This window comes from Vibrio sp. 14G-20, from assembly GCF_026241515.1.
Lineage (GTDB): Bacteria > Pseudomonadota > Gammaproteobacteria > Enterobacterales > Vibrionaceae > Vibrio.
The window spans coordinates 1-57671 of the sequence record NZ_JAPHPW010000002.1 but is presented as its reverse complement, the minus strand read 5'-3'; the positions used below and the strand labels follow the sequence as shown (position 1 = coordinate 57671).

General features: G+C 45.1%; 33 protein-coding genes and 1 pseudogene (1 of these 34 running past the window's edge). 18 read left to right on the top strand and 16 right to left on the bottom strand.

Going from position 1 to position 57671, the window contains the following annotated elements:
• Positions 1-13797, bottom strand: the 5' portion of a protein-coding gene (locus tag OQJ75_RS01900) for a tandem-95 repeat protein (protein ID WP_265970784.1). 8874 nt of this gene lie to the left of the window's left edge; only the first 13797 of its 22671 coding nucleotides appear in the window; its start codon is at positions 13795-13797; its stop codon lies beyond the left edge, outside the window.
• Positions 13798-13985: 188 nt separating this feature from the next.
• On the opposite strand from OQJ75_RS01900, the gene OQJ75_RS01895 reads away from it, so the two are divergent.
• The 11 genes from OQJ75_RS01895 to ggt all read left to right on the top strand — a co-directional run bounded on the left by OQJ75_RS01895 (position 13986) and on the right by ggt (position 30514).
• Positions 13986-14336: a hypothetical protein gene (locus tag OQJ75_RS01895; RefSeq protein ID WP_050633475.1), complete on the top strand. Its 351-nt coding sequence runs from the start codon at positions 13986-13988 to the stop codon at positions 14334-14336.
• A 12-nt stretch (positions 14337-14348) separates the two neighbouring features.
• The gene (locus OQJ75_RS01890; RefSeq protein ID WP_048611151.1) at positions 14349-15698 is read left to right on the top strand and encodes an HlyD family type I secretion periplasmic adaptor subunit; all 1350 of its coding nucleotides are present in this window, start codon (positions 14349-14351) and stop codon (positions 15696-15698) included.
• 3 nt (positions 15699-15701) lie between these two features.
• Positions 15702-17933: a response regulator gene (locus tag OQJ75_RS01885; protein WP_265970785.1), complete on the top strand. Its 2232-nt coding sequence runs from the start codon at positions 15702-15704 to the stop codon at positions 17931-17933.
• On the top strand, positions 17908-19332 hold the full coding sequence (locus OQJ75_RS01880) for a TolC family protein (protein WP_265970786.1): 1425 nt from the start codon (positions 17908-17910) through the stop codon (positions 19330-19332). The genes OQJ75_RS01885 and OQJ75_RS01880 overlap by 26 nt, the downstream gene beginning before the upstream one ends.
• Entirely contained in the window at positions 19322-20908 is a 1587-nt protein-coding gene (locus OQJ75_RS01875) for an ABC transporter transmembrane domain-containing protein (RefSeq protein WP_265970787.1), read from the top strand. Before OQJ75_RS01880 ends, OQJ75_RS01875 begins: the two co-directional genes overlap by 11 nt.
• Positions 20905-23043: an ATP-binding cassette domain-containing protein gene (locus OQJ75_RS01870; protein WP_265970788.1), complete on the top strand. Its 2139-nt coding sequence runs from the start codon at positions 20905-20907 to the stop codon at positions 23041-23043. Before OQJ75_RS01875 ends, OQJ75_RS01870 begins: the two co-directional genes overlap by 4 nt.
• A 109-nt stretch (positions 23044-23152) precedes the next feature.
• A complete protein-coding gene (locus tag OQJ75_RS01865) occupies positions 23153-23527 on the top strand; it encodes a hypothetical protein (protein ID WP_248393224.1) in 375 nt (124 codons plus the stop codon).
• Positions 23528-23740: 213 nt separating this feature from the next.
• On the top strand, positions 23741-26944 hold the full coding sequence (locus OQJ75_RS01860; RefSeq protein WP_265970789.1) for a response regulator: 3204 nt from the start codon (positions 23741-23743) through the stop codon (positions 26942-26944).
• 9 nt (positions 26945-26953) lie between these two features.
• The gene (locus OQJ75_RS01855) at positions 26954-27430 is read left to right on the top strand and encodes a hypothetical protein (RefSeq protein WP_265970790.1); all 477 of its coding nucleotides are present in this window, start codon (positions 26954-26956) and stop codon (positions 27428-27430) included.
• Between the two features lies 1 nt (position 27431).
• On the top strand, positions 27432-28523 hold the full coding sequence (locus OQJ75_RS01850) for a sulfate ABC transporter permease (protein ID WP_265970792.1): 1092 nt from the start codon (positions 27432-27434) through the stop codon (positions 28521-28523).
• A gap of 260 nt (positions 28524-28783) precedes the next feature.
• On the top strand, positions 28784-30514 hold the full coding sequence (gene ggt / locus OQJ75_RS01845) for a gamma-glutamyltransferase (RefSeq protein WP_265970793.1): 1731 nt from the start codon (positions 28784-28786) through the stop codon (positions 30512-30514).
• A gap of 147 nt (positions 30515-30661) precedes the next feature.
• On the opposite strand, the gene OQJ75_RS01840 is transcribed toward ggt, so the two are convergent.
• Together OQJ75_RS01840 and OQJ75_RS01835 are read right to left on the bottom strand one after the other, a co-directional pair.
• On the bottom strand, positions 30662-31720 hold the full coding sequence (locus OQJ75_RS01840; RefSeq protein WP_265970794.1) for a hypothetical protein: 1059 nt from the start codon (positions 31718-31720) through the stop codon (positions 30662-30664).
• Between the two features lie 87 nt (positions 31721-31807).
• Positions 31808-33139: an anaerobic sulfatase maturase gene (locus tag OQJ75_RS01835; RefSeq protein ID WP_048663474.1), complete on the bottom strand. Its 1332-nt coding sequence runs from the start codon at positions 33137-33139 to the stop codon at positions 31808-31810.
• A gap of 137 nt (positions 33140-33276) precedes the next feature.
• Here OQJ75_RS01835 and OQJ75_RS01830 point away from each other — a divergent pair, with 137 nt between their 5' ends.
• Positions 33277-34065: a formylglycine-generating enzyme family protein gene (locus tag OQJ75_RS01830; protein WP_265970795.1), complete on the top strand. Its 789-nt coding sequence runs from the start codon at positions 33277-33279 to the stop codon at positions 34063-34065.
• Positions 34066-34149: 84 nt separating this feature from the next.
• On the top strand, positions 34150-35832 hold the full coding sequence (locus OQJ75_RS01825; RefSeq protein WP_265970796.1) for an alkaline phosphatase family protein: 1683 nt from the start codon (positions 34150-34152) through the stop codon (positions 35830-35832).
• Positions 35833-35999: 167 nt separating this feature from the next.
• Here OQJ75_RS01825 and yegS read toward each other — a convergent pair whose 3' ends face one another.
• The 10 genes from yegS to OQJ75_RS01775 all read right to left on the bottom strand — a co-directional run bounded on the left by yegS (position 36000) and on the right by OQJ75_RS01775 (position 48843).
• Positions 36000-36905: a lipid kinase YegS gene (gene yegS / locus OQJ75_RS01820; RefSeq protein WP_265970797.1), complete on the bottom strand. Its 906-nt coding sequence runs from the start codon at positions 36903-36905 to the stop codon at positions 36000-36002.
• Positions 36906-36924: 19 nt separating this feature from the next.
• Positions 36925-37830 (bottom strand): LysR family transcriptional regulator, encoded by a 906-nt coding sequence (locus OQJ75_RS01815; protein ID WP_265970798.1) that lies wholly within the window; start codon positions 37828-37830, stop codon positions 36925-36927.
• Between the two features lie 78 nt (positions 37831-37908).
• Entirely contained in the window at positions 37909-39288 is a 1380-nt protein-coding gene (locus tag OQJ75_RS01810) for a BatD family protein (RefSeq protein ID WP_265970799.1), read from the bottom strand.
• Positions 39285-40991 carry a VWA domain-containing protein gene (locus OQJ75_RS01805; protein WP_265970800.1) on the bottom strand — a complete coding sequence of 569 codons (1707 nt, stop codon included), beginning with the start codon at positions 40989-40991 and terminating at the stop codon, positions 39285-39287. Before OQJ75_RS01805 ends, OQJ75_RS01810 begins: the two co-directional genes overlap by 4 nt.
• Entirely contained in the window at positions 40984-42063 is a 1080-nt protein-coding gene (locus OQJ75_RS01800; RefSeq protein ID WP_265970801.1) for a vWA domain-containing protein, read from the bottom strand. Before OQJ75_RS01800 ends, OQJ75_RS01805 begins: the two co-directional genes overlap by 8 nt.
• Positions 42056-42616 carry a DUF4381 domain-containing protein gene (locus OQJ75_RS01795; protein ID WP_265970802.1) on the bottom strand — a complete coding sequence of 187 codons (561 nt, stop codon included), beginning with the start codon at positions 42614-42616 and terminating at the stop codon, positions 42056-42058. Before OQJ75_RS01795 ends, OQJ75_RS01800 begins: the two co-directional genes overlap by 8 nt.
• Positions 42617-43579: a DUF58 domain-containing protein gene (locus OQJ75_RS01790; RefSeq protein ID WP_265970803.1), complete on the bottom strand. Its 963-nt coding sequence runs from the start codon at positions 43577-43579 to the stop codon at positions 42617-42619.
• 12 nt (positions 43580-43591) lie between these two features.
• Positions 43592-44575, bottom strand: coding sequence for an AAA family ATPase (locus OQJ75_RS01785; protein WP_265970804.1), 984 nt, complete (start codon positions 44573-44575; stop codon positions 43592-43594).
• Between the two features lie 149 nt (positions 44576-44724).
• Complete coding sequence (locus tag OQJ75_RS01780) at positions 44725-47088, bottom strand: tetratricopeptide repeat protein (RefSeq protein ID WP_265970805.1); 2364 nt, start codon at positions 47086-47088, stop codon at positions 44725-44727.
• A 207-nt stretch (positions 47089-47295) separates the two neighbouring features.
• Positions 47296-48843 (bottom strand): arylsulfatase, encoded by a 1548-nt coding sequence (locus tag OQJ75_RS01775; RefSeq protein ID WP_265970806.1) that lies wholly within the window; start codon positions 48841-48843, stop codon positions 47296-47298.
• Positions 48844-49189: 346 nt separating this feature from the next.
• Between OQJ75_RS01775 and OQJ75_RS01770 the strand changes: the two genes are divergently transcribed.
• The 5 genes from OQJ75_RS01770 (at position 49190) to OQJ75_RS01750 (ending at position 55787) form a co-directional block, all read left to right on the top strand.
• A complete protein-coding gene (locus OQJ75_RS01770; protein ID WP_239846633.1) occupies positions 49190-50752 on the top strand; it encodes an arylsulfatase in 1563 nt (520 codons plus the stop codon).
• A 349-nt stretch (positions 50753-51101) separates the two neighbouring features.
• Positions 51102-52196: a cytochrome-c peroxidase gene (locus OQJ75_RS01765; RefSeq protein ID WP_265970807.1), complete on the top strand. Its 1095-nt coding sequence runs from the start codon at positions 51102-51104 to the stop codon at positions 52194-52196.
• Positions 52189-54576, top strand: a complete 2388-nt coding sequence (locus tag OQJ75_RS01760) for an ATP-binding protein (protein ID WP_265970808.1) — start codon at positions 52189-52191, stop codon at positions 54574-54576. The genes OQJ75_RS01765 and OQJ75_RS01760 overlap by 8 nt, the downstream gene beginning before the upstream one ends.
• Positions 54577-54589: 13 nt before the next feature.
• Positions 54590-55015, top strand: coding sequence for a hypothetical protein (locus tag OQJ75_RS01755; protein WP_265970809.1), 426 nt, complete (start codon positions 54590-54592; stop codon positions 55013-55015).
• Positions 55016-55121: 106 nt separating this feature from the next.
• The gene (locus OQJ75_RS01750; RefSeq protein ID WP_265970810.1) at positions 55122-55787 is read left to right on the top strand and encodes a DUF2057 family protein; all 666 of its coding nucleotides are present in this window, start codon (positions 55122-55124) and stop codon (positions 55785-55787) included.
• 88 nt (positions 55788-55875) lie between these two features.
• On the opposite strand, the gene OQJ75_RS01745 is transcribed toward OQJ75_RS01750, so the two are convergent.
• The 3 genes and pseudogenes from OQJ75_RS01745 to OQJ75_RS01735 all read right to left on the bottom strand — a co-directional run.
• On the bottom strand, positions 55876-56034 hold the full coding sequence (locus OQJ75_RS01745) for a hypothetical protein (RefSeq protein WP_017070406.1): 159 nt from the start codon (positions 56032-56034) through the stop codon (positions 55876-55878).
• 164 nt (positions 56035-56198) lie between these two features.
• Complete coding sequence (locus OQJ75_RS01740) at positions 56199-56915, bottom strand: Crp/Fnr family transcriptional regulator (RefSeq protein ID WP_048613342.1); 717 nt, start codon at positions 56913-56915, stop codon at positions 56199-56201.
• A 244-nt stretch (positions 56916-57159) separates the two neighbouring features.
• Positions 57160-57618 (bottom strand): annotated as a pseudogene (locus OQJ75_RS01735) (adenosine deaminase family protein); the annotation flags it as partial.
• Positions 57619-57671 lie beyond the last annotated feature (53 nt).

Genomic DNA, 57671 nt, shown 5'->3' with positions numbered 1-57671 from the left:
AGTACCGGTATTCCAACCGTTTGAGCCAGACTCGAAGTTGTCTGAAGCAATGATCAAGTCAGACGCAATCGACAGCTCTGGCATATCAACCACAGATTGAACATCAATCGTCGCTTCTGCTGGTACTGTCGCTGTACCGTCATTCACGTCGAACGTCACATTCACATTGCCGTCGAAGTTTTCATTCGGTGCGAATGTGTAAGTTCCGTCGCCGTTATCAGCCAAAGTACCGCTATCTGAAGCAACATTTTCAACCGATAGGTTATCGCCATCAATATCGCCCGCATTTTGCAGCAGTTGCTCTTCTGTGAAGGTAAAGCTGGTGTCTTCTTGAGTCACAAATTGTGGCTCACCGACTGTTGGCAAGTCATTGACAGGGTTAACGGTAAGATCAGCCGTTGCTTGAAGCGTCGCATCACCATCGGTAATGTCGAAGTTCAAATCGATGTCACCATTGAAGTTAGCATCTGGCGTGATAGTGAAACTACCATCATCGTTTGCTGTAACTGTCGCATCACCACCAACGGTCAGGTTGGCCGCTGTTAAGTCATCACCGTCAACATCGCTCGCTTGAGCAAGTAATTGCTCTTGGCTCAAGGTAATTGAACCATCTTCGTCCACGCTGTATGCCAAGTCACCCGATACTGGAGCATCATTAACAGGCAGAACATCAATGCTTGCGTTGGTTGCTACGGTTGCGCCATCTTCATCAGTAACGACAACATCAAGGCTTACATCGCCATCGAAATTAGCGTTTGGTGCGAAGCTGAATGTGCCATCACCATTGTCGGTAAAGATACCGTCTGAGCCTGTGTAGTTAACGCTATCAATCGCCACTTCACCTTCGATATCAGAAGCGTTCGCCAACAGTTGCTCTGAACTGATGGTGATAACTTCGTCCTCGTTGACTGAGTAGCTCGTTGAGCCTGCGATTGGTGGATCGTTCACCTCAAGTACAGTAATACCCGCGGTGGTCGCTTCAGTTGCGCCCTCTTCATCGGTAACGACAACATCAAGGCTAACTTCGCCGTTGAAGTTTTCGTTTGGCGAGAAGGTGTAAGTACCGTCACCATTGTCTTCAAAGACACCATCAGCGCCAGTGTAAGTCACGCTATCGACTGCCACATCACCTTCAATGTCCGAAGAGTTAGCAAGTAACTGTTCGTCGCTGATGGTAATTGAGTTGTCTTCATGAACGGTGTAAGACGTGCTACCTGCAACCGGTGGATCATTCTCTGGTGTCACGCTCACATCTATGTTGGCTTGAACCGTATCCGTGCCATCTGACACATCAAAACTGAAGTTCACATCACCATTGAAGTTTTCGTTTGGCGCAAAGCTGTAGCTTCCGTCGCCATTATCAGTAAGAACACCGTCGGCACCCGTGTAAGCAACGCCTTCAACCGACAGGTCATCCCCATCAATGTCAGTCGCACCTGTCAGCAAGTCTTCATCAGTGAAGTTCAAGATGCCGTCTTCGCCAATGCTGAACGTTTGATCTTGTGGTTGTGGAAGGTCATTAACTGGATTAACGGTTAGGTCAGCGGTAGCAACAAGTGTGTCTGCCCCGTCGTTGATGTCGAACGTTAGGTCAATATCACCGTTGAAATTCGCATCTGGTGTGATGGTAAAGCTACCGTCATCGTTAGCAACAACCGTTGCATCGCCATCAACCACTAAGTTAGAAGCAGTAAGGTCGTCTCCATCTACATCGCTAGCTTGAGAAAGAAGCTGCTCTTGGCTCAAGGTAATCGAACCGTCTTCCTCTACGCTATATGCCAAGTCTCCTGATACTGGAACATCATTGATTGGTAGGACATCAACCGTAATAAACGTATCAACTTGAGCGCCGTCTTCATCTTGAATGGTTACATCCAACTGCACTTGGCCGTTGAAGTTTTCATTCGGTGCGAAGCTACATGTACCATCACCATTGATTGAGAAGATTCCGTCTGGACCATCGTAGTTGATCTCAACAAGCTCAACATCACCTTCAATATCAGAAGCGTTCAGCAGAACTTGAGACTCATTGAAAGTCAGTACTGAATCTTCATCGATGGTGTATGACGTTGGGCCAGCAACTGGCGGATCGTTCACCTCAAGGACAGTAATACCCGCCGTTGTTGCTTCAGTCGCTCCATCTTCATCCGTCACGACAACATCTAGGCTAACTTCGCCATTGAAGTTCTCGTTTGGAGAGAAGGTATATGTGCCGTCACCGTTGATTTCCAGAACACCGTCGCTACCACTGTAAGTCACGTTATCAATTGCGACTTCGCCTTCGATATCCGAAGAGTTCGCTAGCAGTTGTTCGTTACTGATTGTAATAGAGTTGTCTTCATGAACCGTGTAAGACGTGCTGCCAGCAACCGGAGGATCATTCTCTGGCGTCACGCTCACATCAATGTTAGCGGTTACCGTATCGGTACCATCTGATACATTGAACGAGAAGTTCACATCGCCATTGAAGTTTTCGTTTGGCGCGAAGCTGTATGTGCCATCGCCATTATCGGTTAGGACACCGTCTGTGCCAGTGTAAGTTACACCTTCAACACTTAGGTCATCTCCCTCAATGTCCGTTGCACCTGTTAATAGGTCTTGGTCATTGAACGTTAACACGCCATCTTCGCCAACGATGAATGCTTGGTCTTGTGCTTCTGGACCATCGTTCACTGGTGAAACCGTTAGCTCTAGATTGGTAGAGACAACATCATCACCATCAGACACATCAAACGTAAAGCTAACATCGCCATTGAAGTCAGCATCTGGCGTTAATGTGTAAGTACCATCACCATTATCAGTAATCGTAACGCTCTCATCATCGGTTGCTAAATTCAGAGCCGTCAGCTGATCGCCATCTAAATCACGCGCATTAGCCAACAAATCTTCTTGCGTGATGATGATCGAACCATCTTCTTCCACGGTTGCTGCAACAGGAAGTGCTTCAGGTGCATGCTCAATGTGCGCGCCTGTCGCGTTAATGTAGATGGTTTGAGACACCGTTTCAGAATCATCATTCGATAGCTCTGTTGCGGTTGCGGTTACATGAACTTCAAGCTGTTCGTTGAAGTCTTCTGGTAGCTGAATTTGCAGTGCATTTTCGATAGCCGTTGTTGGTAAGTTCACCGTACCGTCAGGACCAACCGTCACTTCACCGCTGTAGATTTGGCTGTTCACTTCACCCACATCAATTGTGAAGTTGAAATCTGTGTAGTCAGCATCACCGCCACCATACAAATCTTCAAAGCCGTAAACCAGCTCGCCGTCTTCATTAACCGTCGTGCGAGTATGTTCTATACCATCTTGGTTTAGCTGAGAGCTTGAACCACCATGGAAGATCGCGTCACCATTCTGGCCTTGAATCACGGTCTCGCTTCCATCTGCCGCAACAAAGATAAGTTGAGGATCTACCGTATCCATGTTTGCAGGCGAACCATCTTCAGCACGGAACTCGTACTGACCGTCTTGCATTGCATCAAAGTCGTTGTGCTGATGTCCGTTTGGAATTAAGAAAAGGTTAAAGCTCTCGCCTTCCGCAACTTGGAAGCTGAACTGTTCTTGCCCAGGAACAAGGTCACCACCACCATCGACTTGTGAGGCATTTTCGTAGACGATTTCAACGCCCGTGATGTTGCCGTCTTCATCAACTTTGTAGTAACCCGCTGTGTTTTCGTAACCAGCTGTCTCACCCTCAAACGTGACTGTGATTTCAGTATCGTTGTAACTGGTGATACCGTTGTCTTGGTTATTGATTACCCCTTCGTTATCGTAGGTAATCACTGAGCCTTCAGGCACACCATCAACCGTTACTGTCAGTGTTTCTGATAGATCTTGGTCTACCAGTGCCGCCGCAATATTAAGCTCAACAATGCCGCCTGGCTCAACCAGAATTGCTTCATCATCAACGTTGACACCATCGCCATCCGTAATCACTAAGTCAGGCGCATCAGCTACGGCTTCAATGTGAACATTGATGTCTTGTTCAACTTCATCTGTACCGTCTGTTACCGTAAAGCTGAACTGTAGATCGCCACTGAAGTGCTCTTCAGGAACGAAGCTGAACGTGCCGTCACCATTGTCGGTGACTGTGCCTTCATCGCCAGAGTAATTGATGCTAGTTACGCTTAGAGCGTCGCCATCAATATCAATCGCACCACTCAACAGATCTTCTTGAGTGAACAGGATGCTGCCATCCTCTTCAATGTGGTACAGGCCTGGAGCAACAATTGGAATGTCATTCACCGGATTAACGGTCAATGTCATGTCATTAGACGTGCTCAGCTCACCGTCGCTCACCTCATAAGTGAATGCAATATCACCGTTGAAGTCTTCAGAAGGTGTCACTGTGTACGTGCCATCACCATTGTCTACAATGCTTGCGTTCGGATCATTGGTTTCAAGCGAAGAAGCAAATAGCTCATCACCATCTTGGTCGCTCGCGTTCTCCAACAGCATTTCTTGTGTAACGAGGATTGAACCATCTTCGTCGACATCAGCCACCATGGGTGTTGCTTCTGGCGCATCGTTGACGAACTCAACTTTTAGGTCGATGTTTGCGGCAACCACATCAGTGCCATCGCTAACGTCAAACGCTAAGTCAACATTACCGAAGAAGCCCTGCTCTGGCGTTAATGTGTATGTTCCATCGCCATTGTCTGTGACTTCTACCGTGTCGCTTGCACTCGTCACATTCACAACTGACAGTTCATCACCTTCAACGTCTGTCGCTTGTGCCAGTAACTCAGCTTCGGTAATAGTAATCGCTTGACCATCTTCCGTAGTGAAAGACATGTCAGGCACGTCTGGTGCATCATTGATTGGATTTACGGTTAGGTTGAGGTCAGCTGCAACAGTTTCGATTGCGTCAGTGACATCGTAGGTGAACTCAATCTCACCAAAGAAGTCTGCACTTGGTGTAATTGTGAAGCTACCGTCTGAGTTTTCTACAATAACCGCATTTGGATCGTTAGTCGCAAAGTTAACCGCTTCAAGGTTGTCACCATCGACATCCGTTGCATTCGCTAACAAGTCCTCTTGTGTAATGGTAATAGAACCATCTTCATCAACCGCGGCTTCAATTGGACCACTCACCTCAGGGCCTTCATTGACAATCTCGACGTCGACAGTTGCAGTGCTTGGCGCGCTTGCTTGACCATCACTGATATCGAAGGTCAAATTCACTTCACCAGAGAAGTTCTCTGCAGGTTCGAAGGTGAATGTGTTATCGCCGTTATCTGTTAACGTACCTTGCGTTTGGTCCGCAAGTAATAGGTTTTCAACATGAAGAATGTCACCATCAACATCGGTCGCGCCAGACAATAGGTCTTTCGCTTCAATGATTATAGAGCCGTTTTCAAGCATTTGGGTGTGCAATGGTTCGCCCGGAACTGGCACATCATTAACAGGTACAACCGTTAGATCTAAGTGCGTTGCGACTTCATCGGTGCCATCGAAGACCTTGTAATCAATGTCGATTTCACCATTGAAGTTCTCATTCGGCATGAAGGTAAATGTACCATCACCGTTATCAACTAAATCACCGTTGTCACCACCGTAAGTGATGTCAGAAATAGACAGCGTATCGCCTTCCACATCTGTGGTGTTAGCTAACAAGTCATCCGCACTGAACGTGATACCTTCATCTTCGTCTGTCGATAGAACAATCGGGCCAGAAACGATTGGCGCATCATTCACCGATTCGAAGTTGATGTTGATGATGTTGCTGTCTGTCAGCTCACCATCGGTAACTTGGTAACCAAGTTCGATTTCACCATGGAAGTTTTCATCCGGTGTTACCGTCCAAGTACCATCACCATTATCGGTAAGTGTTGCATGCTCTGAGTTTTCACCCACCAACTCGAGATTCTGAATATCGAGGTCATCACCATCAATATCCGATGCTTGCGCCAGTAGTTGCTCTTCAGTAATCACAACCGAAGCAAACTGGGCAGAACCATCGGTATCGACTGTAATATTCGGAAGTTCAGCCGTTAGCTCGATTTCGTTGTCACCCGCATGGATATTCAACTCAACCGTTTCGGTGATCTCTGAACCATCCACACCAATCGATGTAAACACGGCTTCATCATGACAAGTTTGTGACACTGTCATGTTTTGAACCACGTAAGTACCATTACCTTGCACGGTACCAAGTTCAAAGTAAGACACCGGCTCATTTACCGTAAGCGTATAGTCGGTCTCGTAATTGCTACGGTCTTCTTTGTGGTAAGTCATCGAATCGATTAACTCACCATCATCGTTGAAGGCGCGAATTTCCACTTCAGTAAAGTGACGAGACTCTTCCATGAACCAGCCACCCAAACCATCAAGGTGGAAGCTGATTTCATTGATGTCTTGACCTTCAACCGAAACTGTCAGTTTCTCATCACCACTTAGGCCTTGGCGGTCTGTATCACCAATACCGTGACCAATATGGGTGTTACCATTCCAGGCACCAAGAGGATCATCGTTACTTTGAACGGTTACTGTTAAGTCGCCATCCGAGAACTCACGAGTGTAAGGGTCGACTTCTGTACCCCAATCGTCCACGCTCGCGTTATCGTCAAACGTACCGATTTGCGTGGTGTGTGTACCGTTAGCCAATGCGTCATCATTTGGAATAAAGCGCACTTCTGTGTCGGCAGGAACTTCTTGTCCTACTTCCAGTACCACCCATTCGTCATTCACATTCGCTTCAATGATGCCGTTTTCTGGCGCTTGGTCTAAACGCAGTGCGGGCTCTTCACGAAGTGTCACACCAACTGTTTGGTCTTCTTGCGCTTGGATGAAGATTTCATCGCCCGCTTCCGGCGCATCGTTGACAGGGTTAACCGTCAAGTCGAGTGTCGTCAGAACTTCATTCTCACCATCACTGATGTTGTATGTGAAGTCCAACTCGCCATTGAAGTTTTCTGTGTGCGTAATAGTGAATGAACCATCGTCATTCGCAACAATTGTCGCATCTGGATCGTTGGTTTGAAGGTTAGATGCCGTTAACTCATCACCCTCAACATCGGTCGCATTAGCAAGTAACTGCTCTTGAGTAATGGTGATTGAATTATCTTCATCAACTTCAGCCTGAATGCCCGAAGTTTCAGGTCCATCATTCACAGCAATAACATCGATGCCAGCGGTTGTGGTTGCGGTTGCACCGTCTTCGTCAACGACAACAACGTCTAGTGAAATATCACCATCGAAGTTTTCATTCGGCGTAAAGGTGTAAGTACCATTACCGTTATCAACAAACGAACCGTCGTCACCAGCGTAAGTCACGCTCGATAGAGCAACGTCACCTTCAACATCGGAAGAGTTTGCCAATAGTTGCTCATCACTGATCGTGATTTGGCCATCTTCTTGGACTGTGTAAGATGTCGAGCCCGCGACCGGTGGATCATTCTCAGGCGTTACGCTGACATCAATAACAGCTGATGTTGAATCAGTGCCGTCAGAGACATCGAATGAGAATTGAACATCACCATTGAAGTTCTCGTTTGGTGCAAAGCTGTAGGTACCATCACCGTTATCACTCAGTACACCGTCTGCACCTGTGTAGAGCACGTTTTCAATCGACAGTTCATCACCATCAATATCCGACGCGCCTGCAAGCAGGTCAGCGTCGGTGAAGAGTAACGTACCGTCTTCTTCAATCGTAAACTGTTGATCTTGCGCTTGTGGCAAGTCATTAACCGGATTCACGGTAATATCTAGACCAACTTGAACTGAACCACCATCGTTATCGATGATATCGAAGTTCAGATCTAGGTCACCGTTGTAATCTGCGTTAGGTGTGATGGTGTAGCTGCCATCATCATTGTGTTGGATGGTCGCATTTTCATCAGTAGATAGATTGATAGCTTCTAAGTTGTCGCTATCGATATCACCTGCTCGTGCTAGCAATTGCTCCTGGCTTAGCGTGATGGAGCTATCTTCATTGACGGTGTAAGCCAAATCGCCCGATACTGGCGCATCATTGATTGGCAATACATCGACGTTAATGTGTGTTTCAACCGTTGCGCCATCTTCATCTTGAATGGTCACACCCAGTTGAACCTGACCATTGAAGTTTTCGTTGGGTGCAAAGCTGCATGTACCATCACCATTTACAGTGAAGATACCGTCAGAGCCATCGTAGTTAATACCAACGAGTTCTACATCGCCTTCGACATCCGAAGCATTCACAAGAATCTGAGATTCACTGAACGTCAGAACCGAATCTTCGTCAATGGTGTATGACGTTGGACCCGCAACCGGAGGATCATTCACTTCTAGAACGGTAATGCCCGCGGTGGTTTCGTCAATCGAACCGTCTTCATCGGCAACAATAACTTCAAGGCTGATATCGCCACTGAAGTTTTCATTAGGAAGGAAGGTGTAACTGCCGTCACCATTATCTTGGAACACACCATCTGTGCCGCTGTAAGTTACGCTGTCAACCGACACTGCACCTTCAACATCAGAAGAGTTTGCTAGCAGTTGCTCATCAGATATTGTGATGGCATTGTCTTCGTTGACCATGTACGAGGTTGAACCCGCAACTGGCGGATCGTTCTCAGGCGTCACACTCACATCAATGTTAGCGCTGACTGTTTCTGTGCCATCAGACACATCGAAACTGAAGTTCACATCGCCATTGAAGTTTTCATTTGGCGCAAAGGTATAAGTACCATCACCGTGGTCGGTCAGTACGCCATCACCACCTGTATAGCTAATACCTTCAACGGTTAAGTCGTCGCCATCAATATCGGTGGCACCGGTAAGTAGGTCGGCATCTGTAAATTGAAGCGTACCGTCTTCTGCGATACTGAATTGTTGGTCTTGAGGAACCGGCAAGTCATTAACTGGGTTAACAGTAAGATCGGCGGTTGCTTGAACCGTGTCAGTACCATCAGTGATGTTGAATTGAATATCAATGTCACCATTGAAGTTCGCATCTGGAACGATGGTAAAGCTACCATCATCATTGGCGGTTACTGTTGCGTTACCATCTACCGTTAAGTCGCTTGCGGTTAGATCTTCGCCTTCAACATCGGACGCTTGAGACAACAGCTGATCTTGGCTCAGTGTGATTGAACCATCTTCGTTAACGTTGTAAGCCAAATAACCCGATACTGGCGCATCATTGATTGGCAGTACGTCAACATTGATGGCGGTTTCAACCTCTGCACCGTCTTCATCACGAATGGTGACATCAAGCTGAACTTGACCATTAAAGTTCTCATTCGGAGCGAAGCTACAAGTGCCATCACCATTTACTGAGAAGATACCATCAGGACCATTGTAGCTAATACCAACAAGCTCAACATCCCCTTCTACATCTGAGGCATTAAGCAACACTTGAGACTCACTGAAAGTCAGTACTGAGTCTTCATCAATGGTGTAAGACGTTGGGCCTGCAACCGGCGGATCGTTCACTTCAAGAACATTGATGCCCGCGGTCGTCGCGTCGGTCGCACCATCCTCATCAGCAACAACCACATCCAGTGCAATTTCACCGCTGAAGTTCTCATTTGGCGAGAAGGTGTAAGTGCCGTTACCATTGATTTCGAGGACACCGTCGCTACCAGAGTAAGTCACGCTGTCTATCGATACATCACCTTCAATATCTGAAGATGTTGCCAATAGTTGTGCATCAGAAATGGTAATCGAATTGTCTTCATTCACCGTGTAGGACGTCGAACCCGCAACAGGCGGATCGTTCTCAGGAGTCACGCTAACATCAATGTTTGCAGACACCGTATCGGTACCGTCCGACACATCAAAGCTAAAGCTCACGTCGCCATTGAAGTTTTCGTTTGGCGCAAAGCTATATGAGCCCTCACCCAGGTCAGTCAGTACGCCATCAGTACCTTCATAAGTGATAGCTTCAACTGTCAGGTTGTCTCCTTCAGCGTCTGTCGCACCTGTAAGCAGATCCGCGTCTGTGAACTGTAAAGTACCGTCTTCTGCAATACTGAACTGTTGATCTTGAGGCACTGGCAGGTCGTTAACTGGGTTAACCGTTAGGTCTGCAGAGGCTTGAACTGTATTCGTACCATCGGAGATATCAAAGCTGATGTCGATGTCGCCATTGAAGTTCTCATCTGGCGTGATGGTAAAACTGCCGTCATCGTTTGCAACGACGGTTGCATCACCACCAACCGTTAGGCTGCTGGCAGTAAGGTCATCGCCTTCAACATCTGATGCTTGAGAAAGCAGCTGCTCTTGGCTTAGACGAATCGAACCGTCTTCATCGACTGAGTAAGCAAGGTCGCCAGATACTGGTGCATCATCGACTGCTGTTACGCTTACATCGATGTTTGCAGCAACCGTATCGGTACCGTCTGATACATCGAAGCTGAAGTTTACGTCACCATTGAAGTTTTCATTCGGAGCAAAGGTATACGTGCCGTTACCGTTATCAGTAAGGATACCGTCGCCACCGTCGTAGGTCACACCTTCAACCGTTAGGTTGTCACCTTCAATATCTGTAGCATCTGTTAATAGGTCTGCATCGGTGAAGATTAACGTGCCATCTTCTTCAACGCTGAACTGTTGATCTTGAGGGACTGGCAGGTCATTTACTGGGTTAACAGCTAGGTCTGCAGAAGCTTGAACCGTATTATTGCCATCAGAGATATCAAAGCTGATATCGATGTCGCCATTGAAGTTCTCATCTGGCGTGATGGTGAAACTGCCGTCATCGTTAGCAACAACTGTTGCATCACCACCAACCGTTAGGCCGCTGGCTGTTAGGTCATCGCCTTCCACGTCAGATGCTTGAGAAAGCAGTTGCTCTTGGCTTAGGCGAATCGAACCATCTTCGTCGATTGAGTACGCTAGGTCACCCGACACTGGCGCATCATCAACCGCTGTTACGCTTACGTCGATGTTTGCAGATACCGTATCGGTACCGTCAGATACATCAAAACCGAAGTTTACGTCGCCATTGAAGTTCTCATTTGGAGCGAAGGTGTACGTACCATTACCGTTATCAGTAAGGATACCGTCGCCGCCATCGTAGGTCACACCTTCAACCGTTAGGTTGTCACCTTCAATATCTGTAGCACCTGTTAATAGGTCTGCATCGGTGAAGATTAACGTGCCATCTTCTTCAACGCTGAACTGTTGATCTTGAGGGACTGGCAGGTCATTTACTGGGTTAACAGTTAGGTCTGCAGAAGCTTGAACCGTATTAGTGCCATCAGAGATATCAAAGCTGATATCGATGTCGCCATTGAAGTTCTCATCTGGCGTGATGGTGAAACTGCCGTCATCGTTAGCTACAACCGTCGCATCACCACCAACCGTTAAGTCGCTAGCGGTCAGGTCATCACCTTCAACGTCAGACGCTTGCGATAACAGCTGTTCTTGGCTCAGTGTGATTGAACCATCTTCGTTAACGTTGTAAGCCAAATCACCCGATACTGGCGCATCATTGATTGGCAGTACGTCAACATTGATGACGGTTTCAACCTCTGCACCATCTTCATCACGAATGGTGACATCAAGCTGAACTTGGCCATTAAAGTTCTCATTCGGAGCGAAGCTACAAGTGCCATCACCATTTACTGAGAAGATACCATCAGGACCATTGTAGCTAATACCAACAAGCTCAACATCCCCTTCTACATCTGAGGCATTAAGTAAGACTTGAGACTCACTGAAGGTCAGTACTGAGTCTTCATCAATAGTGTAAGACGTTGGGCCTGCAACCGGCGGATCGTTCACTTCAAGAACATTGATGCCCGCAGTTGTCGCGTCAGTAGCACCATCTTCATCAGCAACAACCACATCCAGTGCAATTTCACCGCTGAAGTTTTCATTTGGCGAGAAGGTGTAAGTGCCGTTACCATTGATTTCAAGGACACCGTCGCTACCAGAGTAAGTCACGCTGTCTATCGATACATCACCTTCAATATCTGAAGATGTTGCCAATAGTTGTGCATCAGAAATGGTAATCGAATTATCTTCATTCACCGTGTAGGACGTTGAGCCCGCAACTGGCGGATCGTTCTCAGGAGTCACGCTAACATCAATGTTTGCAGACACGGTATCTGTACCGTCTGACACATCGAAGCTAAAGCTCACATCACCATTGAAGTTTTCGTTTGGCGCAAAGCTATATGAGCCCTCACCCAAGTCAGTCAGTACGCCATCAGTACCTTCATAAGTGATACCTTCAACCGTTAGGTTGTCACCTTCAATGTCTGTCGCACCAGAAAGGAGGTCAGCGTCGGTGAACAGTAAAGTACCGTCTTCTGCAATACTGAACTGTTGATCTTGAGGGACTGGTAGGTCGTTTACTGGGTTAACGGTCAGGTCCGCAGAAGCTTGAACTGTGTTGGTACCATCGGAGATATCGAAGCTGATATCGATGTCGCCATTGAAGTTCTCATCTGGCGTGATAGTGAAACTGCCATCATCGTTAGCAACGACTGTTGCATCACCGCCGACCGTTAGGCCGCTTGCTGTTAGATCATCGCCTTCCACATCTGATGCTTGCGATAGCAGTTGCTCTTGGCTTAGACGAATCGAACCATCTTCGTCGATTGAGTACGCTAGGTCACCAGAGACAGGTGCATCATCAACGGCAGTAACGCTTACGTCGATGTTTGCAGATACCGTATCGGTGCCATCTGACACATCAAAGCCGAAGTTTACATCGCCATTGAAGTTCTCATTTGGAGCGAAAGTGTAAGTACCATTGCCGTTGTCGGTCAGGATACCGTCACCACCATCATAGGTCACACCTTCAACGGTTAGATTGTCGCCTTCAATGTCCGTCGCACCGGTTAGTAGGTCAGCATCGGTGAAAACAAGTGTGCCATCTTCTTCAATTTCAAAGGTTTTATCTTCTGGTACAGGCGCGTCATTGATAGGACGAACTGTTAGATCGATGGTGCTGCTTATGGTTTCTTGGCCGTCACTGATATCGAAAGTTAGATCAAGTTCGCCATTGAAATCTGCGGAAGGAACAACTGTGAAAGTACCGTCGCCATTATCTTGAACTGAAGCATCAGCACCAACTTGAACGTTTGAAGCAACCAGCTCATCACCATCAACATCACTTGCGTATTCGAGTAATTGTTCTTGAGTGAATGTGATAGAACCATCTTCATCAATGATGTAAGCCAGATCTTGTTCAGCTTCTGGTGCATCATTTTCACTTTCTACATTTATTTGGAAGGTTTCACTCGTCGTTTCAGAATCAAAATCATCTTCTACTTGATTCGTTGCTTCATTGCTTTGGTCCTGAACATCGACTGCAAACATTTCTTCTGCAGTTTCCGAGTCTAGATTATCACCACCTTGTGACCCTTCAGAATCTGTTGAAGAGCTTGATGTGGCTGAAGTTTGTACTGCTTGACCTTGGGCTTGATTGCCTTCTGCATCAACTCCCCCTTCAGATCCGGCAGCGCCACCGCCTCCTACAGCTTGCGCGCCTGCACCAGAATCCCCACCACCACTTCCCGATGCACCTTCAGCACTTCCCCCGTCAGAAGCCACACTATCGACCACATTGGATTGTGCTGCGTCTGATTCTCCATCACTTTCTGGCGTCTCTTCTTGCACAGCCGCGCCAGAAGCTGAGGCATCTTCAGCATTACCTGCACCACTCGGATTTTCGTCTAAAGCCTGGTTAACTTCGTCTGCCGCATCCGAATTTTCAGCACCCGTCGCTATTGTCGACGCAATCGTATTTTGTTGATTTTGTTGATTCTGCTGTTGGGAGGGCGTACCCGCGTCGTTCGTGTCCGTTTGTTCTACCGCGTCATTTAGATCTTCATTTTGGTTATTTTGGTTATTTTCGCCTGCCATTACAGCCTCCGTTGCTACTAGCTAACTGATCGTATTTAGAAGCATTAAAGGACATCATTTTGAAAAACCAATTTTTTATACAACATTTTTCATAATTTCTTTTTAAAGAGAAAGAATCAAAAAAAATTTGAAAACGGCCTTTAAAGATCCTTAGTTATTGTGATTAAAGCAATTAAGGTAGTGGAGCAATGATAGACATGACGAATTTGTTGCGCTCGGTCGACAACAACCACAAAGGGCTGCAATTGCTATTAGGCGACTTTTACAATGACTTTTCTGACGCAGCCCTAAATATAGAAGAGCTTCATAACAGTAATCGTTTTGATGAACTCAATAGTTACTCAAAAAAGTTGAAGACCATCTTAACGTTGCTTTGCGACCAAGACCTTCCGCCCAAAATGGCCAAATTGGAACACTTGAGTAGACACGAGTTCCCTGCGCCGGAAGATCTAATCGAGGATGTAAAAACTGAATTGCACAACGTCAATCGACAAATCAACCACTTGTTGGATATTAAGGAAGTAATAGATGGCAAGTAACCGAGGTCAGTCATGAGCAATAACCAAATAGAACATCACCTCAGAAAAGCACTTGTTTCCAATAATGAGGCTTCTAAGGTCACAGCTGATGACACTATTGTGCTTGCTAGTGCCATGACCAGCGTTCACAAAACATTGCTCATTATATTCTTGCTCGCTTTGGTCGCTATTGCGGTGGCGTCACAAGCACGTATCGACATTGTTGTTTCTGTACGTGGGGAACTGCTATTGGAATCGGATGTTGAGAAAGTTCAACATTTAGAAGGCGGGATATTAGAAGAATTGTTAGTCAGAAAAGGGGAAGTCGTTTATGAGGGCCAACCTATCGCTCGAATACGCTCACTCGACCGTAACACTCAACTTGATACCGTCAATACTGAAATTATTCAAATAGAGCTCGATAAGATTCGTTATGAAAGCTTACGCGACATGGAAGAACCTAACTTCGATGCCTTTATTGAGGAATACCCTGAGCAGGTTCAGGTCAACATGAATACCTGGAGGCAAGAGTTCTCTAAAAACCGTTCAAATGAAGAGCTCATCACTCACGATATTAAGCACAAAAACTCGTTGATCAGCTCAATGTTAAAGCGCCGAAAAAGTTCAGAGAATCAACTCTCTCTGATACGTAAGCAGCTCAACATCAAAAACACCCTCTATAAAGAAGAGATGGCGTCTTATGTCGACGTTCTTAACATGAAAGTACAAGAGTCGAATATGGTGCGTGAGATTGAGAACCTGGACGAGTCTGTGATGAATGAGCGCTTTCAACTCGACAAACTGGAAAAACAACACCGTGACTTGGTTGAGAACAGGAACTCTGAGTACCAAGCGCAAATCATTCAAGCGAATAAAGACCTCAAGCTGAAGCGAATCTTACAACCACAGCATTCCGACAAGGTTGATCGCCTAGTCGTCTACTCGCCAGTCGATGGTGTGGTCGACAAACTTCACTTCAATTTCCGTTCTGCTGTGATTCCGCCAGGTGAAAGTATCGCCGATATTGCACCAATCAATAACTCCCTTCACGGTGAAGCAAAGATCCCACGTAAAGACATGGGCTTCGTTGAAATTGGTCAGGCAGTGAAAGTCAAAATGGATACCTATAACTTTGCAAAATACGGATTTGTTGAGGGTACCATCGCCTCAATCAGTCGTTCATCATACGAAGAAGAAGACGCTGAATTCTATTTAGCAGAGATTGAAATTGACCGAAACTTTCTTGAACGAGGAGGCACTCAATACAAGTTATCACCTTACATGGAGTTTACCGCCGATGTGAAAACAGGCTCGCGTCGCGTGATCGAATACGCTGCGAAACCTGTGATGTCAGCCATCGAGGATGCTTTCGATGAGAGATAATCAATGAGCGGAAAACCTTCGTACAATATTTCCGTACCCGCTCTACGTCTAAGCATACTATTTAGCGTGGTATTGGCTGCGCTCGCTTTCTATTTATACTTTTCTTGGTCAAAAGTAGACTCAGTCGCACAAGTGCAAAGCGCACCATTGCTCATACAAGCCCAAAAGCTTAATCAGACCATCGAACAAGATATTCAAACTCTGCAGCACTGCTTAAGTACCAACACTTGTGGTACTAACGAATTCAATCTAGTTAACTTGAAGCGTGAAATCGATGAATTTCGTTCTTTAGCCTCGTTGAACAAAACCGAGTTCAGCTTGGTTGGAGCAACTGAATACACGCAACTGGAATTAGCGATTAATCGTTTCTCCGATAGCCCTAAAACACGTAACGACGTATTAGGCTTGTACCTTTCATTGACGAATAACTATCTGCAGATGGATGACAACTATCGCACCATGTTTAACAACCATACGAACGACTTGATGTCTGAGAAAAACGAGTTCTTTATCTGGTTGTTTATAGTAGTCGTGATATTGGCTGTGATTACAATTTTATCCAACTCAGTTGCTATGTTGAAACTGAAGAAATCCAGCTCTAACGAACGCGAAATCGACTATGAATTCGATGCCCTGTATCAAGAGCTGAAGCAGTTAGATTTACAACGTCTTGAAGAGCTTCTTAATGAAGTGAGCATTAATCCCAAACAGCGTCAGATCTACTCTCATCTCAAACTTATCTTCAGTAAATTGGAAGACCAAAAGCGCAATAACGATCTCTACAAACAACTATATGCGCTAATCGGCTATGAGATTCGCGGAATTACAAACACCATCAACGGTGGCGTCCAATATCTTGTTCAAGAAACCGATGAAAATGGCGTATTGATGGCGAAGGATATTACCTCTGCATGTAGTACTTTATCTGAGTTAGCAGAAAACTATAATCGCTTGATTTCACAGGGTACTGAAAGTAAATCGAAAGAATTTTCACTGCTCAACGTATTGTCGGAGTTGATGATTCATATCAGCGCCAAAATTCAGCGAAATGAAGGCGAACTTGACTGCTTTATCTCTGACAACTTACCCAATCGCGTAGAAGGTCAATCCACCAGCTTGTTCTGGATATTGTTCCTGCAGCTATCCAATGCGATTCAACTCAAATCAAATAAGAAACTGTTTGTGACCATTGAATCTGGTGCAGCTTCTGATATGGAAAATACCCGTGTCACCATCAACCTCAACTTCTTATCAACGCTGGATGTCTCTGTTGCCAAGCTCAATAAACTCCATTGGAGCGCACACAAAGACCATACAGCCAACACCGATGACTTAGCAAAAAGCGTTCTGAAAGATTACGGCTATTACGAGAGTCATTGGTTCCAGTCAGGGGCTCAGGAACGTTTTCAGATTGAGCTTGATCTCAAGGCGAAGAATTTCCACACAGAGAAGACTCGCTTCGATGGCAAGCGTTTACTGCTGTGCGCCAATACTCAAGTTCGTATCGATGTGATGAAGAAGATGCTCAGCAATTTGGGGCTAGACATCACCGAGATTCGCACTGCAAATGAGCTTTTCTCAGCGGCGAAAACGTTCGGCGATTACGATGCGATTATGCTGACCGATACCTTTGAACCCAATAAGCTACCGTCGTTGAGTAAAACGGTCAAATCCCAACTTAAGAACCACCCAAATACCAAGTTACTGTTGTCAGTGACCAACACTCAGCAAGCACAAGAGTGTCATAGCTTCGTCGACAAAATCATCAACGCCCCTGCTATCCCTTACGAGTTCATTCCAAACCTACTCACCATTATGGAAGCGGAAGCATCGGAAGAACAGATGGAAAACAGCTCATTCCTTATCGTAGAGGATGACCGAGTTCAACAGATCTTACTGAAACGAATTCTTACCAAGCAAGAGTATGAACCAGACACCGTTGGCGATGGTGCCGATGCAGTGAAGCACTTCATGAATAAACGTTCTGACATCATCTTCATGGACTGCATCATGCCGGGTATGGGCGGCATAGAAGCCACAAAACGTATTCGACAATTTGAACAAGAAAACGAGAAGAACCCTTGCACCATCATAGGTGCAACCGCATTGACCAGCAGTAACGAACACCAGGCTTGTATTGAAGCCGGAATGGATTACGTGATCAGCAAACCTTATAAAAGCGACCAAATCATCAAGGTGATCAACAAGTATGTGGCGGTACAAAAACTTAACTAGCAGCATCATAGCTGCACTCGCATTCAGCACGACACCTTCAGCATCGGCGACTACCCTGCTAGAGGCGGTAGAGCTCGGCCTGCAAAACAGCCTGTCTCTTCGTGCTAGTGATAAGGGCGTGGAAGAAAACGAGTACAACATTGGTATCAGTCGCTCTAAATTTTTGCCGTCACTCAATGGTGCTGCCGATACCACATGGAACGAGAATGAAACCTTACTATCGAGCGTGCCCGATGAAACCTCTAGCTATAACTCAAACAGCTACAGCCTTTCGTTATCCCAATCCATATTCAATCTTGGGGACATATTCAAATATGGGACAGCAAAGCTCGACTTCAATATCGAAGAGATTAAACACGAGAACAAAATCCAAAGCACTATTTCGGAAATCGGGTCTCAATACTTTGAGTATTTGAAAAATAACGCCCAAATTAAAGCGACCAAGGTTGAGCTTAAATCATCTGAAACACGTGAACACCAAATGCGACGCAATGTAGAGCTGGGTAACACCGCGGCCAGTGAACTGTACGAAGTGATTGCTCAAAAGGAAGGTGTGTCGAACCGATTAAGAACCTTGCAGAAAGATCGTCGTGTCATTCTCAACGGGCTCTCTATACAAATTCAATACCCTATCACTCCATCGCAAGACATATACGAAAGCGTGCCTCTAAAAGAGATCAACGAAACCGAGCTACGCACAATTATGGATCAAGCGTTAAAGCTCAATAACGACTTATTGGTGGCAAAGAAAAACGTAGAGAGAAGCCGCAGAAGCTTAAAAGAGAGCGGTTCGAATTTCTTACCGACCGTGTCGCTTTCAGCAAGTTATCGACACGATGACGCCAATAACTACGATAAAACCGATATTACAGCGACAGGTGAAAGTAACTCAACCAGTGTTGGCTTAAACCTCGCGGTGCCTATCTTGTCCGGTGGCTCTGATTACTATGGCTATCAAAAATCATCGACTGCCATCGAACGTACCGAACTGCTTTATCAAGACTCGCTTTATACCACACGTAACAGCGTGAATACCTCAGTGCTCAACATTAACGATTTCTCGCAGTCTATAAGCAGTTACGAAAACATCATTCGCGCCAACTACGCATCTTATAAAGGGATCCAAAGAGCCTACCAATTAGGCACGCGTACCATCACCGACTTGCTGGCGGCGGAAAGTAAACTGTTCAGCGCTTTGAGAGACTATGAAAGCGCACGATACGACTACATCATCGAGACCATCAAGCTTGAGCAAATTAAGGGCATACTCTCAATTCAATCAATAGAGAGCATCATGCAATTGATGAGCGATATTGAGGGACGAGACAATCAAGATTTGGTGCCTAAACACCTTCTCTCAACGGAGTCATTGAGAAAAGGAGGTCGTAATGCAAACTGAGCAATTTTCGCAAAAGATCAACATGGCAGATAAGTGTTATCTGACTTTCTCAACGATAATATCGACCCTGTTTGGCTTGGTACTGCCCTTCTCTATTCTGATCATTTTTGACCGAGTGTTACCCAACCAAGCTCAAGATACTCTGTTCTTATTGTTCGCGATTATCTTGATTTCTATCTTCCTCGACTATCACTTAAAAAATCAGGAAGAGAAGATTTCCTCTGTCATCATGAGGCAGTTTGAGACCAACTTAACCAATAAGGTATTTCAATCCATCTGTTTGGCTGAGATCTCAAAATTCCGCCGCTTAGAACCGGGCGAATACCTAGAACGAATCTCAACCATTCCTGAACTTAAGACCTTCTTTGGCGGGGAGTCGGTTCGAGCGCTTATCAACCTTGCCGTCAGCGTGATCACCATCCTCATCATAGGACTCATCAACATATGGGCTGGCATTACCCTTCTGATTGCCTCTGTCATCTTGGCTATTTTTGCGTGGAGCCTTTCTAAACAAAAGATTGGTAGCTTGCAGAATAAGTCAGACATCGAAGGGTTAACCACCTCCAAAATCATTGAGATCATCTCTAGCCCACTTGATATTAAAGCTCGAAACATGGAGTACCGAGTTGAAAGCCTGATGACACAAATGGTTGAAGAGCGCGAAGTGGAGAACATCAAATATGAGCAGATTGAATCGAACTTCAGCCTAATATTGGCGCTCATCCAACAGCTCTCTATAGCTTGTGTTGTTGTGGTACTGGCAACGGCCGTTATCAATATGGAATCTAGCCAAGGCATCATGGCCGCGATCATCATGCTAACCAACCGTTATTTTGCGCCTTACCAGCAAGTGATGCGTACAGCGAGCCGTTGGGAGTTAAACAAACTCCATATACAACGTATCGCCGAACTGCTTGAGCTGGCGGCTTCGGTTGAACATCAGCATGAGACAACAGAGGTTGAGCGTATTTCGGTTAAGTATTCTGAAAAACAGCGTATCGAGTTCGAACTTGGGCAAGCTTATTTACTTACGGGGAAAAGTGGCTCAGGCAAAACACACCTTGCCAACTGTATTGCCAGGCAAAACAGTGACAGCAAGTTGGACATCATGATTAACGACACGCCTTTGGATGACGTCAATTACAACGTTTGGCGTAACAGTGTTCTGATGGTTGATAAGACCAGTTCGTTCGTAGAAGGGACGATTGTCGATAACCTCACCTGTTTCCGCCCAAGCTTGAATAACACGGCGTTTGCACTGTGTGAAACCATGAACATCAAAGCGCAAATTGATGGGCTTCCTGCCGGTTTTTATACAGAACTCAAAGGCCATATGCGTAACCCATTCTCACGACAAGTTGGCTACGCCCTATTATTAGTTCGTGCCCTGCTCGCCAGTAAGCGTGTATTGATATTCGATGACATCGATTGTGTCTTTGATGAGGAATTTGCGAGAGTCGTTCTCACCAGTACGGCTTATCGTGCCAACGACAAAATCTTGATCATCGCCAGCAATAAAATGGACAAGCTTAACCATCGCCTCAAACGCGTAAAACTTACCGGAGGTGACCAATGAGTATCCTAGTTGACTTCAACAATGTTCCGCAGCGAGTTTTGGACTTTGAAGCAAGTGGTTATGATGAACGTTACGGTCAGTCGCCGCTGATTCGCGGATTAGCTTACACCTTGATAGCATTGGAATGGGAAGGTACGCCCGCAATCCTCAGTGACGCTTTTATTCCTAAACCAAAAGACAGCGACAGTTTTACTGCAACCATCGAGCGTCTTGGGTATCGTTGTGATGTGACCAAGCTAAAGACACTCGAGAATATCGATAAGCACCCTCACCCATGCTTTATTGAAATAGAGAATCTAAGTGCGATTTTCTTAGGCACCAAAGATGGAAAATTGCTGCTGTTTGATTACACGAACAACAACACTATTGAATATCCAATGTGTCAAAAGCCCTGCTTGCTGATCTCTATTAGCGAGTACTCTCGTCTATTCCGCGAACCACCTCCGGAATCGCAAGACAGAAGTAATTGGATTAAATACGCTTTCTATCGTTATAACAATGAGCTAAAGAGCTTAATCATTCTGAGTTTCGTCATCAGTATTCTAGGTGCGTTACAACCCTTCTTTATTATGAGTGTTTATAATTTCGCACTCACTTCGAGTTCTGAGGCGACACTGTATTGGTTAACTCTGTTTGCCATCATTGTCGGCTTCTCTGAATACTTCTTTAAGAAAATGCGGGTCAACATCATTGCCACTTCCGGTAAAGATCTCGCCGTGCACATCTCTCAAGCTGTTATATCTAAGCTACTGTGGCTGCCCTATGCGATGACATCCACGGCCGGGGTCTCTTCTCAGTTAGCGCGTTTGAAAGATATCGATACGTTCCGACGCTTAGTGACTGCAGAATCAACCCTCAGCTATTTTGATATGCCGTTTGTGATCGTATTTATCATCGCCATTGCTCTAATGTCTGGTACAGCTGCATTGGTGGTGATGGGTGGTTTAATACTGATGTTAGTGTTCTGTATTTACTCTCGCTATATCTACTCGCAAGCCACCTCCAAAAGTTCGCGCGCCAATGCGATGGTCTCGTATCAATGGAATGAAATTCTTCGTGGCATCAAGACTATCCAAGGCCTGCCTTTACTTCGTGTCGTTCAATCTCGATTCAGTGCATCGCATATGCAAAGCACCAGCGATGCCGAGAACGTTGCCGTGACTAACAGTAAAATTCAGGCCGCTGGCGGCAGTTTGATACAGGTGATTGGTACTGCAAGCATTGTGACCGCTGTAATCGGTGTAATGGAAGGTACTTCTGATGCTGGTGCGATGCTCGCAACCGTTATTCTGGTATGGAAAGCACTAGGCCCGATAATGGGCATCTATAACTCAATATCTAAGTTTCAATCAATCAAAGCGTCATCGGCACAGATAAACAACTTGATGTCGATGAATGACGACAAGCTGACTCTAGAGAAAAGCCCGCCTATCCGACTATTCCAAGGCAGTATTGTGGGCAGCGGTGTCAGCCACCGATACGCGGGAGCAGCAACCGGCTTAACCAACCTTGGTTTTAAGATACCACCCAGTGCAAAAGTGGTCATTTGTGGCCCAACGGGCTGCGGTAAAACCACCTTAATTTCAATCATTGCTGGGTTAGAAGACCGCTATCAAGGCGCAGTTTCTGTCGATGGTTACAACATTAAACAGTTCAATAGCTACCGTTATCGTACCTCGATTAACTACATCCCTTTTAATTTGCATATTTTTGAAGGCTCACTCGAGACCAACTTTATTCTACATAACGGGCTGATTCCAACAGAGAAGATGCAAGAGATGGTGAGCTTCTTCGAGTTAGATGAATGGCTTCCGGAAGGCTTGGCTACTCAGTTAAGCGTAGATAAATGCAAAAGTCTTCCGAATGGAATTCAACAAAAATTGCGTCTGGCACTTGGCCTAGGTAACTGTGAGCAGTCTCTGATAATCATTGATGAGCCATTCAATGGTGCAGAAAATGAAAATGCGCAGTACTTTAACCGTTTATTCAGCGATAAGTTGTTGAACAAAACAGTCATTTTTTCGACCAACGACCCCGGTTTGATCGCGACTTCTAACATGAGTTTAGTTCTCGAGCCTGATGGGAATTTAAAATATTTTGGCTTAACAGACAAATACTTAAACAGTTTGAGTTAAACACAACGATGCTTATTCACAAATTACTCGTTTAATAAATGGATGTAATTGACAAAAACATAAGTGAGAGAGATGATTCGTTCTAGAACCACTTGTAACAAGGAAGCAAATGTACACATTCGTTGCAGACAAGCTTGATGTAGCCTACTTATCCGCAATTCCTGAAAACCACCAACTTCAGGAGTGCGATGTGCCTGAAGAAGAGATGGAGCTTCGAGAGATCGTTGAGGTTTGGTATGAGTCTGCCTTCCTACCCGCTTTCAATCTTCAGAATATAGACATCGAGAACAAAGCAGAACTCACCGTCGTACAAATGCACGTATTCAGCAATGATACGAGCACGCTCGCCTTCCTACTAAAAAACAGAGTGTATCGCGCTGCACTTAACAGAATGCTCGGTATTTGGACATTGGAACCCTCTGCAAAAACCGTATTAGAGCAGCTTCTTTTCGAATTAAGCCTAGATAAAAAACGCCCACATTAACTTTCTTTTAAGTCATTCATCAATAAGCATCTAAACCAAACCGACCAGCAAACGCTATAAATTACTAATAAAAGAACGGATTTCAAAATAAGCTCTGGAATCACAAGAACTTATACCCCTTCCACACTTACATAAAATTTACCGTTTCAAAGTTTCCATATCTGCATTTTTATTCTACTGTTTTTATATAAAAACAGTTGGATGGATCCTTATATGGCGATTACGGTCTGGAATAACCTTTCAGTCAAACATAAACTCTTTGGCTTAGTTCTACTTCCCATTTCATTATTACTCTTCCTAGCAGGTAGACAGGCTTATATATTAACGACTCAGTTAACCGATTTTGAACGAACCAATCAGTTATCTGTGTATCTTCAAGATATTTCTGTCTTGTATAGAAGTACCTTGGCCTCTAGCCCTGAAGAGTTTGCGACTCAAAGCAATCAAGTAAAGGCAGAACTAAAAAACCTGTCTCCCATCATTTTTTTAGACGCATCTGATGAAATGAATCAACTTGTTGCCGATTTCAGCGAGGCGACCTTATCGACGATGCAAGCCACAGACAGTTACGATAAATTGGATGCCCTTGAATGGCAGAGCGATTTATACAAGCAACTGTTACTTGAAGTAGAGAAGGTCCCTTTTGAAAACACTAAACGTGAAATTCAACAGCACCTCACTGCCCTTCAACAACTTGAGTGGTTGATGTTTTGGTCGAATGAAGAGTTCAAGCTTGGTAGTTCACTGATTGAGATATTCCAAAGCAGCCAAGAGTACGACCCAGAACTCGCAGAACAGATCGAAACCTTGAGTGAAAGACAGCAATTGTTCTTAGAGCGCTTTGTTTCATTGAACGCCAACGAGCATCAAGTGTCTTTGATGGTTGAAGTATTTCGAAATGATGTGTTTGCTCAAAGCCAAGAGATAAGAAGCGCGCTACTCGACCTAAATGCAATCAGCCAACTGACGCCAGAAGAAGTGTCTGTCGGCTTGGAAGCGATGAGCGCACGGCTCAACCTATTACAAAGCCTTGGCGGCGTAATCAAGCAAGAGTTCCAACAAGAAGTTGAGCAAGCTATCTATGACGCGCAAATACAGCGAACCCTGTTTATTTCAATCGTCGCTTTGCTGGCAGCGATTGTTATGGGTTTAACTCTTAGCTTGGCGAGACAAGTCACTAACAACCTGAATTTGGTGTTAGCTTTCTTAAAAAGCGAAAATGATGACACGCGCCCTTCTCTAGATAAATTAATCCAAGGCAAAGATGAACTCAGTCTGTTTGCTCAGCAAGTTGAACGATTGACCATTGAACGAGAGCTCGCGAAAGAGAGATTGACGGTAGCAAAAGAAGACGCAGAGAGAGCCAAAGAGGACGCCGAACACGCGAAAGACCACGCAATACAGGCCAGCAAAGCAAAAAGTAGCTTCTTGGCCAACATGTCTCATGAAATTCGAACCCCGCTCAATGGCGTTATTGGTATTTCGGAAATCCTCGCAGATACGCCGCTGACACCAACACAACGTGACTATGTTGATACGATCGAAACTTCATCCCAACTGCTACTTAGCTTAATCAACGATATCTTAGACTTCTCTAAGATTGAGTCTGGCATGCTATTAATCAGCCCGCACTCTGCATCGATTAGAGAGTCGATATACGACATCGCATCCATTGTTGCACCAAAAGCGAAAGAACAAAGAATATCGATTAACGTTGATATCAGCCCAGATACACCAGCACGCGTTATGATAGACGATCACCGTCTAAGACAAATCTTGATGAACTTTATGTCGAATGCGGTGAAGTTTACTGCAGAAGGTGGCGTCACATTATCAATCCAAACGCTCAACAAAGCAGATAACAATGCCACTATTCGATTTGCTGTACGAGATACGGGTATTGGTATCGATTCACAGCAACAAAAACAAATATTTGAACCCTTCGCTCAAGAAGACGATTCAACCACACGCCAATTTGGTGGTACTGGTCTTGGCCTAGCCATCAGTACACAGTTGGTTGAACTGATGGGTGGTCAAATTCAACTCGACTCAGTTAAAGGTGAAGGGAGTTGTTTCTACTTCGACTTGGAATTGCCTGTTGACTTGATACTGCCAAAACCAAGTGCAGCAACAGCTGATATTTATGTGCTGGGTAACGAAAACATGCTCTCCGAGCGAATTGAGTCCGACCTTAACCTTTATGGTTTGAAGGTTACCGATAAAACGAATGATATAACGGCAATTACAGAGCAGCTCTCCACTCAAAAACACACTAAACCTATCACTGTCGTTTTCGCCGAAGATGACGCATTCCTAGCTAATACCCACGCAGATAACTTAGCTAAGCTGCACCAAAACGGCATCACAATCTGTTTGATACGTTCCTTCTTAAGTGAGCCAGCGGATCTTGGTGACAGCGTTACAGCACAAGTCGCACAGCCCCTACTCGGCTTGCGTTTAATTAAAGCTATTGAGCTTTGTGATACACGAGGTTTGGCGGAACTATCAGAGGCAAGCCAGCCACCAGTCGAGATTCAACACAAAATCCTTATCGTTGAAGACAACAAGATCAACCAAAAGATTGCGGGTCTTCATGTAGGAAAGAGTGGTTTTGAATTCGAGTTTGCGAATAACGGTCAAGAAGCCATTGACATGTTCACCGCTAATCCTCATTACGCGGCGATACTCATGGATTGCATGATGCCTGTTATGGATGGCTTTAATGCGACAAGCAACATCCGAAGAATTGAAAAAGAAACAGAAGCGACGCGACGCATCCCTATCATTGCATTGACCGCCAGTGTCATCGATGACGATATTCAGAAATGTTTCGACGTTGGTATGGATGACTATGTACCAAAGCCATTCAAGTTCGAAATGCTTAAAGAGAAAGTGCTCACCGCGGTCGAAGCTATGCCACTACCAGCTTCCTATAAAGCTCAACCTAAGAAACAACCTGCAACTGTCACTCCGATTATCAACGGGGCTGCGACCAAACGTACTTTGCCTGAAGAAACAGAACAAAACGCAATTCCGAGCAAATCAGAGAAAATATTGCTTGTTGAAGACAATCGGGTGAACCAGAAAGTTGCTTCCGTAATGCTGAAAAAGGCCGGTTATGCCTTTGAAATCGCAGACAACGGACAAATCGCTGTCGATATGTACCAGAACGACAGTAGCTTCGACATTATTTTGATGGATTGCATGATGCCTGTTATGGACGGTTTCACCGCAACTAAGGAGATTCGAGAACACGAGAAAAACCAAGGCTTAAGCAAAACTCCTATTATCGCGTTAACCGCCAGTGTTATCGATGATGATATTCAAAAGTGCTTTGATTCCGGAATGGATGGGTACGTAGCGAAACCCGTAAGAAAAGAAAAGCTGTTCCATCAAATAGAAAGTGCGACTTGTTAGGAGACACCAATGGACTGGATGAAAACAATTAAAACACTCCCACGCAGAGTTGTTTTACCTGCCGTGACGGGTTTGATTGGAAGCTTGCTTCTACTCAGCCCCGCTCATGCCGCAGAAGATTACGCCATATTCTCTTTAGACTCAGGGTTTGAAGAGATATCGATAAACAAAGCGAGAAAGCTATACCGAGGAAAAACCAAGCGCCTCAATGGCAAACGTGTAGAACTATCAGACTGGCCTGAGAACAGCGCCGAGAGAGAACAATTTTATCAGCTTTTACTTGGAAAAAATGCCGCTCAAATGAATGCACATTGGGCTGGATTATCTTTTTCAGGAAAAGCTCGTTATCCAAGAGAAATCAAAACGGCATCAACCGACAGCTTAGTGGACTGGCTTGATGACAAACCAAACCGTATTGGTTACTCCCCACTCTCTTCGGTTCCTCAAAATGCCAACGTTCTCTACGTTATAAGTTCGGAGAAATAATATGAAAAGAATAATTACGTCAGTGTTATGTGCCTCAATGGCCTCTCCGGCTTTTGCGATTATCGAGCTTACAGAAAATTTGTCCTTGAGTGGCTTTGGTTCAACGTCTTGGGCAACATCGGATAATGATAACCCATTAATCATCAACCACGGTTTTACTGATGAGAGCTGTTACGACTGTGATACCACATTTGGTGTTCAACTCGATTACTTCTACAATTCATTCAAAGCTTCCGTGCAAGTGGTCAAACCACCTCAATATGATTGGAGTGAACCGCAGCTAGAGTGGGCTTACCTCGGATACGAATTTAATAACTTTGATGTCAGCGTTGGTCGATTGCGACTGCCACTATTCCTTGCCTCTGAGTACTACTATGTAGGCCAAGCCTATATGACAGCAAGGCCACCGACAGAAGTGTATGACAGCGTTCTCGGAATCACTGCTTTCAACGGCATTAAAGTGAGCTGGACTCACGATGTGAGTGATGAAGCCACGCTATTGCTCTCACCTTTCTTCGGTGTAAAAGACAAAAACGAAGTCGACTTTAATTCGAGTACTGAGTTGGAATTTGAAACCAATCGAATGTTCGGTGCCAACCTTCAATTGAGTGGTGAAAACTATCGTTGGAACTTGTCATTCCTCGACTCCAATTTTGATCAAACCGTTTCTGGCACGATTACAATCCCTGGAACTTCGATGACTGCTCCATTTAGTAGCAAACAAGATAACCAACACATCCAACTTTGGTCACTAGGTGCTGAGTACGAATTAGGTAAAGCGGTACTTACAAGTGAAGGACAGATCAGTGACTTCTCATCCTCGATGTACGCTAGTTTGGGCTATAGGCTAAATTTATTCACTCCATACGTCGTTTACGGAGCAGAGTTTGATTCACACGAACACCTAGCAGGAAACAGTTACCTAATTGGTGTGGATTACGATGTGTTACCAAACGTCTCTATCAATGGTGAAGTGCAGTACTTTGAAGCTCGTAAGACAAATGGTGCCTTCGTTGAAGATTTTAACGCCCAGACAGGCTTTGATGATAAAGATGCCGTGCTTTATACCATCATGTTGAGTTTCGTTTTCTAATCAAGCGAAAAAATCATAGTCATTAGAAATGAAAGCCCAAGCTAATCAAACAGTCTGGGCTTTTTATGTCTTTGAATTGTCATACCTAACAAGCCATTACATTGCTCTGAACTATCCTTAAATTCAGAAACATTTAGGTGATTTGGCGATTAATGTCAGCACCGTCAGCATTGTGCAAGAAGGCTGCAAACTCACGAACTTCACCGCCTTTATTCAGTCAACCTAAGAGCGAATAAACAGATACCTTAAACGGAGAACGCATGCGAATAGCTACTTTATCTTTAAGTTTGGTTTCAGCGGTCGGTTTCGCGGCTGAGCCAAATCCTTTTCCAATTACGCCAGACGAAACTGGCGAAGAGTTTATGGTAAGTGCGACGAATCCATATGTAAGCAGCACTGGGTATTCGATACTCAAAAAAGGCGGTAATGCAGTCGATGCAATGGTGGCGATGCAGATGACAATGTCGGTGGTTGAACCGGATATGACTGGGATCGGCGGTGGTACTTTTGCGCTGTTTTACCAAAAAGACAAAGATCAATTCCTCGCACTTGATGGACGAGATGAAGCCCCTTCAACTGCTACTCCAGACATGTTCATGGAAAATGGAGAAGCGCTAAGTCGAAACGAGATTTTAGGGGCTCGTTCTGTAGCGGTTCCCGGCACACTTCGTTTGCTCTATAGCACTCATCAACAATACGGAAAACTGCCATGGTCTGAGCTTGTTCAACCCGCAATTGAACTGGCAAGCAAGGGCTACGCGATGAATAGCTACACCTACGACATCGTGGTTCGTGAACAAGAAAGGTTGATTGAAGATCCAGAAATAGAAGCCCTGTATTGGAATGACGACCAAATCAAGCCAACCGGCACATTGATGAAGAACCCCAAGCTTGCCGACACTCTGAGCAACATTGCTCAACAAGGCGATAAGTACCTTTATGGTGGCGAGTTTGGTAAGCACATCGTTGAAACGGTTAACAGCCAAATCGACGCCGACTATGCAAAACTCTCTATCGAAGATTTTGAACAGTACCAAGTCAAACAACGTGAGGTTATCGAAAGCGACTACCGAGGCAATAAGATTGTCTCGTTCGGTTATCCAGCCTCTGGTGGTGTGATGGTTGCTCAAAGCCTTGAAATGTTGGAAGCCTATGACTTAGCCGACATGTCTAAAACCGATGTTGAATCCTGGCGCTTGATGACCGAAGTCATGAGAATAGCCAAGGCTGATCGCATCGCTTATGCTGGCGACCCTGATTTCATTGAAGCGCCCGTTGCTGCCCTACTCGACAAATCCTACATCGATGAGCGACGTAAGCTCATTCCAGAGAGTGGCATTGCGAAAACAAATCCGAAAGCAGGCAAGCTATCCGATACTGATTACGCTCAGTATCAAGGTTTTGAGAGCCAAGATACCGGGCACATATCCATTATCGACAAAGACGGTAATGCCATTGCTATGACTAGCACCGTCGGCACAGGCATGGGTTCAGGAGTAATGGTCGATGGTGTAATTCTTAACGCACAAATGGCGAACTTCTCCACCAAACCCACCATAAACGGTAAGCCGACTCAAAATGCCATCGAAGCAGGTAAGCGACCTCGTTCCGCCATCACACCGTTAATGGTTATGGATAAAAAAGACGACCTGCGTTTAGTGGTAGGCTCTCCCGGTAGCTCGCAAATTCCGGGTTACGTGTTGAAAGCCGTGGTAGGTGTTCTTGATTGGGACCTGTCTGCGCAAGAAGCTATTGATCTTCCAAACATTCAATACGGCACCAAGATCGACCGCACCAAACCTTATGACCCAACAGGTTTACTCGTCGAGAAGAAAACTTACGCTGAAATGCTAGTACCAGAGTTCATGCAGCTCGGTTATCCGGTGCATGTCATTCCAGTCGTCAGTGGCTTGAATGCCATTGAAGTCAAAGATGGCAAGATATATGGCGCGACCGACAGACGCCGTGCATCAAGCTCTATGGGTGAATGATAAAACGAAATGGGCAAGTAATAGGCTTGCCCTTATTTTATATTTAATAGCTTGAGCCTTGTCTAAGTGGTTCATGGATGCGAAAAAGCCAGTCGAACGTGTCGACTGGCTTTTCATTACCGGCTTCGCTGTTTACTCATTAGAATATTATGAGCTTGGCGCTACTCGTTTCTCTTTCAACTGCTCAATAACATAGTCAGGAGCCACTTTACCTAGCTCGCTTAAGCAATCATCGGTCTTTTCATTGCCATAGCGGACATAGATATCGCATACCGCGTATAACTGCTCTGGAGACCCCGAAATCAGATACGCTTTTTCGAATGATTTAGTCGATTTATCGATGTCTAACTCTTCTTGTAATACCCCATTGAGGTACCAGTAGTAACTGTTATCTTTCGCTAACTTCGCGGCTACTTCAATCTCATTGGCTGCAGCGCTCTTGTCATCAAGGCGAACTAGAGTCAAAGACTTAGAGTAATGCATTGCTGCGTTATCTGGCACGCTCTTCAAACCACGATCTAACACTTCAACCGCTTGCTGGTCTTTATTCTGTGCACGGAAGTTATCGGCATAGCTCAACCAAACTTGTGGCTCTTTAGGATGAGTTTTAATGAGCTCTAAATAAACTGTTTCGGCCTTGTCCCACTCATTGTACCAACGAAGCACATCAGCAAACAGCAGTTGAAATTTTTCAGATTCTTGCGTTTCCAAGAAGCTAATCAACTCTGTGACTGGTGGTTCAATTTGTGCTTTCTGCTCGTCATTTAACGCATTGAAGTCACGGACTAGGTTTGACGTTGCCGTATGGCGAACCATGGTATCTTTGTCTTTTAGCAGCGGCGATACTAACGCCCAACGATGCTCAAGTTGGTAAGGTTCAGAACCGATAACTGCCGCTTCACGAACTTCAGGGTTTTGATCTTTTAAGCCTCTTGCCACCGCCACCAGCGCATTTTGGCTTGGGTATGAAGCAAGCTCTTGCAGTGCACCAGTACGGTTTTCAACAGATTGATTCTGATCTTGTGCCATGTAAGACAATTGCTGAATACGGGTTTGAGTGTCCGTCATTTCAAGCACTTGATTGATATTTTGTGCTGGCGCATCAACGGTTTGTTGAACGCTATTGGCCGCTATCGCTGACGTTGATAGCAATGCGGACGTTGAAATAAATAAAGCAACCGCTGTCGCTAAACTCTTCTTGATCATAGTATTACCTTAAGCTGGAGAACTTAGCCTTTCCCTAGACTCATATCTGATTAAATTTCGTTAGGATCGATAGACCTAGACACTGAGTTAAAACTTAGTCTCAAATGTTGTTTGTTTTGCCAGTTCTGCGCGACGCGCCATCATCACAGAATCACTGTACTTACCATGAGCGACAGGGTGTCTCATCGCACGCGCGATATACGCCATCGATTTATCAACATGAGAGAAGAACTTGTGCCAGCCCGCGCATAAATAGTTCAAGCCCGGCTCACCCGCACGAGTTTTGATAAAGCGATTTTTCGGACACTCGCCATGACAAGCAAATTTGTAGTCACATTGTTGACATTGGCTCGTCAGCGTACGTGATTTAGCGAAACCAAATTTCTGTTGTGGTGCACTGTATGCTAAGTCATCAAGCTTCTCGTGGTGGATGTTGCCAATTTTATATTCAGGGTAAACATAGTGGTCACAAGAGAACACATCGCCGTTTGGCTCCATCGCTAAGCCTTTACCGCAGATCTCATTCAGGGTGCAAAGCGGGTTTGGGCGACCAATCCACGTTTCTAAGCTCGCTTCGAAATATTGAACAAACACTTTACCGATATCGTGCTTCGCCCACTCATCAAACACAGCGATCAGGAAGTTGCCCCACGCTAAGTCCGATACACACCATGATTCCATGATCGAATCCTTGTGACCTGGAATTAGACGTTTGTCACCTTGTTTGAGTTGCTCACTCACTTGAGACGTTTGCGGTGCAACCGTTCTAAAGGTTTTTTGTTCTACGATAGGAATAAACTGCATTTGTGGAGACTTCACCACATCACGTAGGAAACGATACACTTCGAGTGCATTTTGACTGGTCAGGTTATTCACACAGGTAAGCGTGGCGAATTTGACTTGGTGCTTGTGCAGCAACTCTACAGCAGCCATCACTTGTTTGAATGTGCCACGACCCGCTCGGTTGGTACGGTAAGCGTTGTGCAGCATTTCAGGGCCATCAATACTTAAACCGATTAGGAAGTTGTTCTTAGCTAAGAATCGACCCCAATCGTCATTCAATAATGTGCCATTAGTTTGTAGGTCATTTGAAATTAACACACCTTCGGGTTGATACTTTTTCTGTAGCTCAACCACACGCTCAAAATAAGCCAAACCTAACATGGTCGGTTCACCACCTTGCCATGAGAAGATGATTTCTGGCGTATTTTGACCTTCGATATATTGTCTGATGTAAGTCTCTAGCGTCTCATCATCCATTCTTGGAGAACTGCCTTTCTTGTACTCCAACAAATCTTGCTTACTTAGGTAATAACAATATTTACAGTCAATGTTGCACGCTGCGCCAATCGGCTTAGCCATAACATGCAGGCGCTTAGACGCTTTACCGTTATATTGTGGACCTTGAGTAATGTGCATGATTTACCTACCTATCTTAGTGTCTTGTTCCCATCATAATTCCGAATTAAGTCAGTGGCATGTTATACCCTTTATAACCAATAGGAATGACCAAAAACGTTAGAATTACACCCTATTTCGAACATTTGAGGCACGTGATGAAATTTATCAATTACAAACATTTAGCAGCAGTTAGCGGCGTCACCATGACTATTTTTCTAAGCGGCTGTGCAAGCGTGCCTACACACCCTATCGCTCAAAAAATTGACCAAGAGATGGTGTTGGTTGAAGGCGGAACATTCACCATGGGTTCAAACAGCCCAGAAGCGACCAAAGCAGAACGACCAGCCCGTGATGTAACTGTAGATAGTTTCTACATCGCGAAGTTTGAGGTGACTCAAGAATTGTTCGAATCGGTGATGGGTTCATCTCTCAGTTATTTCAAAAACCCACAAGTTCCAGTCAATAACCTTAGCTGGCAACAGGCGAACTACTTCGTTGAGCAGTTGAATGAACTAACGGGTGAAGAATACCGTTTACCAACTGAAGCAGAATGGGAGTTTGCAGCGAAAGGTGGTAACAAAAGTAAAGGCTATACTTACAGTGGTTCCAATAACTTAGATGATATTGCGTGGTACTCAGCAAATTCTAAAAATAGCGCACATCCAGTCGGGCTAAAGAAACCAAATGAACTAGGCTTATATGACATGACAGGAAACGTGGGCGAGTTTGTTATCGATGCCTTCGATGACACCTTCTACCGATTCGGTCCAACAGACAACCCTAACAACGCAAAACATAGCGACGTTGGTTTATCGCACAAGTCGGTTCGCGGTGGCAGCTTTGCTTATGACGAAAATGAATCTGAAAGTTACCGTCGTGACTTCGCAAGCCAATCGATCACTATGTCAGATATGGGCCTGCGTTTAGTTAAGGACACGAACTAACTAAAAATACGATTCGCACTGTACACACGTTAGAAATCTGACCAAACGTTGGAACGCTACGGCAATACTGAATAAGGAAACTCTATGCAATACACCAAGCTTTCAGGACTAACACTTGCGTTACTCTGTGCCTTCCCTGTTTCGGCTGCGGAAAAGCCAGATCTAGTCCTTCAAATCACGGTAGATGGCCTGCGCGCAGACCTAATCGAACGATATAAGCATAACTTCGGTGAAGGTGGTTTCCGGTACTTAATGGATGACGGCACTTACTACACCAACGCGAACTACCAACATGGCAACACAGAAACGATCGTGGGGCATGTGTCGCTCGCAACCGGTGCTCCACCGAGCGTACACGGCATGGTAGGTAATGTTTGGTATGACCGTAGCGAAGAACGTTTGGTGTATAACGTAGAAGACGGTAACTACCAAATGCTGACCTCTGGTGCGGGTGTTGATAAAGCAACAGAGATAGACCCAACGCAGAAGACAGCACAGGGCGATGGCCGTTCTCCTGAGCCAATACTTTCCACCACGTTTGGTGATGAGCTGACGATTTCCAATAGTGGAAAATCAAAAGTATTCGGTGTATCAGTGAAAGACCGCGGTGCAATCTCATTGGCGGGACACAGTGGTAAAGCCTTCTGGTTCTCCAAAGCGCAATCTGAGTTTGTCACCAGCAACTATTACTACGACGAGTACCCAGATTGGGTATCACGTTGGAACGAGAAAGCGATTGCTGCTCAGTATTCGAAACAGAAGTGGGAGCTCTCGTTACCGCGTGATAAGTACACGTTGCAAGAACACGATACCGAACACAAAGTGAAACTCGGTGATTTCCAACGCACCTTCCCTCACCCTTACGGCCCTGCGAGCTATAAATATTACAGCACGACATTAACCGTGAGCCCCGCTGGTGATGAAATCACAGAAAACTTCGCTAGCACCTTGTTAATGCAAGAGAAGCTTGGCCAAGGTGACGTTACTGATTATCTATCCGTGAGTTTCTCATCAAACGACTACGTGGTGCACCTATACGGCCCTGAAAGCTTAGAGACTGAAGACAACTTAATCCGCCTGGATAAGACGCTCGCTAAGCTTTTCAAAACCGTTGATAACCAAGTCGGGCTAGAAAACACATTAATTGTTCTGTCTGCCGACCATGGTGTTCCTGAATCTTCACCTGCGGCAAATGCGCTTGGTTTCAATCAAGCTCAATACTTCAATAAAGACACACTACTATCGAGTGGTGTTGAGAAACGATTGAAGGATGAATTTGGTCTAACCAAAGACGCAATTCGCTTGTATGCACAGCCTTATATCTATCTGAATCACGACTTAATCGCAGAGAAGAAGTTGGATTTAGCTAAGATACAAGAAGCCATTGCAGATGAAATTGCCAAAGTGAAAGGCGTTGCGTTTGCGGTATCAAGCAGTGATATCGCAGCCAACCGAGTCCCTGACACTCATGTGATGCAGTTAATCAAGAACAACTATCACCCTGCACGTTCAGGCGATGTGTATGTGGTATTTAATCCGCGTAGCTACATTAACGACATGGAAGGTCTACAAATTGCCTCGACTCATGGTTCTCCGTGGAAGTACGACACACATGTACCAGTTATCTTCGCAGGCTACGATGTTGAGGCTCAGAAGGTCTCGCGTGCAATCACGCCATACGATATTGCCCCGACGCTTTCAAACAAACTGGGGATCACACAACCAAGTGGGTCAATTGGAGAGGTACTACAAGAGATCACTGAGTAGACTCAATCTCTAAGGTTTCCTGATCTAGGTTTCGTCATCTAGATTTCGAATCCAGCACCCACTCAAGAAAAGAGCCGTTTATCATATTCAGACTGATTCAGTCGAAACAGATAAGCGGCTCTTTTAATCAATAGCGAATAGATTGAATCAATATAAGTTAAGTGCCTTCACTGGTTCTTCACCAAACAAGGACAGCTATCGGGCAGCACCAAACAAATGCTGGATGGCATGACTTCAAAACGTATTTGGTTGGATCGATAAGGTTCACCGTCAAGGTTAATGGGCAGTGGCTGAGGGAAATCTACCTCTAACCAACGCGCTTGGGTGTGAACAATGTACTTGCCGTCGTCGACTGGATGCTTGAGCTCTTCGATGACTTTTTGCAAGTCAGAAGCAACGAAGGCTTTTATTAAAGTAAGATCCATTAAGCCGTCATCAATCAGCGCATTCGGTGCTAGTTCTTGTCCACCACCTGCTAAGCGACCATTGCAAAAAGCACCAACAAGGATCTCCCCTGTAAAGCTGCCTTTATCTATGGTCAAGGTACCGCTGTAAGGTTTAAAGCCTAGCGCTTTGACTACACCTGTTAGCGTGTATGCACCACCACCAAGAAAGTCTTTAAGTTCAACGGGCGTTTCGGCCGTCACTTCGGCGCCAAAACCCGCTGCAGCAACATTTATGAAATAACGATCATTGGCACGAACACTGTCGACCGCGGCCGCCTTCCCTTCTAAAGCAAGCGTAAACGCCTGAGCAATATCGCTAGGAATTCCGATGGCGGTCGCAAAATCATTCGCGGTTCCCATGGGAATAATAGCAAGCTGCGGCCTCTCGCTAGCACGAAACTGGTTAAGCGCATTCACGGCTTCATTTACCGTTCCATCACCACCAGCCACAATCAGACGCTTCACACCATCGCATATTGCCTCGCTTACCAAACGAAACATATCCGACGATTCCCAAGTCACTCTAACTTGCAGGTCAATATCATTGTCCCTCGCCGCAAAGATGACTTGTCTTAATTCCGGGATGTTGGCTTTCTTACCGTTTAAAATCGCGCGAATGCTTTCCATGGCTATGTCCTTGTATAGGCTAACTTGATATTTCTTTTGCTGCCGCTTTGATCTTAGCTCGTAACCATTTATGGCTTGGTTCGTTGGTGCGACTTGGGTGCCAAATCATACACATATCGAGGTCTTCCAGTTCGAATGGTAACGGCAATGTTTTTACGGCGTACTTTTTAGCAAAACAACGCACCGATGAAATAGGTAACATACCGATAGCATCAGATCCTTCAATCACAGGAAGCATCTCGACTACCCCTGCCGCTCGATACACAATTCTGCGTTTTTCCAAATCGCTAAAATGTTCAGAACTCAATAAGCTTTTACGTGCATGCCAACGAGATACAACCACATGATCGAGCGCTAAAAACTGTTCCATATCGATCGTATCGCTAATCGTAGGATGGTCTTTGCGGCACACCACCACCAACTCTTCTCGAGAAATCACCTCATGCTTAAGCATGGTTCTTCCTTTTGGCGTCATATCGACAATAACATCGTGTCTTTGGAGCCTTAAATCAGACTCATAATCTTCCGTAAACAGAGGGTGAACTTCGAGTGCGATACCGGGTGCAACCTGGCTGATTAGCTGCATCACTCTTGGCATCATTTCATAGCTCGCCGCCGAGACGCAGGCAATAGAAAATACACGACCAGAGGTTTTAGGATCGAAGTCTCTTGATGCAGATAAGGTAGACGTAAAGTTTTTAAGCGCAGCGGCCATTGCAGGATAGATATCAATAGCGAATGTGGTTGGCTCTACGCCTGAAGTGGTTCGGTGAAACAGTGGCTCGTCATAGATATCTCTCAACCTTGCAAGCGCTTTGCTCACAGCAGGTTGGCTTATATCCATGCGATTAGCAGCTCTAGACAAGTTCTGCTCTTCATAGATAGCAACAAATATAGGAATTAGATTTAGTTCGGTACTTTTCATACAGTTCCATATTAAAGAAGCAGGTTCCCTATAGTAGAGAACCTGCCGATTATGTTCGATGCGAATAACTAAAGTTTGCTACTTAGTTCTATCTTTTAAGTCTGGCAAGGCTTTCGGGATTTTCAAGCGGTCGAAAATCGAACGATAATTACTTGAGTTTGATGTGTCAGCGGGTAAGTTACGTAAGTCTTTCCATAAACGAGTAAATACGTTTTTGTCTTCGCGCCCTTGTTGAAGGGCTTCGCTATCTTTAACCCAACGTTTTTGTCCATTCAATTTACTAAGCTTCACTTTACCCAGTTCTAGCTGAGAGGTTTCGCTTCGCAATTGACGGTAGATAAACGTTCTTAATGCAGACCAATTGCCTTGCTTAAGCAAACGACGGAATACCAACCAGCTCGGTGTTGGTCGGTTCTCGTAATAACGCTTCAAAGAAACAAATAACGCAACACACAACACTAATGCTAAACCAACACTGATAAAGACCGACATATAAGCCTTGATGAAGGATTGGAGCGTGTGTTTTGCTTCAAACGCTTCACCTTTTATGACCACATTTTCAAGACGTTGGTTCTTGCTGTCCCACCACTGAAATGAGAAATCTGGCAAGGTAAATTCGCCACCTTGTTGAATCACATAAACCGTTTCTTCCACTCGGCTAGAACGGTAATCACCACGTTCTTGTGTATCGTCTAAACGATTAGGTTGTGGGTAAGCTTGATATTGCTGAGTCGATTCATTGGACAACACATCTGGCAGTAACACAGACAAGCTGTCTTTGGCTTTGATCGTCACGGTGCGTGTAACCGCATCACCCACTTTTAAGTCTTCGCTCGAACGTTGCCACTGCTGCTCAACATCCACGTCTGTCGCAGAAAACCAAGGCGATTCATCGCTTAACAAACCAGACGGTAATGAGGCTTCAAACTTAATCGGCTGCGTATAAAGCGTACCGCCTACGTTTGAACCATCAGGAGCAGAGATTTGGACACGAACAGGTACCGTCGGAATCACGAATTCGCCAGAAGTCATCGGATAAAGCGTCACTTCCCAGCGTTGGCGTGACCATGTTGTGCCACCCACTCGCTCAGTGTAGTTGGTCGCAAGTTGATTTCGCTGCTTGGCAATCACATTTGGGATTTCGATACTACCAATTCGAGTACCACCCGTTAGCCAGCGTGGAGTCGCCACCTCAATGGTCAGAATCACTTGCTCATTAACGCTGACTTTGGCTGGAGCTATCTTGTCGCCAGACTTCGGTTTTTCTCCGACCCAAGCGATCAATTCGACATCGCCACTCCTCTGCAGGTCATAAATATCAGCCGCAGAAACCAATGTAGAAAAAGCAGTGCTAAACAGCAGAACTAGCGTCACAAGCATGGTCTTGGTTAGTTTGAAAGGCTCCAAGCGCCCTACCTTTGCTTGAAGTGCTGCAAGAGCTAAATCATATCGACTCATTGTGCTTGCTCCTGTTTTTGCGTCTGTTCGATAGACGGTGCAGGATCTCTTAACTGAATTTGAAATTTCGACTTTAAGAAGAACTTAGGATCCGCTTCAACGCGTTTTAACCACTTGTCGGCAAGCTCTTGGCTGCCCAATATTTCATTGGCGTTAAGCGTTTCCTTGAGCATCAATTCAGCTACCGTTTCTTCTTCAGCACCATCACCCGTTCGCGGCTGATCATCTTCGAGTTCTAAAGATTCTTCAGGACCATCTGTAGTTCCAGATTGGCTTTCGCTGGTGCGATTAACCTCTTCAACAATGCTACTCAGAACCGCTAAGTTATTTTCTATATCGGCTTTCAGTTCTGGAGACAGATCGGGCTTCTCACTCAGTGATTTCAGTAGATCGCGAGCAGCAAGGTACTCACGCTGTCGAGCTAAAGCACTTGCGGCGTTATACAAACCATAATCGGTTTTAGTTTGTAAAAAGGCACTGTGAGCTAACTTAAAATCACGAGCATAGTAATAAGCCGCGCCCTTTCGCATTGGATCCTTAAAATGCTTGGCGGCTTCAAGGTATTCCTTTTGATTCAATAAACGTTGTCCTTGCTGGTCAGGCGTTAGCCATAAATCCCACCACCATTGGGCTGTTTTATCCCAAACGGTCACGGACTCTTCAACTACGGGCTTGTCAGCAGTTAAACTGACCGTTTTCGCCAAAGTGTGCGGAGAATACACGCTGCTTGTAATCAAAACGCCAACCACACACCATTGAACCAACCACCCTTTTCTAAACCACAACAGCATGATAATCGCCATTGGGATAAGAAGGCCGTATCCCATGTCTTTCCAAGGCATTGAAGACTCACCGTTAAGTTGCATGTTTCTTTCAACCGCTTTGTTGAGTTGTTGGACATCGGAATTATCAACGGTCACTTCGATCAGTCGTCCACCCGTCTTGCTCGCTAGGCTACGCAATGAATCGAGATCGACTGGATTATCGCTCACCACATTGCTATTTCCTGCCGCCAGAATGAGCAGTTGATACGGGTTGTCGTTAAAGAAGCTTTCGAACGCTCTAATGGTACTTGGGTTTACACCGTCTGATACCAACAACACTGACGAACCTAACTCACCAGACAATTGTTGATTGATGAGTGGCAACGCCTCTTCTGCTGACTTACCTGATACCGGCATGATGTCGGGTGTGATCGCCGCTAGAAACGGTTCGAACACCTTGCTGTCTTGAGTCACAGGCATCGCAACGTGGGCACTGCCCGCATACACAACCAAACCCGTGTTACCACCCTTGCGCGCTGCGAGTAAGTCTCTAATTTTCTGTTTAGAGCGTTCTAAGCGACTCGGTGGTAAATCTTTAGCCAGCATCGACTCACTGTTATCAAGCACCACTAACATCGACGCTTTGTCTTCACCAAAGGGGGAAGCTTCACGCTGCCATGTCGGGCCTGAACAGATAATGATGGCGATGGTCACAATAACCATCAGTAACTTCAGTGGTAATTGCTTGCGCCAACCGGTTTCCCCAATGGTCAATGCATCGCGTAAATGTGCAGGAAGAATATCTTTCCAAGTTGGCTTAGTCTCTTCTCTCCAACGAACCCATAACAGGAAGAACATCGGAATAAAGGCCAACAACCACAATGGTCGGATAAAGTGAAACTGGGTAAAGAACTGTTGCAACATGAGAGAATCAGGCATCGTTCTCTCCTTTCAAATTTTTCATTGAAGAAGCCGAAAGCGAGCGTCGGCGGATTGTTGCTAAACTGAACGCAGTCAAATACATCACAACAACAATGGCCATCAGATAATGGTGTAATCCCTGTTTAGGACGATAAGTCGTACTCTCATACAACTGAGGCTCTAGCTCACCAATTTGAGCATAAGCTTTAGTCAATTCATCGCGGTTAAGTGCCTCAAAGGATTCACCACCAGACTCTTGAGCCACGCGGTTGATGGTCTCCATATCCAGAGCCACCTCGCCGACGGTTTGCGGATCACCCATGGCGATAACGTGAATACGAACGCCTTTCGCCTTAGCCACTTTGGCCGCATCGATAGGTTCAACAAAGCTTCCAGTATCGTTGCCATCGGTTAGTACAATCACTACTTTCTCTTTCACGTTGGCATCGACGTTTGAGCCTTGAACGGCAGCGCTTTGCTTCTCACTCTGTTCAAACACCTTAATCGCTAGACCAATCGCATCACCTAAATGCGTGCTTTGCCCTGCCATTGCCACGTCGGTTTGATTGAGTAGCTCAAGCCACACATCTTGGTCAGCAGTGAATGGCGTTTGTACAAATGCCGCGTCACCAAACAGAATCAATCCTAATCGGTCGCCCTTTCGAGTTTTAGCAAAGTCAGCTAACACCTCTTTAGTCGCATCTAAACGCGAGATTTTGTCCCCTTGTTTAGAAGTAAAATCTTGTTCAGCCATTGAACCCGATAAATCGACCACCACCATGACATCGCGGCCCAATTGTTCACGAACTTGTGGCTCACCTAAGATGGTTGGCTTAGCTAACGCACAAACCACTAATACCCAAGTAATAATCAATGTGGTGCGTTGCCACCAGCTTGGTGTTAACTGGCTTGCACCCTCGGATGGCGCCTCGCCTATTGCTTCTACCAACTCACTGAAAAATGGCACCTTAATGGCCATTTGTTTAGTGCGATAAGCAGGCACAGCTAAGTAGACCAACAGAGGTAATGGCAACGCGAAAAACCACAATGGATGTGCGAACTCAAAGCTGGCAGATAAACTATCAAACATTATCTTGGCCCTCTGTTGTCGCTTGTACATTCGGTTTTGTTTGTACATCGGGTTTATGAAGTTTTAGCCACATCATCGCGGTTTGAATTACCTCTAAACGCTGTTCAAAGGTCAAACGTACCTTTGGGTCAATTAAGCTTTGCATCCACAGCTCCGACATTTCATCAGTAAAGAAAGCATTGCTGTTTGCATTCCTGCCAGTGCTAACAGGAAGATAAGCATTCAAGCGGTTTACATAAGCTTGGCCAAACAACTTGGCATTGCTGCTGTCTAGGTAACGAAGCACCACTTTGAGTACCTTGAAGGTTCGCTCGGTTGAGTTCTTGTCTCTTGCATCTAGAAGGGTTAATTCCTTGAGTGCTTCTTGACGATAACGATTATTCCACCATTTTAACGCCAAGCGATAAACCAGATAGATGGCAACCAATAGCAAGGCGACGCCGAGGATTTTCCAACCAACAGTTTGCGGCATCCAGCTCACGCTCTCAGGAATGGCAACGTCGTGCAGGTCGCGAAGGATATAAGTACTTGGAGGCGTATGTTCAACGACCATCTAGCGCCCTCCCACCAGCTTTTGAAGCTGCGATATGTGATTCCCTGACGTGTCTAATTCAATATAAGGGAGGTTTTTCATTGCCATCAATTTAGCAAGTGACTGTTTCTGGAGTGCCGCTTTTTGGGCAAGGCTTTCACTTGCGAGGTTAACCTTAGATTGGCTATCTAGATTGAGCTGAAAGCGACCATCACCTACTACCCAATTCGCGCTTGCAAGATCTTGAGGCAATGACTGTTCTAATGGGTCGGTGACCATTATGGCCAAGATGTCGTTGTGTTGCTGTAACTGCTTTAGTCGATCTAGATGTTGCTCTTGGCAATCTCGCCAATCGCTAATAAAGATTAAGGTCGACTGCTTTAGTCTCATTCGCTTGATCAGTTCAATCCATTGACTGAACCCGACACCCTCGCTGTCACTCACACTCACACCTAAGCTTTGATTCGCTTTAGTAAGGTGTTTAAGTCGAGCGAGCAAATCAGACTGTGAACGCTGTGCTTTGGTATGGAATAGCTTTTGATGTGAGGCTAAAACGAAGCCGACGCGGTCTCCATCCTTCAGTACTCGCCATCCACACAATGCTGCAACTTCGGCAGCCACAACGGATTTCATGGTGTTTTGAGAAGCAAAGAACATCGAGCTGCGCTGATCAACACAGATCATCACATTACGGTCTTTCTCTTCGGTATAACTGCGAACATGGGGCTTCCCCGTTCGCATCGTGACTTTCCAATCAAGATTACGGATATCATCACCCAATTGGTAATGACGTAATTCCTCGAAGTTCAGACCACGGCCACGGAACAAAGAATTATGTCTGCCCGAAAGCACGCTGCCCGCTTTCAAATGAGGTAGCAGGGAAAACGATTCAGCTTGAGCCTGAATTCGCACTAACCTTGAGTAATCACAGTATAATCGTGGGTCAAGGCCTTGCGGTTTGGGAGCTTGTGTTGGCTTCGCCATGACGCCCCCTAGTTATCCGATCTCAACATTATCAAGCAGTTCTTCAACCACTCTTTGATGGTCAACACCATCGGCCAATGCGTCATAAGACAATGAGAATCGATGACCTAATACGGTAGGTAGCATTGCACGCACATCGTCTAACGTGACGTGGTCACGCCCCTGCAGCCAAGCATAAGCGCGAGCACATTTATCCAATGAGATTGACGCGCGTGGGCTTGAACCAATCTCAATCCATTTAGACAAGTTTGATTCTGGGTAACGCTCTGGCTTACGAGTCGCCATCACCAAGGCCACAATGTAGTTTTCGACTAATTCAGAAACCGCAATATCAGGAAGTTGGCGACGAGCTTCAAGTACCAATTCAGGTTCAATATGCTGTGGGGTAACTAATTCTGAACTCGTCTCGCTACCTAGTTCCTCACTGCGCACAAGTCGAATGATGTCGCGTTCAGCTTCGTCTTCTGGGTAGTCGACCGTCACCTTCATAATAAAACGGTCCATTTGTGCCTCAGGCAGTGGATACGTGCCTTCTTGTTCAACCGGGTTTTGAGTCGCTAATACCATGAATAGATCTGGCAAAATATGAGTTTGACCACCTACGGTTATCGTCCCTTCCGCCATGGCTTCAAGCAGAGCCGCTTGTACCTTTGCGGGCGCACGGTTTACTTCATCGGCCAGGACGATGCTATTAAAAATAGGTCCCGGTTGGAAATGCAGCTGAGGCTTGCCATCAAGCTCTTGATACACTTCTGTACCGGTTACATCTGATGGCAGCAGGTCAGGCGTAAACTGAATTCGACCAAAACTGGTGTTCAGTAGATTGGCCAGCGATTTTACTGAGCGAGTTTTCGCGGTACCGGGAAGTCCCTCTAAAAGCACATGCCCATTAGTCAATAACCCTATCACCAGAGCCCGAACGACGTGACTCTGACCGATAACACTTTTCTCTATCTCTTCAATCAGTTGGTTTATTGCATGTTGCGCATGGTTCATAGGTCTTCCCTTTATTCAATCTGGCTGCGTACATCCTACTCACAAGCCCCATAACTATTAGTTATACACGTGATAATTGCTCATAAGCGCGATAATTGGTTACAAGCGGAATAAGCAGCAAGCACCATAGCCAAGCTCACCTCATCGCTTTATTTAAACTTAGCTTTCAATTGGTTAATAGCCTCCGGCGGTGCCACTTTGCTCAGTGATGAAATACATTGCTCAAACGCCTTTGGTACGCCCGGTATATGGCTGTTTCGCGCCAACACTTCACACTGGGCATACAGGTGTTGTGGGTTACGGCTAAATTGGTAAGCCTTGTGCAGTGATTGACTTGCCGCAAGCACATCAGATTTCTCCAAAGCCAATCCGTACACATACCAATATTGTGGGTTGGTTTGTGCAGTTTCAGCAGCTTGCTTAAGGTACTCCGTTGCTTGGTCGTAATCTTTCACACGAAGCAGAGATAATCCTGCGCTGTATGGTAATACACTCGATTTCGGCTGAGCTTGAATGCCTTGCTTCAATGTCGACAGCGCTTTTTCTTCGTTACCTTGCGCTCGATACAAATCAGCCAAGTTGGCATAGCTGTTTTCGAAGTAAGGCTCAATGTCGATAGCACCTAGATAAAACTCAATCGCTTTGTCGTGCTGACCTAAATCTCGGTAAACATTACCTAGGTTCGTACGTCCAAACCCTCTGTCGGCATTAAATTGTTGTATCTCAATGTACTCTTGCAATGCAGGTTTGATTTGATCTTTCTGTAGAGGGTTCATTTCTCCCCAATTACGCACCAACGCACCTGCGGTTTCTGAGCGAATCGACAATACAGGGTCTTTCAATAGTGGCTCTAGAATCTGCCAACGATCAGTAAATGGAAAACCTGAGGAACCTTGCACAACGCCTAAACGGAGCATCTCATCGTCGTGTTTCACTGCTCTTGCCAATGAAATAAGCGTGTTCTTACCGGTGTTGCCACCCAAGCGTTCTAAGCTTGATGCTCGAATGATGTTGCTTAAACTTGAATCCTGAGCCGAATACGCCAGTGCATCTTCTGCTCCTCTGTGCCCTATTGAATCCGCGTAAAAAGCGACAGCAAAATGTTGTTGGTTTCGATACTTAGAATCTGGGAACCATTTACCGATTTGTTTATCAGCCCACTGATCAGTTTGATCTTCGTGACAACTGGTACAGACGTTCGGTGTTTTAATATGTTGGCTGATATCAGGGCGTGGGATATGCCAACTGTGGTCACGCCTTGGGTCAACTTCCATGTACGTCGTTTCTGGCATATGACAAGTGGTACATTGTGAAGCCTCAGTATTCGCTTCATGGAATGTATGCTTTTCAGGCGTGTATTCAGAGGCAATGTGACATTGGCTACACACCGCTTCTTCCGCAATTTTTAGTTCAGCGGTATGGGGATCGTGGCAGTTAGTACAAGTAACGCCTTTTTCAGCCATCACGGATTGCAAGAAAGATCCGTAAACGTAATCTTCATCGTAGATTTGGCCATCGTTGTGGTAAAGCTCAGGGGTAATCAAGCTCAGACGATACTTATCAAAAAATGACCCATTAACGTGATCACCCGTTTCATTCAGCTGAGTGCGTCGACTGTGGCATTGAGCACAGGTTTGAACTTGATTGGTATGGATGATGTCTTTTGGTTGAAGGGTTGAGTTGCCCTCTTGATAGATCCACTCTTTCACCGACTTCGACAAGTCGCGATCGAAACCATAATGTGCCGAGACTTGGGCATCCTTCCCACCACTGGTTTTTGCTGACTTCGTTTCAGCTAACTTGTTGTTTGCTAGCTGGGCTTCTTCAACGTGCTCACTCGCAGGGCCATGGCACGCCTCACAACCAACATTAATCTCAGACCAAGTGGTGTTGTAAGTATTGCTTGTGCTGTCGTAGTTTTTTTCTAGGTTCGTTGAATGGCAGTCTGCACACATGAAGTTCCAGTTTTGACCGCTGTTGGTCCAGTAAAACTCATCGGTGTTGGTGGTATCAGGATAGAGGTGGAACCAGCGTTGGCCGCCTTCGCCCTCAGTGCGAGAATCCCAAGCGAAAGGAATCAACTGTACGCGCCCGTCTTCAAACTCAACCATGTACTGCTGTAGAGGTTCAAAGGCGAAGGTATAGCTGATTTTGTATTCTTTGAATTGTCCGTCTGGCCCTTCGATGTTGACCCAAAACTCATCACCCTTGCGAAAAAATCGGTTGGGCTTTCCTTTATGGGTCGCGGTTTGATCGTTGAAGTTACCTAAAACTGACTCTTCGGTCGCATGTTTCATCGCCATATCATGATGAGAGCCTTGCCACGCTTCCACTTCCTCGCTGTGGCAGTCAATACACGCTTCAGATCCGACATATGTCGCTGGCGAAGCTTGTTCATTGGCATAGCCGTTGAAACTGAGCATTGACAACATAGGTAAAGACAACATTGCGGATAATACTGCAACTCGCTGGTGTTTCAATCCGTTCACTAGTGAGCACAACCATGCAGACATAACATTCCTTGTTTTTATACATCCTTATGCTTAATAAGGTAGACGTAAAAACAATGAAATTACAATTATTTAGTGGCAGTTAGCTCGATAGTTGTGATTCATATTCACGACTGGTATCTACTCACCGATATGCGCATAAAAAAAGAGCTCCTAGGAGCTCTTTGTGTTTTCAGTTTCATTAAGCTATCAGTTTTAATAAACTAAAGCTTACTTATTATGGTTCTCTTGAAGTTTTTCCATAACCTGATCCAAGCTAAAGCTTGCTGCTTTTTGGCGTGGCGGGTATTCAGCAAATGTTTCTAAGAATTTGCCCACATACGCTTGTGCAGGAACGAACATATAAGCATGGTCTAGCAACCAGTCATAATAGGTGTTCGACGTAATATCTGCGTTTTCGTATGGGTCCATACGCAGGTTAAACAGCTTAGGAAGACGTAACGTCACGAACGGTTCTGACCAAATCTGCATCGTACCCGTTGCACGCTGCTCCATGAACACCGCTTTCCATTGGTTGTAACGAAGCGCCGCTAAATCACCGTCATCAGTAAAGTAGAAGATCTCGTGACGACGACCTTTTTCTTCTTCACCGGTTAGGTAAGGCAGGAAGTTATAACCATCTAGGTGGACCTTGAACGTTTTGTCACCCGCAGTATGACCTTTCAGCAGTTTCTCTTTGATTTGATCATCACCAGCGGCTGCAACGAAGGTCGGCATCCAGTCCATGTGGTGCATAATTTCGTTAGAGACACTGCCCGGTTCAATCTTCCCAGGCCAACGAACCATTGCTGGTACACGGTATGCGCCTTCCCAGTTGGTGTTTTTCTCACCACGGAATGGCGTTGTACCTGCATCAGGCCAAGAATTCATGTGTGGACCATTATCCGTAGAGTAGAAAACAATGGTGTTGTCTTTGATACCCAGTTCATCCACTTGCTTCAATAGTTGGCCAACGTGTCGATCATGCTCAACCATACCATCAGCGTAGTTACCAACGCCTGTTACACCTTTACTGTCCGCTTTCACGTGCGTTCTAAAGTGCATACGTGTTGCGTTCCACCAAACGAAGAAGGGCTTGTCGGCTTTCACCGCACGATCCATGAAATCGAGTGCTGCATCGAGTGTTTCTTCATCAACGGTTTCCATACGCTTACGCGTTAGTGGGCCAGTATCTTCAATCTTGCCATCAGCAAATGATTTGATAACACCACGCGGGCCGAATTTCTTACGAAACTCTGGGTCGGTTGGGTAATCTTCATTTTCAGGCTCTTCTTCAGCATTTAGGTGATAAAGGTTGCCAAAAAATTCGTCAAACCCGTGCGCTGTTGGAAGAAACTCATCTTTATCGCCAAGGTGGTTTTTACCAAATTGACCTGTCATGTAACCCATAGGTTTAAGCAGTTCAGCAATGGTTGCATCTTCTGCTTGAAGGCCAATATCTGCACCCGGCAAGCCTACTTTACTTAAGCCTGTTCTCAGTACACTTTGACCTGTAATGAAGGTAGAGCGACCTGCGGTACAAGATTGCTCTGCGTAGTAATCGGTAAACATCATCCCTTCTTTGGCGATGCTATCAATGTTCGGAGTTTGATACCCCATTAAGCCAAAGGTGTACGCACTGACATTAGATTGACCAATGTCGTCACCCCAAATGACGAGAATATTCGGTTTTTCTGCCGCGAATGTGGTGGTGGAAGCCACCATCATCGCAGTACCCAAAATCGCTAATCGACGTTTGACGCCATATTTCGCTGTCATAGAAACCTCTTCGTTAGTTATTTGCATCCTGCCCTACAACGTATAGTCCATTTTTTGAACAATCGCGAGATTCGCTAAACTATTAATCTATTTGTCATTTTTCTTCACAGCGACGCGCACAACTAGACGATGGAAATTACGTATATAAACATGATAAGGATCACACATGACGTTAGAGAGTAAATCGAGCAAAACAGACCAAAACCCCAAAAATCAAAAGGTTATAATAACCCCATAACAATTAGTTATAACCACTATAAAAAGACACGACCGATTTTAGAGATTAATGTTTGCCCAACGATGTGTTGCTCTAACGCATTAATCTTTAAAGTGAATCGGAGTCCTTATGGGTACTAAAATTAATAAACTAGCATTAGGTGTTGGCTTATTAGCAGCTTCTTCAGCGGCAACAGCAGCAGAAAAACCAAACATTCTTGCTATCTGGGGTGATGACATTGGTGTATTCAACATCAGTGCATACAACAACGGTATGATGGGTTACGAAACGCCTAACATCGACCGTATTGCTAACGAAGGCGCACTATTTACTGACCACTACGGTCAGCAATCGTGTACTGCTGGTCGTGCTGCATTCCTAACAGGTCAAGAACCTTTCCGTACAGGTCTATTAACTATCGGTATGCCAGGCTCTGATCACGGTATCCCAGATTGGGCTCCAACTATCGCTGACCTTCTTAAAGAACAGGGCTACATGACTGCTCAGTTCGGTAAGAACCACATGGGTGACCAAGATAAACACCTTCCAACAAACCACGGTTTTGACCAGTTCTTCGGTAACCTATACCACCTGAATGCAGAAGAAGAGCCAGAGACATACTACTACCCTAAAGATCCTGAGTTCCGTAAGAACTTCGGCCCTCGTGGTGTAATCAAGTCAACAGCTGACGGTAAGATTGAAGATACAGGTCCTATGACGCGTAAACGTATGGAGCACGCGGATGAGGAGTTCCTAGAAGAATCTCTAGCCTTCATGGAAAAAGCAGTGAAAGCTGACAAACCATTCTTCATCTGGCACAACACAACACGTATGCACGTGTGGACTCGTCTACAAGAGAAATACCAAGGCGCATCAGGTATCAGCATCTACGCTGATGGTATGTTAGAGCACGATGACCAAGTAGGTATCCTTCTAGACAAGCTTGATGAGCTAAAGATCGCAGACAACACAATCGTAATCTACTCTACCGATAACGGCGCAGAGACAGTATCTTGGCCTGATGGTGGTGCAACTTACTTCCACGGTGAGAAAGGTACTACTTACGAAGGCGGTATGCGTGTTCCTCAGCTAGTTCGCTGGCCTGGTACTATCAAACCGGGAACTAAGATCAACGACATCATGAGTCACCAAGACTGGATCCCTACTCTACTCGCAGCAGCTGGTGATGACAAAGTGGTTGAGAAGCTAGCTTCTGATAAAGGCGCGTCTTACAACGGTAAGAACTGGCGTGTACACCTAGATGGTTACAACTTCCTACCTTTCTTCGAAGGTAAAGAAGAGAAAGGCCCTCGTGATAGCATGCTTTACTTCTCTGCAAACGCTGAGCTAAACGCAGTGCGTTGGAATGACTTCAAGATTTCATTCGCAGTAATGGACGGTAACATCGTTGACGCGGTTCGTTTCCAACCAAACTGGCCTCAAGTTGTTCACCTACGTGCTGACCCATTCGAAAAAGCACCACACGAATCTGGCATGTACCTACGCTGGATGGCAGACAACATGTGGCTATTCGTACCAGTAGGCGGCAAAGTGCAAGAATTCATGAACACGCTACCTGACTACCCAATGCAGCAAAGCCAAGTGTTGAACCCTGGTAACTTCAACCAAAATGCTTACATGCTTCAAGGTAAACTTAAGCAACTAGAAGCGGCGGCAGCGCAAGCTAAATAAGCCTACCTAGACTATACAAGCTGTTTAGATTGTGTATTGAACTAAGATTTATAGTAAATCCATAATCTAATACGAAAGCCGTGGTAACTCACTTGAGTGACCGCGGCTTTTTTCGTTTAACGCTATTCGGCTTGATTTTATTTGAAAGAGCGTCATTCAATTCAAGATCTGCTCATCACTCCCCGCTAGACAATCACCCAAGCGATTTAATTTCCTTTCACTTGTCTTGCAACATCAACCATGCGCAACTAGATTTATATTTATTCACCTAGCATTTACAAGGTGAATAAGGGCAAGAACAGACGGATTCTGACTTGGCAAATTATCTAAACTAGATGGAACTGATGCTATGAAAACGCCATATTTAACAGTAATAAGCATAACTGTCATTGTCGTTTCAGTCGCTATGCTAGTTTATGACGCAGCCTCTTCAAAAATGCACACTTCGTTCGAACACCAAGAAAATCACGCCCATGAAAGCGATCATGATGACTCTCACTCTTCAAGGCACTCCGCACATTCAGAAGAAAAGCACGCACATAAAACCGTGGCTTCAAGCCAACCCATATCTCCGATTCCAAATTCTCCCGAGATAAATAATGACCTTGCTAAAATTGGTTGGGTGCTATTTAAAGACCCTAATCTTTCTTCTAATCGCAGTGTGAGCTGTGAAAGTTGTCATAGCCTTCAAAGCAACGGCGCTGAAGCTATTCCTGTTTCGATTGGCGTCAACGGCGCGGGGATGAGAAATTCACTCACCGTTTTCAACGCAGTTTTTAACTATCGTTTCTTCTGGGATGGTCGTGTGAATAACCTTGGTGATCAAATTGATGGCCCAGTGCACAACGTCGATGAAATGGATTCAAACTGGCAACATATTACGGACTATGTGTCTCGATCGGATACTTACATCAACTTATTCCAAGAACAATCGACGCCCATTGACGAAGCTTCAATTAAGGCAGCACTTATTGAATTTATGCGAGGTTTGACGACACCAAACGCCCCTTTCGACCTGTATTTACAAGGTGACAACGCAGCACTTTCTGAATCCGCTAAACGTGGTTGGGAAACCTTTCAAGAAGAAGGCTGCATTCGTTGCCACCAAGGCACCAATATTGGTGGAGGAATGGTGATGCGATTTGGTTACTTTGGGTTATCAAAAACGGGTGCAGAACGAAGTGAAGACCAAGGCCGTTTTATGTTTACCGCGCAACCACAAGACAAGCATTTATTTCGTGTTGCTAGCTTAAGAAACGTGGCGATCACTGCACCCTATTTTCATGATGGTCAAACAGCAACACTCGAAGAGGCGATCAAAATCATGGGTGAAAGCCAACTCGGTAAAACGTTTGAAAAACAGACTATTAACGATATTAAAGTCTTCCTCGAATCCCTCACAGGTAACCGCCCTCAAATGTTAATGGAGTTTGAAAATGAATAAGATCAGACTCATATTTTTACTGTTTATATCGCTTTTCATCGGCTTAATTAGCTTTATTATGCTGACCTACTCCGAGCATGAAAATGTCACCGAATATGGAGAGCCTATTCGTGAGTTAGGCCATGAAGTGTTAGAAATGCGTGATCACATCACTAATGCAGCGCTTGCCGGTATTTCTAATCCTTATCAAATGTCTGCTGATTTGGTTGCTTTAGAAAGAGAATTACAAAAGCTCAGAGAAAGTTCTCAAAGCGATAACATCCACTCTACGTTCTTCAAACACTTACCAACAGCGCAATTATTGGAGCGTTTTTACGATGCTTCAATGGCGAATATAGATACGTTAGACAACCTAATAGGGTTAAGTGTGGCTCGTCAGTTTATTTTGCAATCTTTAACTCTACAACTTACAGGGGCTAACCCTACAAATGCTGAGGTAAACAACGCAAATATCGATATTCAAAGCGAACTGCTTGCGAGCGTGTTGATTGGGGGAACTGAAATTCAACATTCTGGTGTCAACTCCGAGCTCGCGAATCTTTATAAGACGTTTACCGAGCTCAACCAGCAGCAAAGCCAACTGCTATCTCAAGTACTTTCAGCACACAGCATGGAGTACATTGAACATATTGAGCATCAGTTTACTGATCTTCAAGACCAGCTTAAAAGCTTAATCGTTAAGCTTATTATTGTTCTCGCGTTACTGACTTTAGCATTCTCATTCACCATGTTTATCTTCAGAGTCTTCGAACTCAAGAGAAACAACCTCTCTTATCAAGAAGCCGCAGATAAAGCAGAAAAAGCCAGCGAAGCGAAGTCATTGTTTCTCGCAACCATGAGCCACGAATTACGAACCCCAATGAATGGTGTGTTAGGTATCGCTCAAATCATAAAAGAAGATTCACAAAGTACGGATACTCGAAAACAAGCTCAAATCATCATTGATTCAGGACAGCACCTTGTTACCATATTGAATGACATTCTTGATTTTTCCAAGGTAGAACAAGGCAAGATGGAGCTCGAATACAGCCCGTTCTCGGTCACCGACGTCGTGACGCATCTCGATAAAACATTAACACCACTTGCGTCAGACAAAGGCCTCGCTTTTACCATTAAAGATAACATCCCTACCAATATTCAGTTGATTGGTGATTCTGCACGTACACGTCAGATTTTATTTAATTTGGCAGGCAATGCCGTCAAGTTTACTGCGTCAGGAAAGGTTGAAGTGGAATTTTTAATTGCACCCACTACCCCACCAAGTGTGAACATCTTAGTGACTGACACCGGTATTGGCATTGCAGAAGACAAAATCGACCATATATTTACGGCCTTTGAACAAGCCGAGCTCTCAACAACCCGTAAGTTTGGCGGCACAGGATTAGGGCTTTCCATTGTTCAGCAGTTAGTCGAACTGATGGGCGGAACAATTAAGGTTTCCAGCCAACTTGGTTTGGGCACTCAATTTAGGATCTCTTTGCCGTTGGAAATGCATGAGCTTGAAGAACAAGTAGTCGAGCAAACGCCAACCAAAACCAATGACACTTTCGATGATTTCTCAGTATTGTTAGTTGAAGACAACAAAATCAATGCAATGGTAATTAGGAAGTTCTGTGAATCAATCAACTTAACCGTAGAGAACGCCTACGACGGCTTGCAAGCACTCGATAAGCTAGCATCAAATCAATACGACCTCATCATAATGGACAACCACATGCCCAACATGAGTGGTATCGAAGCGATTCAAAAAATCCGCGACGAACTCAAGCTCACTACCGTTATTTTCGCCTGTACAGCGGATGTATTCAAAGAAGCTCACGATGAATTTATCGTTTCAGGTGCAGATTTCGTTCTCACCAAGCCATTGCAGAAAAATAGCTTACAAAACGCCATCAATGAATTTCATCACCAGTTTGAGGTCAACCGCCATCACTCCGCTAACGCACACAATCTTCCAAACAAGGCAGAAAGCAACGTAACCATATTGACACGTCATCCTAAGAACAAACTGCCACTCACAGAGGAAGAGCTGTCGCGTAGCCAATACTTAGCTAACGATGAGCTTAAATCAGACGAAAAGCTCAAATGCTTAACTTCTCTCGTTGATGAGCTAGAAAACGAAATCGATGAGTTGATAGAGCTATTTTCGGACGCCAAACAGGATGACCTCTCCAGAACATTAAAGGCGGTTAAAGCGATTGCATCAAGGTACGAAATGAGTGAAGTATTCGGGCTCGCAACCGAGGCTGAAAAGGTAACGGAGAAGCACATCATGCCCGAGGCTGAATTACTTCAGCAACTCATCAATCGGTTGATGGTCAACAGCCATCAAGCAACACGCTTAATACACAAACTCCACCAGCAACGAAAAACGGGGTAAAAGAAGGTGTCATATGATATGGAATGTAAATTTACCTAGCACTGGCCCACATTTATTCTTAGCACTCGGTGCTACCATCATTTTTGTGGTCGACTGTCGTGTACCCTTGGGTATTGCCATGGCCGTGCCCTACATTACGATCGTCTTACTCGCAGCTACAACGAAAAATCCACTATCAGCCGTGATGTGGGCTATTGCCTGCACCTTACTTACCTTATTGGGTTACTACTTGTCTGGTAGCGGCAGTGAAACCTGGTTCGTCGCCTTCAACCGAGTCATTACCATCTATGCCATTTGGGTGGCGGCAATTATTCCTATTTATATCTCTTTACCTTCTCCTCAAGCCTCACTGGACGTCGATGATGACGTGACAGAGGAAAGTACAAGATCACGCCCTCACTTGCACAGAAACCGTACAATCGACACATTCAAAAACTAGGCTTTGGTTAAGTTTCGGTGAATTTTGCCAAATCGAGACAAGGTAGCTTGAAATACTGCTTTATGCATGCGAGTGTAGAACAACTCACCTAAATAACTGTATAACTATGAAAACATTACAATCCATTGCGCTGCTTTCCACAATTATCGCAGCGCCACAAGTGTTAGCTGACGTAACAATTGAAGTTCCTTCTAGCGCAGATGCTTTAGTCGAAGTCTTAGCTGTTAATGAGGCTAAGCCTGATCTCGACGGTGGTTTCTTCTCTTCGAGCAAAACGATCACCGTTCCAGATGGCGTGAACCAAATCGTTTTCAAATATCAACTTGCTTTCAGCCAAGGTAACGACCGCGAGTTTGTCGATAGCGATACCATTATTGCCACTTTTGATGCGACAGACACAGCATTGACGTTTGACATGCCTAAGTTCCGTAACACCAACGAAGCGAAAAAAGGCCTTCAAAACTTAGATTGGAAACTGGTTGATGAAAACCAAAATGCAATCAGTGTTAAGCAAGACAAACTTATCAAAGATGGCATGCAGATTGGTCGTAAGTACCCGCAAGAAGCGAAGGAGTACAACCAGAAAGGCGGCATCGCAGCACTTACAGTAGGTGCTAGCGCGGGCGCAGCGGCTGCTGTCGCACAACCAGTAACGCTTCCAGCAAAGATTGACGGAAATGCAGCAAATACAGCTGAAGAGATGCTCTATTTCTGGTACGAAAAATCAGATGCTGAAACCAAGCAGAAATTCAAAGACTACGTGAACAAGTAGCTCAATGGTCCTAATTTAAAAATGAAAGAAGCTGGCACACTGCCAGCTTCTTTTTTGTCTTCATCTAGATGATTTAGGCTTATAGAGGTTAAGCAGACTCAGTAGATAACACTTTACCATCCACTTTAGTTGGCCATCCTAGCGCTTTATACTCAGCTGCTAGTAAATGGGCACAGCGGCTAGAAACCCTTGTTTTAATCCAGTCACCAAGTCCCAATACTTTATATTCCAATACAGCCATTTTCATAACAATTCTATTCCGCTCTAATTCAATTTATAAATCTAGAGTCAACATTATAGATATTCTCTTTTGATGTATGTTCCTAAAAGAACACTGTGCATAATTTTTTCTTTGATATTTATTAATCATTGAAATCTAATCATCCAAAGGTTAGCTCTGCTGTTAGAGTTTCACACCTTAATCTCAGCGACAGGATCGCGCATCATTAAATTCATTGGTGAAATACGCTCATACAACCCCTCAATATCGGTGATAAACACCTTCCCTCTTTGGATCTTCACTAAGCCCTGTTGCTCTATTCCTTTGAGCACCTCATTCAATCTGGGTCTAGAGATCCCGGTAATGGTACTCAATTGAGTTTGTGAGATATTAATACTCACAGTTGCACCTGCAATATTGTTCTGGCGCGCCGCAAGTTCCAACAAAACATAAATGGTTTTCTGTTCTTTTTCATGAATCGAGGATAAGTAAGCTTGCATCCAAATAGATTGTGCTCTGGTCCCACTATGCAGCAGCCATTTGAATACCATGCACTGCTCTTCAGCCAGCGCTAACACTTTCTCGGCGGGAAACAGTACCATAGTGATAGGCTCGACCTCCTCTGCCACAGCAAAGAGGTTGTAGTTGGCATGAATAGTCAAAGCGCCTATCCAATCTCCCCTTCCGATCACACCACCGGATATGCTTTTCATATTTTCGGTAGAAAAGCAGATTCCCGCGGAGCCGCTGAGAATATAGAAAACGCCAGGCAGGTTTTGGAATTTTTGGGTAATTTCGAGGCTATGAACACTCGTTTTGAAAACAGCAATTTCGATTAGGCTATCGATCAATTCTTGCGGCAATTCACAAGGCCACTCAATTTGTTCACTGATTGTTGGGTCTAACAACGGTGTATTCCTCCTCCGACAATCGCTATGTTTACGTCATACAGCCTTAGTGCTGAATTTTACACTCCTTATAAAGATAGTTCATTACAGATAGAACGAGTGTTTTTAGCAAAATAAAATCATATCTCTTAGTAAGTTAGGTTATTTCTTAGACTAAGAATTGCGTAAACCCAATATAAAAAAAACGACCAACATATGTCAGTCGTTATAAGGCACTTTACTTCAGAGCTTTGGCCGCCGAAATCTAAACGACAGGCGACTCAAAATCAGCTTTAGAAAGATAGTCTTGAACGAGCTCACGATATTGCTGCTTTAATGGCGCTTCAATAAAGCTCGCATCTATCGCATTCAAACTAAACTGCGCTAACTCTTGGTGCGTCATCTCATGAGCTTGGCTAACAGCATTAAAGTTATCTGACATGTAACCACCGAAATAAGCAGGGTCGTCCGAATTGATCGTTACAGCCACGCCCTTTCTCAACAGTTCGACAATGTTGTGGTCTTCCATCACATCGAATACACGCAATTTAATGTTAGACAATGGACACACGGTCAGCGGCATTTTCGTCTCAATCAATTCGGCAATCAAAGCGTCATCTGCCATGCACTGCACACCATGATCGACACGACTCACATTGAGCATCTCAATCGCATCGACGATGTTTTGAGCTGGTCCTTCTTCCCCTGCATGAGCCACAGTCAAAATGTATGGTCCGCCCCGTTATTGCAACTACAATTAAGTAATAACGGAGTTGG

Bases quoted from the DNA above. Each gene is read 5' to 3' on its own strand.
- yegS (WP_265970797.1), bottom strand. From the start codon at position 36,905: ATGGAAAGCATTCGCGCGATTTTAAACGGTAAGAAAGCCAACATCCCG.
- OQJ75_RS01890 (WP_048611151.1), top strand. From the start codon at position 14,349: ATGAGCAATAACCAAATAGAACATCACCTCAGAAAAGCACTTGTTTCC.
- OQJ75_RS01805 (WP_265970800.1), bottom strand. From the start codon at position 40,991: ATGCCTGATTCTCTCATGTTGCAACAGTTCTTTACCCAGTTTCACTTT.
- OQJ75_RS01765 (WP_265970807.1), top strand. From the start codon at position 51,102: ATGAAAACGCCATATTTAACAGTAATAAGCATAACTGTCATTGTCGTT.
- OQJ75_RS01840 (WP_265970794.1), bottom strand. From the start codon at position 31,720: ATGATCAAGAAGAGTTTAGCGACAGCGGTTGCTTTATTTATTTCAACG.
- OQJ75_RS01790 (WP_265970803.1), bottom strand. From the start codon at position 43,579: ATGGCGAAGCCAACACAAGCTCCCAAACCGCAAGGCCTTGACCCACGA.
- OQJ75_RS01880 (WP_265970786.1), top strand. From the start codon at position 17,908: ATGTGGCGGTACAAAAACTTAACTAGCAGCATCATAGCTGCACTCGCA.
- OQJ75_RS01850 (WP_265970792.1), top strand. From the start codon at position 27,432: ATGAAAAGAATAATTACGTCAGTGTTATGTGCCTCAATGGCCTCTCCG.
- OQJ75_RS01810 (WP_265970799.1), bottom strand. From the start codon at position 39,288: ATGAGTCGATATGATTTAGCTCTTGCAGCACTTCAAGCAAAGGTAGGG.
- OQJ75_RS01785 (WP_265970804.1), bottom strand. From the start codon at position 44,575: ATGAACCATGCGCAACATGCAATAAACCAACTGATTGAAGAGATAGAG.
- OQJ75_RS01750 (WP_265970810.1), top strand. From the start codon at position 55,122: ATGAAAACATTACAATCCATTGCGCTGCTTTCCACAATTATCGCAGCG.
- OQJ75_RS01745 (WP_017070406.1), bottom strand. From the start codon at position 56,034: ATGAAAATGGCTGTATTGGAATATAAAGTATTGGGACTTGGTGACTGG.
- OQJ75_RS01855 (WP_265970790.1), top strand. From the start codon at position 26,954: ATGGACTGGATGAAAACAATTAAAACACTCCCACGCAGAGTTGTTTTA.
- OQJ75_RS01825 (WP_265970796.1), top strand. From the start codon at position 34,150: ATGCAATACACCAAGCTTTCAGGACTAACACTTGCGTTACTCTGTGCC.
- OQJ75_RS01870 (WP_265970788.1), top strand. From the start codon at position 20,905: ATGAGTATCCTAGTTGACTTCAACAATGTTCCGCAGCGAGTTTTGGAC.
- OQJ75_RS01795 (WP_265970802.1), bottom strand. From the start codon at position 42,616: ATGGTCGTTGAACATACGCCTCCAAGTACTTATATCCTTCGCGACCTG.
- OQJ75_RS01875 (WP_265970787.1), top strand. From the start codon at position 19,322: ATGCAAACTGAGCAATTTTCGCAAAAGATCAACATGGCAGATAAGTGT.
- OQJ75_RS01770 (WP_239846633.1), top strand. From the start codon at position 49,190: ATGGGTACTAAAATTAATAAACTAGCATTAGGTGTTGGCTTATTAGCA.
- OQJ75_RS01885 (WP_265970785.1), top strand. From the start codon at position 15,702: ATGAGCGGAAAACCTTCGTACAATATTTCCGTACCCGCTCTACGTCTA.
- OQJ75_RS01780 (WP_265970805.1), bottom strand. From the start codon at position 47,088: ATGTCTGCATGGTTGTGCTCACTAGTGAACGGATTGAAACACCAGCGA.
- OQJ75_RS01860 (WP_265970789.1), top strand. From the start codon at position 23,741: ATGGCGATTACGGTCTGGAATAACCTTTCAGTCAAACATAAACTCTTT.
- OQJ75_RS01830 (WP_265970795.1), top strand. From the start codon at position 33,277: ATGAAATTTATCAATTACAAACATTTAGCAGCAGTTAGCGGCGTCACC.
- OQJ75_RS01865 (WP_248393224.1), top strand. From the start codon at position 23,153: ATGTACACATTCGTTGCAGACAAGCTTGATGTAGCCTACTTATCCGCA.
- OQJ75_RS01800 (WP_265970801.1), bottom strand. From the start codon at position 42,063: ATGTTTGATAGTTTATCTGCCAGCTTTGAGTTCGCACATCCATTGTGG.
- OQJ75_RS01755 (WP_265970809.1), top strand. From the start codon at position 54,590: ATGATATGGAATGTAAATTTACCTAGCACTGGCCCACATTTATTCTTA.
- OQJ75_RS01895 (WP_050633475.1), top strand. From the start codon at position 13,986: ATGATAGACATGACGAATTTGTTGCGCTCGGTCGACAACAACCACAAA.
- OQJ75_RS01760 (WP_265970808.1), top strand. From the start codon at position 52,189: ATGAATAAGATCAGACTCATATTTTTACTGTTTATATCGCTTTTCATC.
- ggt (WP_265970793.1), top strand. From the start codon at position 28,784: ATGCGAATAGCTACTTTATCTTTAAGTTTGGTTTCAGCGGTCGGTTTC.
- OQJ75_RS01815 (WP_265970798.1), bottom strand. From the start codon at position 37,830: ATGAAAAGTACCGAACTAAATCTAATTCCTATATTTGTTGCTATCTAT.
- OQJ75_RS01835 (WP_048663474.1), bottom strand. From the start codon at position 33,139: ATGCACATTACTCAAGGTCCACAATATAACGGTAAAGCGTCTAAGCGC.
- OQJ75_RS01775 (WP_265970806.1), bottom strand. From the start codon at position 48,843: ATGACAGCGAAATATGGCGTCAAACGTCGATTAGCGATTTTGGGTACT.